The 57,671-nt window shown below is 34.7% G+C and carries 54 protein-coding genes and 1 pseudogene (1 of these 55 only partly in view); 22 read left to right on the top strand and 33 right to left on the bottom strand.

The window, feature by feature from the left end; all coding sequences use genetic code 11:
• Window positions 1–693: 693 nt before the first annotated feature.
• Window positions 694–864: a hypothetical protein gene (locus ABWU29_RS05995; RefSeq protein ID WP_353280232.1), complete on the bottom strand. Its 171-nt coding sequence runs from the start codon at window positions 862–864 to the stop codon at window positions 694–696.
• A gap of 321 nt (window positions 865–1,185) precedes the next feature.
• On the opposite strand from ABWU29_RS05995, the pseudogene ABWU29_RS05990 reads away from it, so the two are divergent.
• Window positions 1,186–2,329, top strand: a pseudogene (locus tag ABWU29_RS05990) (transposase).
• A gap of 189 nt (window positions 2,330–2,518) precedes the next feature.
• Here the strand turns inward: ABWU29_RS05990 and ABWU29_RS05985 are convergent.
• The 8 genes from ABWU29_RS05985 to ABWU29_RS05950 form a co-directional block, all read right to left on the bottom strand.
• Window positions 2,519–3,769, bottom strand: coding sequence for a citrate synthase (locus tag ABWU29_RS05985; protein ID WP_264378162.1), 1,251 nt, complete (start codon window positions 3,767–3,769; stop codon window positions 2,519–2,521).
• Between the two features lie 80 nt (window positions 3,770–3,849).
• Complete coding sequence (rpsT, locus tag ABWU29_RS05980) at window positions 3,850–4,119, bottom strand: 30S ribosomal protein S20 (protein WP_012673338.1); 270 nt, start codon at window positions 4,117–4,119, stop codon at window positions 3,850–3,852.
• A gap of 51 nt (window positions 4,120–4,170) precedes the next feature.
• Window positions 4,171–4,758: a lysophospholipid acyltransferase family protein gene (locus ABWU29_RS05975; RefSeq protein WP_010081980.1), complete on the bottom strand. Its 588-nt coding sequence runs from the start codon at window positions 4,756–4,758 to the stop codon at window positions 4,171–4,173.
• A 193-nt stretch (window positions 4,759–4,951) separates the two neighbouring features.
• The gene (locus ABWU29_RS05970) at window positions 4,952–5,185 is read right to left on the bottom strand and encodes a tyrosine-type recombinase/integrase (RefSeq protein WP_353280230.1); all 234 of its coding nucleotides are present in this window, start codon (window positions 5,183–5,185) and stop codon (window positions 4,952–4,954) included.
• 43 nt (window positions 5,186–5,228) lie between these two features.
• On the bottom strand, window positions 5,229–5,939 hold the full coding sequence (locus ABWU29_RS05965; protein ID WP_353280228.1) for a site-specific integrase: 711 nt from the start codon (window positions 5,937–5,939) through the stop codon (window positions 5,229–5,231).
• Complete coding sequence (locus tag ABWU29_RS05960) at window positions 5,929–6,099, bottom strand: hypothetical protein (protein ID WP_007549057.1); 171 nt, start codon at window positions 6,097–6,099, stop codon at window positions 5,929–5,931. Before ABWU29_RS05960 ends, ABWU29_RS05965 begins: the two co-directional genes overlap by 11 nt.
• Before the next feature lie 205 nt (window positions 6,100–6,304).
• On the bottom strand, window positions 6,305–6,940 hold the full coding sequence (locus ABWU29_RS05955; protein WP_006280257.1) for a DnaA ATPase domain-containing protein: 636 nt from the start codon (window positions 6,938–6,940) through the stop codon (window positions 6,305–6,307).
• A gap of 129 nt (window positions 6,941–7,069) precedes the next feature.
• Window positions 7,070–8,134 carry an AI-2E family transporter gene (locus tag ABWU29_RS05950; protein WP_141456664.1) on the bottom strand — a complete coding sequence of 355 codons (1,065 nt, stop codon included), beginning with the start codon at window positions 8,132–8,134 and terminating at the stop codon, window positions 7,070–7,072.
• Between the two features lie 262 nt (window positions 8,135–8,396).
• On the opposite strand from ABWU29_RS05950, the gene ispD reads away from it, so the two are divergent.
• The 5 genes from ispD (at window position 8,397) to hemA (ending at window position 17,752) form a co-directional block, all read left to right on the top strand.
• On the top strand, window positions 8,397–9,590 hold the full coding sequence (ispD, locus tag ABWU29_RS05945; RefSeq protein ID WP_015589406.1) for a 2-C-methyl-D-erythritol 4-phosphate cytidylyltransferase: 1,194 nt from the start codon (window positions 8,397–8,399) through the stop codon (window positions 9,588–9,590).
• 473 nt (window positions 9,591–10,063) lie between these two features.
• On the top strand, window positions 10,064–10,339 hold the full coding sequence (locus tag ABWU29_RS06050; RefSeq protein ID WP_410542008.1) for a hypothetical protein: 276 nt from the start codon (window positions 10,064–10,066) through the stop codon (window positions 10,337–10,339).
• Between the two features lie 609 nt (window positions 10,340–10,948).
• Window positions 10,949–12,844, top strand: a complete 1,896-nt coding sequence (htpG, locus tag ABWU29_RS05935; RefSeq protein WP_353280226.1) for a molecular chaperone HtpG — start codon at window positions 10,949–10,951, stop codon at window positions 12,842–12,844.
• A 38-nt stretch (window positions 12,845–12,882) separates the two neighbouring features.
• A complete protein-coding gene (locus tag ABWU29_RS05930) occupies window positions 12,883–16,485 on the top strand; it encodes a hypothetical protein (protein WP_264378177.1) in 3,603 nt (1,200 codons plus the stop codon).
• Window positions 16,486–16,549: 64 nt separating this feature from the next.
• A complete protein-coding gene (hemA, locus tag ABWU29_RS05925) occupies window positions 16,550–17,752 on the top strand; it encodes a 5-aminolevulinate synthase (RefSeq protein ID WP_353280224.1) in 1,203 nt (400 codons plus the stop codon).
• On the opposite strand, the gene ABWU29_RS05920 is transcribed toward hemA, so the two are convergent.
• The 4 genes from ABWU29_RS05920 to ABWU29_RS05905 all read right to left on the bottom strand — a co-directional run bounded on the left by ABWU29_RS05920 (window position 17,744) and on the right by ABWU29_RS05905 (window position 20,777).
• A complete protein-coding gene (locus ABWU29_RS05920) occupies window positions 17,744–18,442 on the bottom strand; it encodes an inositol monophosphatase family protein (protein WP_015589485.1) in 699 nt (232 codons plus the stop codon). The genes hemA and ABWU29_RS05920 overlap by 9 nt on opposite strands.
• A gap of 8 nt (window positions 18,443–18,450) precedes the next feature.
• On the bottom strand, window positions 18,451–19,017 hold the full coding sequence (gene efp, locus ABWU29_RS05915) for an elongation factor P (protein ID WP_012673415.1): 567 nt from the start codon (window positions 19,015–19,017) through the stop codon (window positions 18,451–18,453).
• A 62-nt stretch (window positions 19,018–19,079) separates the two neighbouring features.
• A complete protein-coding gene (rimM, locus tag ABWU29_RS05910; protein ID WP_015589486.1) occupies window positions 19,080–19,586 on the bottom strand; it encodes a ribosome maturation factor RimM in 507 nt (168 codons plus the stop codon).
• Window positions 19,587–19,601: 15 nt separating this feature from the next.
• Window positions 19,602–20,777 (bottom strand): aspartate aminotransferase family protein, encoded by a 1,176-nt coding sequence (locus tag ABWU29_RS05905; protein ID WP_353280222.1) that lies wholly within the window; start codon window positions 20,775–20,777, stop codon window positions 19,602–19,604.
• A 66-nt stretch (window positions 20,778–20,843) separates the two neighbouring features.
• Here ABWU29_RS05905 and ABWU29_RS05900 point away from each other — a divergent pair, with 66 nt between their 5' ends.
• From ABWU29_RS05900 to recF, 3 genes are all read left to right on the top strand, one after another.
• Complete coding sequence (locus ABWU29_RS05900) at window positions 20,844–22,271, top strand: sensor histidine kinase (RefSeq protein WP_353280241.1); 1,428 nt, start codon at window positions 20,844–20,846, stop codon at window positions 22,269–22,271.
• Between the two features lie 184 nt (window positions 22,272–22,455).
• Entirely contained in the window at window positions 22,456–22,923 is a 468-nt protein-coding gene (gene bcp, locus ABWU29_RS05895; protein ID WP_015589489.1) for a thioredoxin-dependent thiol peroxidase, read from the top strand.
• Between the two features lie 16 nt (window positions 22,924–22,939).
• Window positions 22,940–24,019: a DNA replication/repair protein RecF gene (recF, locus tag ABWU29_RS05890; RefSeq protein WP_015589490.1), complete on the top strand. Its 1,080-nt coding sequence runs from the start codon at window positions 22,940–22,942 to the stop codon at window positions 24,017–24,019.
• Window positions 24,020–24,828: 809 nt separating this feature from the next.
• On the opposite strand, the gene ABWU29_RS05885 is transcribed toward recF, so the two are convergent.
• From ABWU29_RS05885 to ABWU29_RS05875, 3 genes are all read right to left on the bottom strand, one after another.
• Window positions 24,829–25,149: a TrbC/VirB2 family protein gene (locus tag ABWU29_RS05885; RefSeq protein WP_012673416.1), complete on the bottom strand. Its 321-nt coding sequence runs from the start codon at window positions 25,147–25,149 to the stop codon at window positions 24,829–24,831.
• A gap of 207 nt (window positions 25,150–25,356) precedes the next feature.
• A complete protein-coding gene (locus ABWU29_RS05880) occupies window positions 25,357–25,713 on the bottom strand; it encodes a TrbC/VirB2 family protein (RefSeq protein WP_015589491.1) in 357 nt (118 codons plus the stop codon).
• 20 nt (window positions 25,714–25,733) lie between these two features.
• A complete protein-coding gene (locus ABWU29_RS05875) occupies window positions 25,734–26,054 on the bottom strand; it encodes a TrbC/VirB2 family protein (protein WP_264378179.1) in 321 nt (106 codons plus the stop codon).
• A 135-nt stretch (window positions 26,055–26,189) separates the two neighbouring features.
• On the opposite strand from ABWU29_RS05875, the gene ABWU29_RS05870 reads away from it, so the two are divergent.
• Window positions 26,190–27,005: a YihY/virulence factor BrkB family protein gene (locus ABWU29_RS05870; protein WP_015589493.1), complete on the top strand. Its 816-nt coding sequence runs from the start codon at window positions 26,190–26,192 to the stop codon at window positions 27,003–27,005.
• Window positions 26,992–27,747, top strand: coding sequence for an SDR family oxidoreductase (locus ABWU29_RS05865; protein ID WP_174516753.1), 756 nt, complete (start codon window positions 26,992–26,994; stop codon window positions 27,745–27,747). Before ABWU29_RS05870 ends, ABWU29_RS05865 begins: the two co-directional genes overlap by 14 nt.
• A gap of 132 nt (window positions 27,748–27,879) precedes the next feature.
• Here ABWU29_RS05865 and ABWU29_RS05860 read toward each other — a convergent pair whose 3' ends face one another.
• Window positions 27,880–28,053 (bottom strand): hypothetical protein, encoded by a 174-nt coding sequence (locus ABWU29_RS05860; RefSeq protein ID WP_167471214.1) that lies wholly within the window; start codon window positions 28,051–28,053, stop codon window positions 27,880–27,882.
• A gap of 138 nt (window positions 28,054–28,191) precedes the next feature.
• On the opposite strand from ABWU29_RS05860, the gene carB reads away from it, so the two are divergent.
• The 4 genes from carB (at window position 28,192) to ABWU29_RS05840 (ending at window position 32,618) form a co-directional block, all read left to right on the top strand.
• Window positions 28,192–31,647 carry a carbamoyl-phosphate synthase large subunit gene (carB, locus tag ABWU29_RS05855; protein WP_197907092.1) on the top strand — a complete coding sequence of 1,152 codons (3,456 nt, stop codon included), beginning with the start codon at window positions 28,192–28,194 and terminating at the stop codon, window positions 31,645–31,647.
• A 164-nt stretch (window positions 31,648–31,811) separates the two neighbouring features.
• A complete protein-coding gene (locus ABWU29_RS05850; protein WP_006279709.1) occupies window positions 31,812–32,027 on the top strand; it encodes a hypothetical protein in 216 nt (71 codons plus the stop codon).
• Window positions 32,024–32,284: an IS110 family transposase gene (locus ABWU29_RS05845; protein ID WP_010082049.1), complete on the top strand. Its 261-nt coding sequence runs from the start codon at window positions 32,024–32,026 to the stop codon at window positions 32,282–32,284. The genes ABWU29_RS05850 and ABWU29_RS05845 overlap by 4 nt, the downstream gene beginning before the upstream one ends.
• Entirely contained in the window at window positions 32,235–32,618 is a 384-nt protein-coding gene (locus ABWU29_RS05840) for a hypothetical protein (protein WP_227738574.1), read from the top strand. Before ABWU29_RS05845 ends, ABWU29_RS05840 begins: the two co-directional genes overlap by 50 nt.
• Before the next feature lie 175 nt (window positions 32,619–32,793).
• Here ABWU29_RS05840 and ABWU29_RS05835 read toward each other — a convergent pair whose 3' ends face one another.
• The 9 genes from ABWU29_RS05835 to ABWU29_RS05795 form a co-directional block, all read right to left on the bottom strand.
• Window positions 32,794–33,774, bottom strand: a complete 981-nt coding sequence (locus tag ABWU29_RS05835; RefSeq protein ID WP_010082050.1) for an SGNH/GDSL hydrolase family protein — start codon at window positions 33,772–33,774, stop codon at window positions 32,794–32,796.
• 140 nt (window positions 33,775–33,914) lie between these two features.
• Window positions 33,915–35,867 (bottom strand): RNA polymerase sigma factor RpoD, encoded by a 1,953-nt coding sequence (gene rpoD / locus ABWU29_RS05830; RefSeq protein ID WP_353280219.1) that lies wholly within the window; start codon window positions 35,865–35,867, stop codon window positions 33,915–33,917.
• A 138-nt stretch (window positions 35,868–36,005) separates the two neighbouring features.
• On the bottom strand, window positions 36,006–36,317 hold the full coding sequence (locus ABWU29_RS05825) for a cation:proton antiporter subunit C (protein ID WP_006279706.1): 312 nt from the start codon (window positions 36,315–36,317) through the stop codon (window positions 36,006–36,008).
• Window positions 36,314–36,733 (bottom strand): Na(+)/H(+) antiporter subunit B, encoded by a 420-nt coding sequence (locus ABWU29_RS05820; RefSeq protein ID WP_006279705.1) that lies wholly within the window; start codon window positions 36,731–36,733, stop codon window positions 36,314–36,316. Before ABWU29_RS05820 ends, ABWU29_RS05825 begins: the two co-directional genes overlap by 4 nt.
• Window positions 36,726–37,253, bottom strand: coding sequence for a DUF4040 domain-containing protein (locus tag ABWU29_RS05815; protein ID WP_015589497.1), 528 nt, complete (start codon window positions 37,251–37,253; stop codon window positions 36,726–36,728). Before ABWU29_RS05815 ends, ABWU29_RS05820 begins: the two co-directional genes overlap by 8 nt.
• Window position 37,254: 1 nt before the next feature.
• Window positions 37,255–37,542: a monovalent cation/H(+) antiporter subunit G gene (gene mnhG, locus ABWU29_RS05810; RefSeq protein ID WP_006279703.1), complete on the bottom strand. Its 288-nt coding sequence runs from the start codon at window positions 37,540–37,542 to the stop codon at window positions 37,255–37,257.
• Between the two features lie 6 nt (window positions 37,543–37,548).
• The gene (locus ABWU29_RS05805; protein ID WP_007548527.1) at window positions 37,549–37,794 is read right to left on the bottom strand and encodes a monovalent cation/H+ antiporter complex subunit F; all 246 of its coding nucleotides are present in this window, start codon (window positions 37,792–37,794) and stop codon (window positions 37,549–37,551) included.
• A gap of 28 nt (window positions 37,795–37,822) precedes the next feature.
• Window positions 37,823–38,230 (bottom strand): DNA-directed RNA polymerase subunit omega, encoded by a 408-nt coding sequence (rpoZ, locus tag ABWU29_RS05800; protein WP_007548528.1) that lies wholly within the window; start codon window positions 38,228–38,230, stop codon window positions 37,823–37,825.
• Window positions 38,231–38,290: 60 nt separating this feature from the next.
• A complete protein-coding gene (locus ABWU29_RS05795; RefSeq protein ID WP_012673420.1) occupies window positions 38,291–38,587 on the bottom strand; it encodes a helix-turn-helix domain-containing protein in 297 nt (98 codons plus the stop codon).
• Window positions 38,588–39,023: 436 nt separating this feature from the next.
• Between ABWU29_RS05795 and purE the strand changes: the two genes are divergently transcribed.
• The 4 genes from purE (at window position 39,024) to ABWU29_RS05775 (ending at window position 45,898) form a co-directional block, all read left to right on the top strand.
• Entirely contained in the window at window positions 39,024–39,515 is a 492-nt protein-coding gene (purE, locus tag ABWU29_RS05790) for a 5-(carboxyamino)imidazole ribonucleotide mutase (protein ID WP_015589499.1), read from the top strand.
• Window positions 39,516–39,522: 7 nt separating this feature from the next.
• Window positions 39,523–41,340 carry a DNA mismatch repair endonuclease MutL gene (gene mutL, locus ABWU29_RS05785; RefSeq protein WP_141456850.1) on the top strand — a complete coding sequence of 606 codons (1,818 nt, stop codon included), beginning with the start codon at window positions 39,523–39,525 and terminating at the stop codon, window positions 41,338–41,340.
• A gap of 870 nt (window positions 41,341–42,210) precedes the next feature.
• Window positions 42,211–44,865: a 2-oxoglutarate dehydrogenase E1 component gene (locus tag ABWU29_RS05780; RefSeq protein ID WP_353280217.1), complete on the top strand. Its 2,655-nt coding sequence runs from the start codon at window positions 42,211–42,213 to the stop codon at window positions 44,863–44,865.
• 244 nt (window positions 44,866–45,109) lie between these two features.
• Window positions 45,110–45,898, top strand: coding sequence for a hypothetical protein (locus ABWU29_RS05775; protein WP_015589502.1), 789 nt, complete (start codon window positions 45,110–45,112; stop codon window positions 45,896–45,898).
• A 130-nt stretch (window positions 45,899–46,028) separates the two neighbouring features.
• On the opposite strand, the gene ABWU29_RS05770 is transcribed toward ABWU29_RS05775, so the two are convergent.
• The 3 genes from ABWU29_RS05770 to ABWU29_RS05760 all read right to left on the bottom strand — a co-directional run bounded on the left by ABWU29_RS05770 (window position 46,029) and on the right by ABWU29_RS05760 (window position 49,025).
• Window positions 46,029–46,625: a TIGR02217 family protein gene (locus tag ABWU29_RS05770; RefSeq protein ID WP_141456846.1), complete on the bottom strand. Its 597-nt coding sequence runs from the start codon at window positions 46,623–46,625 to the stop codon at window positions 46,029–46,031.
• 53 nt (window positions 46,626–46,678) lie between these two features.
• The gene (locus tag ABWU29_RS05765; RefSeq protein WP_255498570.1) at window positions 46,679–48,046 is read right to left on the bottom strand and encodes a hypothetical protein; all 1,368 of its coding nucleotides are present in this window, start codon (window positions 48,044–48,046) and stop codon (window positions 46,679–46,681) included.
• A gap of 220 nt (window positions 48,047–48,266) precedes the next feature.
• Complete coding sequence (locus tag ABWU29_RS05760) at window positions 48,267–49,025, bottom strand: DsbA family protein (protein WP_141456844.1); 759 nt, start codon at window positions 49,023–49,025, stop codon at window positions 48,267–48,269.
• Between the two features lie 331 nt (window positions 49,026–49,356).
• Between ABWU29_RS05760 and ABWU29_RS05755 the strand changes: the two genes are divergently transcribed.
• From ABWU29_RS05755 to ABWU29_RS05745, 3 genes are all read left to right on the top strand, one after another.
• The gene (locus ABWU29_RS05755) at window positions 49,357–49,509 is read left to right on the top strand and encodes a hypothetical protein (protein ID WP_007548541.1); all 153 of its coding nucleotides are present in this window, start codon (window positions 49,357–49,359) and stop codon (window positions 49,507–49,509) included.
• A 16-nt stretch (window positions 49,510–49,525) separates the two neighbouring features.
• Complete coding sequence (locus ABWU29_RS05750; protein ID WP_242049518.1) at window positions 49,526–50,599, top strand: Fic family protein; 1,074 nt, start codon at window positions 49,526–49,528, stop codon at window positions 50,597–50,599.
• An 87-nt stretch (window positions 50,600–50,686) separates the two neighbouring features.
• A complete protein-coding gene (locus tag ABWU29_RS05745; protein WP_015589507.1) occupies window positions 50,687–52,165 on the top strand; it encodes a UbiD family decarboxylase in 1,479 nt (492 codons plus the stop codon).
• Window positions 52,166–52,950: 785 nt separating this feature from the next.
• Here ABWU29_RS05745 and ubiA read toward each other — a convergent pair.
• The 4 genes in view from ubiA to nusA are tightly spaced (at most 9 nt apart) and all read right to left on the bottom strand, a layout consistent with a single transcriptional unit that may run on beyond the window.
• Window positions 52,951–53,808, bottom strand: coding sequence for a 4-hydroxybenzoate octaprenyltransferase (gene ubiA, locus ABWU29_RS05740; protein WP_015589508.1), 858 nt, complete (start codon window positions 53,806–53,808; stop codon window positions 52,951–52,953).
• A 3-nt stretch (window positions 53,809–53,811) separates the two neighbouring features.
• Window positions 53,812–54,210, bottom strand: a complete 399-nt coding sequence (locus ABWU29_RS05735; RefSeq protein ID WP_015589509.1) for a ribosome-binding factor A — start codon at window positions 54,208–54,210, stop codon at window positions 53,812–53,814.
• 9 nt (window positions 54,211–54,219) lie between these two features.
• Window positions 54,220–56,544 (bottom strand): translation initiation factor IF-2, encoded by a 2,325-nt coding sequence (infB, locus tag ABWU29_RS05730; RefSeq protein ID WP_015589510.1) that lies wholly within the window; start codon window positions 56,542–56,544, stop codon window positions 54,220–54,222.
• Between the two features lie 9 nt (window positions 56,545–56,553).
• Window positions 56,554–57,671, bottom strand: partial view of a transcription termination factor NusA gene (gene nusA / locus ABWU29_RS05725; RefSeq protein ID WP_015589511.1) — the 3' portion only. Its footprint extends 445 nt past the window's final position; only the last 1,118 of its 1,563 coding nucleotides appear in the window; its start codon lies off the right edge, out of view — the gene reads right to left on this strand; the stop codon is at window positions 56,554–56,556.

Raw genomic sequence — 57,671 nt, 5'->3', positions numbered from 1 at the left:
CAACAAATATTGGTGATACACTACAAAAGACATCTTCATCATCTCCATCATTCTGCTTGCTTTAAATCACACTGTTCATGAGACTTAATGCGAATGTAATGTTTAAATCTTTTGGAAGGATTTAAAGCAAGCTGTTTGTTAACACATCCCAAACAAATAAGATGTCTTGAATCGATGGCAGAATAGTTTCCCTTTTTTAATGAATGAAGGATAAATAGTTTTTTTTTCATAAAAAAATCGTTTAATTTTGGCGGTTATTGCATAAACACTGTTCTGTTTCTTACGTAAAGTATTTATTTCAATTCTAAGACAAAAAAGGATGAATCAGCATACCTGCCAAGCGCTTAACACTCCATCAATGCTATTGTATGCTGTTGTACTCGTTTTTTGCCCCACAATTTCTTTTAATTTAATCGGAGTTTTTTGTGTTTGTGCCTCACAAAACTGCGATGTAATGCATCGTCTTTATTTCTCTTTCAATAGTTCAATGAATGGCAATAAATGCCATTTTTATTCAGTCTACTAATTTTGTTGTTTTATTGTCTGTCATAAATTAAGATTTTATGCAATTTTTAATGTTCAGGATCAACATTCTTTTATGCAACTGTAAGCGAAGAATTTTTATAAGTATTTTATGGGGGAAAGTTGTTGAGATTAAGATTCTGTACTCGAATTGCGTAAATATTGAAAAAATTATCGCCAATACTTGAAATATTCGCCGCGTTCTTTCAGTATATCTTCTGGCAATAATCTCCGAACTTCTTGGCTCACATCAGTGCCTGTTGAAACTAGATTAAACATTTCTAACATAAGAGGCCGTAGTTTTTCTTTTCCAGTCTCAGTAACATTTTTATCTTGCTCCATGAGGTGGTATAAGATCAGTATCGAATAATCTATTATTGATGACTTTTTTCTCCTTGGAATACATCAACACTAAACATGACCTTGTGCTTTTTTGCATCGTCTATAGATTTTTGAAGTCTCTTTGCTATGTTTTCGATAGCTTCATCATTAGGTAAGTGTTCAGGCAATGGCGTCAACTTAAGGAAAAATATCAGCGATAGTGTATAAAATTTCTCTCTAAATTTTTTATCATTAAATTATCCAAAGAGTGCAAGGGACAGCACTTTTGTTTCTGTTTTATTTCAACAAAGAAGTCTAAAATGTGTCCTTTTTAGGTGAAATATGCAAAAAGGAAAAAACCTTATTCTACAAATTAAAAATATAATATACTCGAAAACTTTTCAGAAAATCCATTGTGTTGAGTTTTACACGAACAAGAAAACTTCCTTTTTCGACAGTATTTTCTATGATTTTAAAGTTAGTTAAAAAAAGTTTGGGAATAGAATGTGAACTTATGGAGCCATTGACATGTACCCTCAAAGCAAGCTTTTTCTAAAGCAAGGTATAAGATTTGCCATACAGGCTTTCAAGAATTTAAGCATCCAAACAGCCTATCAGGATGAACCTGAGTTGGAGAGGCTATAGACTTATTGCAGCAGATGGTTCTGGTATGAGATTACCCAGCTCTGGGGAAATTGTATCCGAGTTTGAACCAAATGGAACAACAGGCACCATTGGCAATTTGTTTGTTGATTTGTGTACTTCGCTAATTTGTAGTGCTCGTCTTGCAGCTTGGAATATAGGTGAACAAACGTTGGCGGCAGAGCAATTACCCGAAGTTATCACTCAAATGCGTTTATTAAATCAAGAGAAATTATTATTTATCTATGATCGTCTTCAGTAAAATTCATTCAGCAGCATTATGATTTGGAAGTAGATTTTATTTTTCGCTTGCAAAAAAGAAATTATAGTAAGCTATGGGAACGCTGGCGAATTAGATTTTGATTTTATATTAGAAAATGAAAAGCTAAAAAATAAAATGAAAGGACAGAAAGTAAGAGTTATAGTGCTGACATTAGCCAACTGAGAAACAGAGTTTTTGACCGAGACTTTGGAGCAAAGCTTATGTGTTAAGGTGGCACATAGAGGAGTGCTATAAACGACTCAAAGTAGGAGCAGAGTTAGAGAATTTTTCTGGAGAGGCTGTATTACAAGAATTTTGGGCAAACTTGGTCATGTGCAATATATTATCGCTTCATATATGTGATGCACAAGGGCCTTGGAACCCAGATCAAATTACTGAGTATCGTTTAAATTTTTCAGTTTTATTTGGTGTAATGAGGCAGAAACTCTATCAGGTACTTATTGCGCCAAAAAACTTTCAAGCCCTTTTTAAGTATACGCGCTAAAGTTAAAATCCGACCGGGACAGCCGCAATAAAGTAGATAAGCCTAAACGCCATCATGTCTTTAGGAGAGTTTGCTAATGAAAGTTCTTAAGTTGACGCCATTGGCTGAACGGATACGGAATGACACCATCCTTTTTTCTGGATTCCAGACTGGAATGACACCTCTGGACACTTCCGTCGTAAAGGAACCAGTGTCAGCTACTCGGATGACACCTTTTTTCTACTTAGTTTGGGTTATGCAAGAAGTCTAATGAAGTGAAAATAAATTTATTTACCAAAATAGAGTTGCCTTGGTCTACAGATCTTAGTTTCTTTATCATTTATCATTTCATACCACTGAGTAACCCAACCAGTGGTTCTTGCAAGTGCAAAAATAGGCGTGAACATATTTGAGGGGATATCAATAGCATTCATTATTATACCTGAGTAAAAATCAACATTTGGATATAACTTACGCACGATAAAATATTCATCCTTTAAAGCTATTTCTTCAAGTTTTTTTGCAATTTTAAGCAGTTCATTATTTTGTTCTAGTTTACTTAGAACCTCATGGCAAGCGCCTTTCAATATACGCGCGCGCGGATCATAATTTTTATAAACACGATGTCCAAATCCCATCAATTTAAATGGATCTTTATCATCTTTAGCTTTTTCGATGAATTTATCTATATCTCCACTTTGCTCTATCTCTTTTAGCATATTTATAACTGCCTCATTAGCTCCACCATGTGCTGGTCCCCAAAGTGTAGCAACTCCTGCAGAGAGGCTTGCAAACAGATTAGAACCAGCCGATCCCACCAATCTGACAGCCGCCGTAGAAGCATTCTGTTCATGATCAGCATGGAGAGTAAATATTTTATCCAGAGCTTTTGCAAAAAGGGCGCTTTTATCATTATCAACAGCATCGCCAAATATCATCTTTAAGAAATTTTCACTGTAACTTAATTCATTGTTAGCATTTATGAATTCCTGATTGTTGATATGCCTATAAATCATTGCAATAATTGTGGAAACTTGCGCTATTGCAGAAATTCCAAAATCTAGGTCTTCACCATTGACATTGTTGCCATGCTTTTCATGATAAGATGCTGACAAACTTGCAAAACATGCAACTAAGATTGACATAGGGTGAGCAGTTTTTGGAAATGCTTTAATTACATTTGTAACTTGCTCTGATACTTTGGATGATTCTTGTATTTTGAGAAGAAATTTTTTGTGTTGCTCTGAACTGGGTAATTCACCATAGAGCAATAAATAAATCACAGCAGTAAAATTATTATTCTCTGCCAAATCAGCTATATTATGTCCCCTATATCTAAGAACTCCTTCATCTCCATCAATGAATGTAATTGTAGAAGAGCATGAAGCTGTAGAAACAAACCCTGGATCGTAAGTGAATAATCCTGTCATCTTATATAAATCCTTGATATTTAACACATCAGGACCTGTTGTTCCGCTTAATACAGGTAGCTCGATTTTTAATCCATTACTTAGTTCTAATAGCACTTTTTTATCCATCACTTAAGCTACTTAAATTTTATACAGAATATACAAACTGAGGAGTATATATTAATACAGTTAACTTTACATTAACCGTATTAAGCGGTCATCAATGCTTTTACTTTTGCATTTAAGCGACTTATTTTACGCGCAGCAGTATTCCTATGAATAACACCTTTATTCACACACTTGTGTAAATTAGATTCAGCATTCCGAAATGCCAGAACAACATTTTCTTTGTCGCCAGACTTGATTATATCAACCAATTTTCTAATAGAGGTGCGAGTTTTACTTTTCCGCATCTTATTTATTAAAGTGCGCTTTGCTATTACCTTTATCATTTTTTTAGCACTCTTATGATTTGCCATATATTAATACCTAAAATACTGTACTTTTCTTTTAATTATAAAGTTTTTTTGTTAATTTGCAATATCAGTTTTTCCTATGGTTAATCTACTGCTTCTCTCTTCAATAATTTTTTCTAAACTTTGCAAGAATTCATTTTTGTTTAACCCAGGATATATTGGGGGCAATATTTCTATTACTGCCTTTCCGGGATTCTTTCTCAGAGAAAGTATGCTTTTTGGCCAAAACAAACCAGTGTTTAAAGCAACCGGTAACACAGGAACAGATAATACGCTATATAAAGCAGCAATACCTGGTTGATATTTTATATTTTGGTTTATAGTTGTTCTTGTACCTTCAGGAAATATTATTATGCTTCTATTTTCTTTTATACGCATTTTTGCTAGTTTGATTATATGGCGTATAGAACTGATACCATCTGAACGGTTAATAAAAATCATTTTCAGCGCTATAAGATGCAAACCAATGAATGGAATCCATTTCAATTCACGTTTTAAAATAAAAACCGCTTTTCTAAATAGTAGTATAAAAATAAATGTTTCAAATGGAGATTGGTGTTTAGATGCAATGATAAAAGGTTGCTTAGGGATGTTTTCCATTCCCCTCACTTCATATTTAATGCCACATAATAAACGCAGCATGAATAATACAACTCTCACCGAACAGACGAGGAAAATGGTTATTACACACTCAGAAAAGAAAATTACAGGGAGAGTAATGAAAGTATAGAATACCTCCCATAATATAAGAAAGAAATTAAACAATAAACTTGAAATCACAAACTCACATAAATTTATTTAAATTTAACTTTATTACAAATTAAAAACAATAAATTTAATTATTGATCATCTGAGTAATAGGATGCGAATCAGCTAATTTGTCCTTTAACTTTTCGTTAGCAATATGAGTATATATTTGTGTTGTAGAAAGGTTAGTATGGCCAAGAACTTTCTGTATCAACACAATATTTGCTCCGCTATTTAGTAGATGGGTAGCAAAAGAATGCCTAATCACGTGTGGAGAGATCTTATTTTCATCAATATTGCATTTTCTTGCCAACTCCTTCATTAATTGACCGAGCCTCTGCCTTGTAATTGGTTTATTAGGTTTATCACCTGGGAATTAGCCAATCGGATTCCTTTTCTTTAGAGATCAGATTATCACGAACTGATAAATAATTTCTAAGGCTCTGCAATGCTTGTTCATTAAAAAGAATTTGCCTCTCTCTACCACTTTTTCCTTTTATTATTATATAGCATTCTTTGTTATTACTGTTTATTAAATGTGACACTTCACATAATTTCATACTAATTAGTTCAGAAACACGCATTCCAGAAGAGTAAAGGATATCTAAAATCGCACATAGCCTTTTACTGCTTATCTCTTTATTCGATTCGCTTGCTGATTTTCTCACTGTGTCCATTAGCAAAAATATTTCTTCGACACTTAAATACTTAGGCAAAGGACGAGAAACTTTTGGATTCTTTAATTCAGCATCATTAGCCGGCGCTGGATTAAAATCTATTATTCCGTCATTAAATAGACACTTGTAAAAATTTTTCATAGCGGATATTTTTCTTGATATAGAGCTACTTTTATATTTTTTTTGTGTACATAAAGATTTCACATAATCTTTAATATTGGTTTTGTTTACACCAACCAAGGTAGTGCCGCTTTCCAATAAAAATTCTTCAAACTGGTGTAAATCCGAACGATAACTTTCCAGAGTATTTTGTGCAGCGAACCTCTCTGAAGCTAAAGCATCTATGTAATATGTTATGTAAAGATTTTCTTTTTTATTTTGCGACTGTTTATTTTTCATTATCAGTTCCTATATTTATTTCTTTGGCTATAATTTGATTAGAAGTGTTCCCTGTGTTTCTTATGAGAAAATATGAGACAAATAAAGCATTTATCAATAGAGTGAACATCACAAACTTTTGCTTTAACCTTTTTCTTAAATTTAATCTTACTCTTATCATAGTTAAATTATAACGTTAAATCTATAAAAAAACACCTTATAAAGTGAGCTCTACTATAAATATAGAATACTTCTTAGCTGTATCTATCTATATTTATTATAACATAACATTGATTATAATTCTAACATGGACAGATAGAGATTCAATTACGTTAGTGTTATGGGTGTTAATAAATTTTTAATATACACCTTTACAAAAGAAGAAATCAAATGGCATCTTTTTTTAATAAAGTGCTAATAAAAGGAACGGTCACATTTGACCCTATAGATTCATTATCTATCTTTTCTATAATTTTATCAATGCTATAGAAAGAACGTTCTATTCTTGCTAAAATATAATTAATCACTTTTAAATCAATTTTTAACTGTTTATCTGAAAATCGTTTTATTAGCATAATTCTTAATAATTCCTCGCTTGCAGGCAAAATTTTTACGCTGATAGTTGATAATATTCGAGAACTTAAATCTCTTAGTTTGAAGTTAAGCTTTTTTGGTGAAATTGAAGAAGTGATTAGCAGCCTCTTGTCGTTTTCTTTCATGTAATTGTAACAATGTAATAACATTGCTTCATCTTTAATGTTTTGTACGTCTTCTAAAATAAAAGCATCGCTATACCTAATCTCGCTTACGAAGTTATTCACATTGATAAAGATTGCATCGTTTATTGATTGCCAAATATGAGCAAGATGAGTTTTACCGGAGCTTTTAGGTCCAAAAAGAATCAGACATTTCCAAGATAAATCATTAACTACCGAATTATATACGTGCTTATTTTCATCTAAGATGATGTAATTTTGCCGGCTATAATCAGCTTGATTGTTGTTAAATAAATTTAATTGCACGTTGAACCTCTTACGTAACCTCTTTCTGGTAGTAATTTTTGCGCAGAAATTTACTTACGCTCCTCAAATGTGTCAGGTATTCTGGGCTCATTTCTCCTCTTACCATAAATTGATTATGCAAAAGGTCTGTTAGCCGTTTTTATAAAGCTCACTTTTAAAATATTTATTGATTGCATATTCTACTGATACATTGAACATTGCTATTATTGGAATAAAAAGTAATATACCTGTAAATCCAAAATATGAAGCGCATATAGTAATTCCCAGAATAATTACAGTTGGATGTATATGAACTTTTTTTCCTATTAATAAAGGAACTAATATATTTGAATCTATTAATTGTCCAACACCAAATAATAGCAAAACGGCAGCACTTTCAAACCATCCACTAAATTGAGTGATAGCGCTCAAAAACCCAATAATGGTATATAATAATGGCCCTACGTAAGGTATGAACGTTAACATTCCTGATAAAATTCCAATAACAATAGAGTGTTCCAATCCGATTATGCTCAGGCTCACAGAGTAAAAGACCATCATGACAATACATACATTTACCTGCCCCTTTAGATAATTAGATATAATGAAATCCACTTTGGAAAAATAATCTGCAATTTTTCCTCTGTAAGGAATAGGGATTAATTTATTAGCTTTTTCTATAATTAAAGGCCAATCACGTAATATGTAGAAAAACACTACAGGAGTAATCACCATTAATGATACCGTGTTAAAGCTTGAACTTAACACTTGGATTATAAAGTTACTAGCAATATCAAGAGCATTCATGAAATAAGATACATAGTTGCTGTAATTTTCTGCTAGATTTTTAGATAAGTGATCAAATAAGCTATCCTCGATTTTTATATTAAGAAATTCTAATACAGAGGGGATTACTTTAAGCTTTAATGAAGGCACTTTACTCACTAAGAAATTTAATATTGAAGTAATTTGAACATATATAATAGGTAAAACAAATGTTATGACTAGTATAAAAGCTATTAATAAAATAAGTATTATAAAAATTACAGAACATGAACGCGGTATTCTATACTTTTCAAACTTAACTACTAGCGGATTAAACAAATATGCAATAATAATAGATATTAAACATGGAAAAATCATAGGACGCATCAGGAATAACATCCCTATTATAAAAAGCAGTATGAAACAAATAGTTATATGACGTTTTTGCATGTGTTTAGCATAGCTAATTTACTGAAAAATATGCAATTTATTTTTCCTATGTTGAAAGTATTTTACGATTTGTAATACTATCGTTTTTTACTAAAATTTAGTTGTTTAATCCGCAGGCAAAGATAGATTTTGAGCTCTCTAAATATCTCTTTTGCTATTATAATTATGCTAGTTAATAGGGGAAGTAACTTTTATATGATGTCAGAAATTTTATTTTCGGAAAGAATCTTGGATAGAGAGGAAAGCTTCTACAAAAAGAAATATGTGCGCTAAGAAATACAAAATAGCAGCATTAATAGTTGCAGCGGGAGTAGGCAGTAGATGCAATTCTACGATTCCTAAGCAATATATAAAACTGGCAGGTAAATCTGTTTTATTTCATACAATTAAAAGATTTCTGGCTAACCAATATATAGATTACATAAGAATAGCAATTAATAGAGACCATGAAAGTTTCTATGAGAAAGCTATATCACTAATTACAGACACTAAATTACTAAGCCCTGTATACGGAGGAGAAAACAGGCAAAGTTCAGTTAAACTAGGGCTTGAAAGCTTACAAAAAGTTAACCCAGATTTTGTAGTTATACACGATGCTTGTAGGCCTTTTGTGTCAGATGTTCTGATAGATAACTTGGTTGAATCTATGATTAATGATCAATATACAGGAGTAGTTCCAGCAATAGAAGTTGAAGACACTATGTCATTGGTGAGTAATAGTTTTATTGAATCTACGATTTCAAGAGGAAAGCTCAGAGCCATACAAACCCCTCAAATTTTTAATTTCAAAGAATTATTATCATGCCATCAATCAGTCAAAGAATTTACTGACGATTCATCACTAATGGTAGAGCACAAAAAACATGTTGCGATTATTAAAGGTGAGAAAAGCAATTTTAAGTTAACCACAAAAGAGGATATCAATATGGCAAAGCTTCTTTTTGAAGAGCCAAAATTTCGTGTCGGAGCCGGTTATGATATACATAAGTTCATTAAAGTTCAAAACGGTGCTGAAAGCTTTATAAAAATTTGCGGTGTGAAAATTGAACACAACATGGCAATAGAAGCGCACTCTGATGGTGATGTTGCAATACATGCAATCGTTGATGCAATACTCGGAGCACTGGGATATGGCGACATAGGAGAGCACTTTCCTCCTAGTTCCTCTGAATGGAAAGATTGCAATTCATCTCACTTCCTTGACTTTGCTGCTAAAAAAGCAAAAGAAAAAGGGTACAGCGTATCTAATTTAGATATTACTATAGTTTGTGAAGAGCCTAAAATATCGCCTTACAAAGTAGAAATGAAGAAATTCATATCAAAAGCATTAGAAATTGATGATGAATTTGTAAATATCAAAGCAACCACTGCAGAAAAATTAGGTTCTCTTGGAAGAAATGAAGGAATAGCTGTACATGCTTCTGTGTTATTGCATACAAACTTTTATTGGAAATAGAAACGAAAAACTTCCTTGACAAACTCCGCCAGCCCCCTTATCATGAAACTGAAGCTATTTATTTATCTTCGCAATCTCTGCAGTGGATTAATGACAAAAAAACTTAATGTATTTGGCGTAAATCATGCTTAATTTTTTGCATTATGTGCACCTCATGTCTTTATAAAATTTCTAGGTTTTTACCTAATATAAGCTGAAATGCGCTATTTAAAACATTAAAAAACGCCAACTTAAAAAATGGATAGTGAATAATTAGCTACCCTAGGGTTTCTTTTGCCTTTTTTTCTGTTTAGTAAATTTCTTAACGTTTATAATTTAGATTAGTTGCGGCTTAAAAGCAACTGAGTCACGGTTATTAAACGTTTAGAATAAAAAAACGCCATACTTGAAAGTATAATGTAAGTAATTAGCCAACCACGGGGCTTTTTTTTGCCTTTTTTTTCGCTTGGTAAATTTTTTAATACTTAGATTAGTTGCAATTTAAGAGACCAGAAATGGTCAGTGCTTGGCACTGGAATAACGTCCTCCTTTGTTATCCCAGTGCCCAAACACTGGGATCCAGTTTTCTTTACAAATTCACCAAAAGTGTTTCATTCTATAACATAAAACCCATACTCACCAAATCTAATGCATTACTTGCAATTAAGTTTCCTGGATCCCAGTGTCTGGGCACTGGGATAACAAAGGAGGACGTTATTCCAGTGCCAAGCACTGACCATTTCTGGTCTCTTAAATTGCAACTAATCTAAGTATTAAAAAATTTACCAAGCGAAAAAAAAGGCAAAAAAAGCCCGATGGTTGGCTAGTTACTTACATTATACTTTCAAGTATGGCGTTTTTTTATTCTAAACGTTTAATAACCGTGACTCAGTTGCTTTTAAGCCGCAACTAATCTAAATTATAAACGTTAAGAAATTTACTAAACAGAAAAAAAGGCAAAAGAAACCCTAGGGTAGCTAATTATTCACTATCCATTTTTTAAGTTGGCGTTTTTTAATGTTTTAAATAGCGTATTTCAGCTTGTGTAGCTAGAAATTTGATAAAGACATGAGGTGCACATAATGCAAAAAATTAAGCATGATTTACGCCAAATACATTAAGTTTTTTTGTCATTAATCCACTGCAGAGATTGCGAAGATAAATAAATAGCTTCAGTTTCATGATAAGGGGGCTGGCGAAGGGTGTCAAGGAAGTTTTTCGTTTCATCCAATGCGCTGCCAAAAGTTTGTTATGCAAGAGATCCCATAAATTGGGTGTCATAATAACTACACCCACATTAATTTTGGTGTACGTGACCTTGAAAGATCGTGATTCAATACTTAAATTATTAGGGTAGTAGGCAAATAATGGAGCTCAAAATGCATAATGTACAAGAAACTGAAAATTTAAAATTTGACGCTGAGGTAGGGAAAGTACTGAATATAGTGATTCATTCACTTTACACCAATAAAGACATTTTTCTGCGTGAATTAATATCAAATGCATCAGATGCATGTGATAAGTTGCGCTATGAATCTCAACTAAACCCTAATTTGCTAGATTTGAGTGACGAATTAAAAATCACTATCAGCTCCAATAAAGATAAGAACGAGCTATATATCACTGATAATGGCATTGGAATGAATAGACAGGATTTAATAGACAATCTTGGTACAATTGCAAGCTCTGGTACGCAAAAGTTCTTGGATGCGATTAAGAATAGCAAGGATTCAAGCCAAACTGTGGAGCTGATTGGGAAGTTTGGTGTTGGTTTTTACTCAAGCTTTATGGTTGCATCAGAAGTAATAGTAGAATCGAGAAAAGCTGGAGAAGAGGAGTCTTGGATCTGGCAATCCAAAGGAGATGGGGAATATTCAATCAGCAAGTCAGATAATCAAGTCCCTCGCGGAACCAAAATTACGCTCATTATGCATCCTGAAGAAAACGAGTTTTTAGATAAATTTCGTGTTGAAAATATTGTCACTACTTACTCTGATCACATAAATTTTCCTGTTGAATTTATAGACGAAGAAGGAAAAAGTGAAAAGTTAAACAGTAAGGCTGCAATTTGGACTAAGCCAAAAAATGACGTTACTCAAGAGGAGCACAACGATTTTTTCCGCAGTGTTGCCCACGTTGGCGGGGAGCCCTGGATGATATTGCATAATAAAAATGAAGGTGCAATAGAATATACAAATTTGCTTTATGTTCCTTCTATAAAACCTTTTGATTTATTCCATCCAGATAGACGTTGCTCTGTTAAGTTATATGTAAATAAAGTATTTATCACTGAAGATAATATACAGATCATACCGCAGTATTTACGTTTCTTGAAAGGTATTGTTGATTCACCGGACTTACCTCTTAATATCAGCAGAGAAACGTTGCAGAATAATCGTGTTGTTGAGCAAATCAGGAAATCCCTCACTAAACGCGCGATATCAGAGCTCGGTAAAAAGGCAAAAGAGAATTTAGAGGAGTACACAAAATTCTGGACCAATTTTGGTGCAGTTTTAAAGGAAGGTCTTTGCGAAGCTATGCCAACTGATGAGAGAGAAGCGCTGCTCTCAATTTGCAGATTTAATAGCACCGGTGATGAGAAGTTGATCAGCATTGATGATTATATAAGCAGAATGAAGCCTGAGCAGGAACATATCTATTATCTCACCGGAAATAGCCTCGATTCAGTGAAAAACAGTCCGCAACTTGAGGGATTCGTCAGTAAAGGACTAGAAGTGCTCCTATTTGTTGATCCAGTTGATGACTTTTGGACTAGTGTAATTCATGAATACAAAGATCAGAAAATCAAGTCTGTAACCCGTGCAGATGTTGATTTGGAAAAATTCTCTTCAGAAGAAGATAAGACAGATGAAGAAAATAAATCAAATGGAGAAAAAACTGAGGAAACTATACTGCAATATTTTACCACAGTGCTTGGAGATTCAGTAAAAAGCGTAAAAATTTCCAAAAAATTGACTGATAGTCCCGTATGCCTAGCGGTTGATGAAGGTGCTATGGATCTTCGCATGGAGCGTTTTTTGCGTGAACAAAAGCAGCTAAATTACCGCACGCCAAAGGTGCTTGAAATTAACACTAAGCATCCTGTAATAAAGAGTATAATGAAATCTTATGCTGAAAGTGGTGAAAACCCAACATTGGAGGACATGGTTCACTTATTGTTTTACCAAGCTTGCATCGTGGAAGGCGAAGAGATGGATGACGCGAGCAGCTTTGCTAAGAGACTGAATAATTTGCTTGGCAAGATTTCTGTTTAATGCTATACTTAGCTTAGCTGCTAGTTAGGAGGTAAAACATGTTTGGTTCCAATTTTAGAGACTTTGTATCACAAGATACAACTTCACAGGGCCAATCAAATTCTGAAAGATTAATCAAAAGTTGGCATGGTTTTGAAAAACCAGATTCTGAAGATTCAGGTATTGAAGAAGAGTTTGAAGTTTTAGATAGCGAAAGTCAAGAGATACCAGCTACTCCATGTAGTACATCCCCTGAAGATCTAAGTTTAGAGAATGCAATACTTGCAAACTTTCCTGATGGTTGTGATAGGTCGTTTACTGTAGAGTTAAAAGATGAAGATTCATATGGTATCATTCCTAAAAACTTAACTTTTGCTGAGATTATAAATATCTTAAATCAAGCTATACAAGAAGATAATTGTGAAGAATTAGACAAGGTTGTACAAAATATTGAAGATTATGAAGGCAGGTCTATTACGCTGGATAATGAAAATCTCAAAGATTTCTGTTCAAATCAACTTAATTTGGAGTTACAAAACAGAAGCAACCATCAACATATATATTCAAATGTACTATCACAATATAAATTTGATCAAGAGGGTTTCAAGTATGATTATTCAGTAAAAGAATTGGTACTATTGGCAATTGCAGCTAATGACAAGCTAGTAGAGCAATATCAGGATTTTCTTTTTGCTGAAGAAAACTTAAGTCTTTTACCTCTCCTTGTTGGTAATCAAAAATATATTGAAGCTTTTATAGAAAAATTCCATGGTAACGATGGAGTTTACGGAAGATTAAAAGGTCAAGCTATACAACTTGTCGAACCTAATAAGATTGACTTCTTCTCAGCTACAGCATTAAGAAAAGAGCAAGAATTATTAAATGCAGTTTTTGTCGAATACGTTTTAAGAGATTTTGGACAGGTGTTAAAAACAAGTAAACCTGATCCTTTGTATGGTGTGCTTGAAACAGCGTCTCTGATCAAAAATGAAGAATTCATCACGATAGTGCTGGATGCATTTGAAAGATATATTAATGAGCTAACTAAAAAAGCCTCAACAGAAGAGTTATTAAAAAAGAGCTTTGCTACCTTGTTAGAAACTGCGATAAGTCAAGAACACATATCTGTCATTGAATACTTGTGCAAACGATACACTAATAGTGCAGATCATGCCATTTACGATGTATATAAACAAGCATTTACAGATGATAAAGTTATTACAATACTAAGGCAACAAATCCTGAAAAACATAGGAGCTCGTGGCAGAAAAGAAATTTATGATTTAATTCTGAAAACTGCATTGGATGCTGGTAATATTGCATTTATCGAGCACTTGTGTGAAAAATGTGCTAAATGCAGCAATGATGTTATCGGCTATCTCAATCAAAAATTTAAAAATAACGAATTTGATAACATACACGAATCAATCCTCATTGCATTGTCTAATGTTGAATACACAAACACAGACGTTATAGTCGAGGTGCTTTTTTACACTAAAGAAATCCATCAAAACGTATCACATAATGAGCAAGTGATTAGGCCGGTCATACAGAATATACTGAAAAATGCAACACACTACTCAATAGGCCAAGAAGATTACTCCTTAGTCAAGGAAGTATGTTACTTATGCACAGAAATTGATGCAATTAACATAATTTTTCGAGAGGAGTGTAAGATTTTTAAATCTAGCATAGAAAAGCGCATAGAAGATCTGGAAAAGGAAAACAAATTATTGCAATCTGAAGCTTTACGTGAATATAACAGCCGTCTTCCAGGTATTGTAAATGGATTAGTTCAGACTGCTTGCATAGTGTATGATGAATACACTAAAGATCCAAAAGACAATAAACGTCAAAAGAATATTGATCTAATATTCAGTTTAATGCAAATTAGAAATATTCTGCAATTTTCTATTGATGTGCAAAAATATTCCTGTCATGAACGTCAAGATTTGTGGGATGAAATGTGCCAAACTCCTGGAACTTTTATAATACGAAAAAGAAGTAATAACGTTGCAGATGAATTAGAAATTCCAGTTATAACAAGTGACATTCTATCAGAAAATCCAGGACTTGAAAGTACTGGCAGTCAACAACCACAAGAAAATGTGGACAGACGAGAAAATATTATGAACAATGAAGAGGCTTCAATAGAAGAAGCTATAGATAATGATTATAGGGGGGGTAAAATGTCTAGAGATAAAAAAAGTACAAAGCAGAAAATGTCTAGAAATAAAAACAGCACAGAGCAGAAATTGTTGAATGCTATCTACATTCCTAAGACGATGGAGAGTTACTTAAAAAGGAATAATATAAAAGATGAACCTATTTTGAAGAGTATCATAGACAAAGTAAATGCTGAAATTCAAAAGAAGAAGGAGGAGGAGAAGAACATTATCAATCCAGGTCCTACTAAGAAGCAAAGATGCATTGATCAGAGAAACACACTCTTAAAAACTAGAGATTTTCTTGAAAAAAAGATCAAAAGCATTGGAACTGATGCTAAGGCTGCTGTATCATCAGTAACTGATGTTAGCGCTACTACAAGTAGTCACGAAGCTCCTGTTAATATTGATGATGAGAAAAAACAAGCTCATGCTCAACCTGCTGAACATGTACCAGAAGAAAGTGCAAAACTTAAGGCACAGCCTTCTAATACTCAAGAGCAACAAAAAGTTTCTGAGACTCCAGTTCCAGAACAAACGGATGATATTGAAAGTTTAAGTACACAGGACGCTCTTGTTCTTCAAAGTAAAAGTGCTACCGTGTTATCAATTGATGGTGAGGATAAACAAACTCCTGTTCAACCGGTAGAGTCTGAAAGTAAAGGTGATCAACAAGGTTCACCACCACTTTCACCACAGAGTTCTGCGAGTGGTGATGTTGAAGGTACAGAAGCCTCTGCTAATGCAGCAGTAACTACGCCTGAAGAAGCACGTAGTCTTGTGAGTGATGGTGAGCATGATAAAATCGTGTCTAAAGAGCACCAAGATGATGCACTAGAAAAAGATTTAATAGATTTTTCAAGTGATGACGGCAATAGTCCTCTAGGAGATCCAGTACCTACATCAACTAACGAAATCCCTGGACAAGAAGATGGTACTCAAACTACCACCAGGCAGCAAGAACCGAATCCAATTCCAACACCTACACCGGTGCCAACGCCGAACCTAACACCAACACCGAATCCAATTCCAACACCTACGCCGGCGCCAACGCCAGGACTGACACCGGATCTAACACAAGATCCAATTCTAACACCTACGCTGGTGCCAACACCGAATCTAACACCAACACCGAATCCAGTGCCAACACCAGAACCAGTGCCTTCAGTAGCTAACAACAAATCTGAGCAGGTGAATGATACTCAAACCAATGGCGGGTTGCCTAATAATTCAGGCAAAAATAATGCTATTCCACAAAATACAAAAAGTAGTAAGCTGCCTGTTATAGCTGCTTCTGCACTTGCAATAGCTGGTATTATTTCAGGGGTGGCTGTTGCAGTTTACTTGGAAATGTTAGCGGTAGGAATAGCAGTTGGAGCTTGTTGTCTGGTTGCTGCTGCAGTTATATACTGCTGTACACCTAAAAGCCAAGTTGAAAACAACAAGGTTGACAAACCTTTCAACACGAAGGAAGCATCTACTACCGTATCTGTATAATAAATATTGTAGTTTACCATTTAATAATTTATTATAATTATGTTAATTATCGGTAAATAAGGACTTGGTAAACTACGAAGAAATATTCTTGAATAAAATAAAAGATATAAAAGATGAGGGGCGCTACCGTGAATTTACGCACTTTGCGTCATTGCCAGGTAGGCTCCCCCACATTATGGACTATGAAAGAAATAGGGAAGTAATCGTCTGGTGCAGTAATAACTATTTGGGAATGTCACAAAATGAGAGTGTAATTGCCGCTATCCAAAATTCATCTGTTGGTGCTGGAGGAACAAGAAATATATCTGGTACAACAAAAGAGGTTGTCGAACTTGAAAAATCCTTAGCTTGTTTGCATAAAAAAGAGGCTGCTTTAACTTTTGCTTGTGGCTACCTCGCTAACCAGACAACACTTAGCACTTTATCGTCTGTTATTCCGGGCATAGTAATTTTTTCAGACGAGAAGAACCATTCTTCGATGATAGAAGGCATAAAATCAGGAAAAAGGCCAAAACATATATTTAAACACAATGATGTTAATCATCTAGAGCAGCTACTTAAGTCTATAGACAAAAAGACACCAAAAATCATAGTACTTGAATCCGTATATTCAATGGATGGTGATGTAGCTCCGCTTAAAGAAATATGCGACCTGGCAGATCAACATAATGCAATTACCTATTTGGATGAGGTGCACGCAGTTGGTATGTATGGTTCACATGGTGGTGGAATTGCAGAAAGAGAAGGCCTGATGGATAGAATAACCGTTATTCAAGGTACACTATCGAAGGCTTTTGGAGTGATGGGTGGGTATATCGCGTCTTCAAAGAGCTTGGTAGATGTAATAAGAAGTTCCGCTCCAGGATTTATTTTTACCACTGCTATGTCGCCTGTTTTAGCAGCGGCAGCAAAGGCAAGCGTTGAACACCTAAAATCAAGCAACATTGAAAGGGAAAAGCAAAAGCAAGTCGTTGAAAAAGTAAAAAACTCACTGAGAAATGCAGGAATTAACTTCATTTTAACAGAAACTCATATAATTCCAATAATAATTGGCGACCCAGAGTTATCCAAAAAAGCATCAAAATTATTATTTGATGAGTATGGAATATACGTTCAACATATAAATTACCCGACAGTTCCAAGAGGAACTGAGCGTTTCCGTATTACCCCTACACCTTATCATACCGATGAAATGATAGAACATTTGACAGAATCTCTTGTAAAAGTTCTCGAAAAGTTGTCTATCTCTGTAGCTTGTTTATCCTAATTTAATATCGCCAGCAATAATCAATCCGTTGTCTTCCGTTAGCCTTCCACCGCTTTCTTGTAGAAAAAGTCTACCGAGCAAGGTTTTATATTTGTTAACTCTAGAGTAAACTATTCCTCTGTGCCTTCCTGCCGCAAGGTATGCAAAGCCTAAAATTGTTGAACCGATGGAGCGTACACTACTATTGCCAGGCAGCAATTTATTTAACAAATTACCACTTACATCTATTAGACCCCCTTCACGGCTTTTCACCCGCATTTTTATATGACGAGATCTAAAGTCCTCAAGAAAAGCACCTTTCTTTTCTTCTGCCCAAAAAGTTTCTCTAAGAGCCGGAGCATCAATTACAGCCGCCACAACTTTATTTTTATGAATGAGACAGACTGATACTGCAAAATAAACCATACAACTGGAAAAGTTCTCCCTGCCCTCTATAGGCATAATAAACCAGGTATAAGTGTCATCTTTTACTTCTTGATCAGTATCATCTTCGGAAATAAACCCATAGTCTCGTTTGTAGTCGTGCAAGCAATCGTATATGGTTTGCTTGGATTTTGAATAAGTTTTATTGATAAAGTCTGCTGATTTAACATTAGAGATTTGTAATTCATTAAAATCGCGCATAAGCTGCCTGGAAGCACTACGCACAGAATCAAGCATCACATTAATTCGTGGTGATGAGATGGACATTCTTCTTTTTACTCTTTCACTCTTTCATAATAGCTGTCATCTGGAGTATATACTACAATTTTATCCTCTTCTTTTATAAACTGAGGCACGTTAACGCGCATTCCGTTTTCCAAAATTGCAGGCTTATAAGAAGCAGTAGCAGTTTGTCCTTTAATAACAGACTCTGTTTCTTTCACAGCAAGTGTAACATAATCAGGCACATGCGCAGAAATTATTTTGTCTTGATAAGCTACAACTTTAATTTTCATGTTATCCTGTAAATAAATTTTTTTTTCTCCCAATAAGTCCAAATTTATAGTGATTTGCTCGTAATTACTTGGATGCATAAGATTTACAATGTTTCCTTCAGTGAAAAGGTAAACATATTCCTCTTCATCTAAAATTGCCCTTCTGATTGTTGCATCAGAACGAAATCTTTCATAGTGTTTTGCTCCGGTTTTGATGTTTTTCATTTCGGCTTGTATGTATGCACCACCTTTACCAGGTTGAGTATGCATAATACCTACAACCAAAAATAATCCGCCGTTATGTTCCAACACCTGACCTGGTCTGATATCGTTAGCTCTTTCTGCCATAATTACATTTTCAATTTGATCTTATAATTATAAATAGCTTTATATAAATATCAAAGTCTTTATTAGTCAATAAATTCTGGTATATTTAATACTATATACCTCCCCTTTATATTTATATGTGGAAATATCTCTTTAGTGAAAGACAGCATAATACGTTTTTTTGTGCTGATAACTAAAATTTCTAATATATCCCCTGAGCCAAAATTATACACAGATTTTACATTGCCATATAATTCATTACTTTCCAGCCTTACTTCCATATCTACAAGGTCACTTTGATAAAATTCATCCTCATCATTTAGCTCTGGTAACTTGCTTCTTTCTATATATAGCTTCTTATTCCTCAAAAGCTCTGCTTCATTACGGGAATTTACTCCACTTATTGTAGCTATTACTAAATTATCACCTATGATGGATACTGAGTCTATTTTATAATTCTCATCACCACTTATTAGCTCACCATATAAGGAGATATTTTTGGGCTTTTCGGTGAAAGTTTTTAATTTAACAGCTCCTTTAATTCCGTGAGGAGAGGTAATAATTCCTAAGCATACCAGATTGTCGTTCATATTAATATCAAGCATCTAATCAGAAGATTTCTCAGATAAATATTGAGCCAGAATCTCAATTCCTTCATCAATCTCTTTTTCAGTGATAATTAGTGGAGGTAAAATTCTCACAACGTTATCTGATGTTACTCCAACAGTGAGTAAACCACGATGACTTAACTCTTCTGCAAATTTTTGATTGTCTACTTTCACTTTTATTCCAAGCATTAACCCTTTCCCTCTCACTTCTTCTATTATTGGAAATTTACTTGCTAAGTCTTCTAATTTATTTTTTAAATACTTACCTCTAATTTCAACATTTTTCAAAAAGCCAGGACTGAGCAATTCTTCGAACACAGCATTACCTACTGAGGTTGCAAGCGGATTGCCACCAAAAGTGGAACCGTGCATACCAACTGCCATGTATTTAGCAGCATTTTCAGTCGCAAGACAAGCCCCTAGCGGAAACCCGCCGCCTATTCCCTTTGCAAGAGCACATATATCAGGTTCCACTCCTATATGTTCGTATGCAAATAATTTTCCTGTCCTACCAGCACCGCATTGCACGCAATCAAAAAATAACAATATGTCATTTTCATCACACAGCTTTCTTAGTTCTTTCATAAAGACTTCATTCATTACTTTGATACCACCTTGCCCTTGTATTGGTTCTATTAATATAACGCCTATATCACTTGAAATTGCTTTCTTTACACTCTCAATATTGGGCTCGATATTATCACACCAATCAATACAGGGACTCAGTAATTCAGAAAATTTCTGTTTATCGTTTGCAGCACAAGTTAGGAAGGTTCTTCCATGAAATGCACCATGGAATGTTAAAATTCTGTGACGGTTTTTATTGCCTTTTCCGTTTTGATAGACCCTAGCAATCTTAAGCCCACATTCTACTGCCTCTGATCCAGAATTTGAGAAAAATACAGTGTCAGCGAAACTATTGTTTATTAATTTTTCTGCAAAATTATTGGCAGCAGGTATATTATAGGTATTTGATATATGCCATAATTTTTCTCCTTGCAATTTAAGAGCACTAATTAATCGCGAATTAGTGTGACCTAAGCTACTAACGGCTATTCCGGAGTGAAAATCTACGTAGCGCTTACCGTCAATATCATACAAGTAAATATCTTTACCATAAGAAAAATTTATGTTAATAGGAGAATAAACTGGCAAAATAGGAGAAATTGTCATAAAATATTATATGCTAAATTTTATTATTAATAACATAAAAGCCGTTGTTTCGCAATGAGTAAGGATATGTATAAGATAGGTAAATTAATGTTTTCTGCACTGGGAAAAAACAAATACACAAAAGTTATCGCATTATTCTCATCAATTTTTATGATTTTATTCAGTGTGATATATTGTAATTATTTACTAAGGAGTAATTTCCTTTCTTCTTACCGTGATTCAAGTGTAAACTTAAAAAGTGTATTAGAAAATGGTATAATAAAAAAATACCATTATTTACTAATAGAAAAGCATCACATTAAATACAAAAATTTTGACTACATAAACCAACTAGTAAAACTGCGTGCTGAATTATTACAATCAGTGAGCAAAGTAAAGGATTTCAGCTTAATACTGTATGATCAAAACGGCAGAATAATATTCAGTAATTTTAACACTCAAGATTATGATTATGAACAGTTACTTACAAACGATGAAATTGATAAATTATTAAGTAACCAAGAAATACTTTATACTACAGGAAATACATTAACTTCTATTTTCCCTATATTCCATGAAAATAGCGCTAAGCCGTCGTTTTTTTTGAAGATTCTTCGAAGCTACAATAATTCTTATGTTATAGCATATGGCCTATTTTTAATATTTTTAGGCTTATTATTAATAATTTTAATATTAATAATGTTCTATTTGCACTTTTCTAATACCAAAATGCTGGCCAAGCAACATAAAACTAACATTGAATTACAGCAGATAAAAGAGGCATTAGAGCAAGAAAATGCAAACAAGCTAAAGTTTTTTGCAAGCGTTACACATGAATTACGCACACCTCTTAATGCTATTATTGGATTTGCAGAGTTGATCAAAAATGAAACTTTAGGTTCAATGGATAACTCTCAATACAAGGAGTATGCAGACGATATATATAATGCAGGGACACACTTACTTGCCTTAATTAATGATGTGCTCGATTTTTCTAAAGCTGAATCAAGTAGTTTAACAGTAGAAAAAGTGAAGTTTAACCTGAACAAAATAATAGATTCATGCGTAAATATGCTATTACCTAAATTAAAAGAAGCAGGGATTAATTTAAAAAAAGAGATGACTGATAAACAATTATTAGTCATTGCAGATTCCAAGAGAATGAAACAAGTTATAATAAATTTATTATCAAACTCAATCAAGTTTACTCCTAAAGATGGTTTAATAAGAATGGTGATAAAAGAAAATATAGAAAAAAACTTATTAACCATTGAGTTTCATGACAATGGAATAGGAATAATGCAGCAGGATATATATAAAGTTATGTCTGTTTTTGGCCAAGCAGATTCGGGATATAGAAACGAAGGTACGGGCATCGGATTACCGCTAAGCAAGAAATTAGTAGAGTTAATGGGTGGAACTTTTGACATTAAAAGTGAAGCGAAACTTGGTACTACGATAACATTGAACTTCTTTTATGAAGAACAAACATGTGAAGATTCGATTGATTTTTAATAGGATCTATTTGATATGGCCTTACATCAGACGAAAACCACACTTTATCAAAAGCGGCAAGCCGAGAAGGCAGTTATCAATAAGCCCCCTATCAAGAATCTTATCTGTGTTAGCTATATATAAAATTTGATACTCTGACTACAATATACTACTATAGATAGAAGCGTTATTAATGGAGCAAGGTATGGAGTTAGTAGTAGGAAATAATGCACCTGATTTTAGTTTACCAACAGATTCTGGTGAAAATTTATCACTGAGTGAATTTTTTGATAAAAAAAATGTAGCTCTTTATTTTTATCCTAAAGACGATACTCCGGGTTGTACGATGGAAGCAAAAGGCTTTAGAGATAAAATAGATGATTTTTCTTCCCTTGACACAGTGATAATTGGTGTATCAAAAGATAGTGTTAAGTGCCACACTAACTTCAAAGCAAAATACTCTCTGCCGTTTTCTTTAGTTTCTGATGAGAATGCTGAAATGTTGGGAAAATATGGTGTTTGGGTAGAGAAAAGTATGTTTGGCAAAAAGTATATGGGAATAGAACGCACTACTTTTTTAATAGATAAAAAAGGTAAAATAGTGAAGATCTGGAAAAATGTAAAAGTTAGTGGACATGTTGATGAGGTTCTGGAAGAAGTAAAGAGAATATAAACTAAAGAATAGGTTAATGGCTACCCATTGCTACATAAAAAAGCTGAAATTACATAATTTTCGTAGCCACTCAAACTTTGAACTGGATTCAGATGATAGCTCAGTTGTAATAACTGGCGAAAATGGTATTGGTAAAACTAATATACTTGAAGCAATCTCGTTGCTTGCTAAAAGCAATGGAATGAAAAAAGCAAAAGCCAGTGAGATACAAAATAGATTCAGTAATGAAGATTGGGTAGTGCACTATGATTTTTTTAATGGAACGGATTTTAATTCAATTGGTATCGCAAAGAGTTTTGATAAGAAACTAATACAAATTGATGGAAAAACGCAATCAAGTTATTCATCTCTGTATAAGATATCCAATGTAATATGGCTGATTCCACAAATGGACTATGTTCTTCTTAATTCTCCAAGTGACAGATTAAAATTTTTAGACCGTATAGTTTCACTGTTTGAAGAAAATTACACTTGCTGCTACATGAAATATAGAAAAGCTAAACATGAGCGAAGTAAACTATTGAGGGAGAACATTTTGAACAAAAACTGGTTCTCTAGTCTTGAAAACATAATGGCCGTTAATGCAGTTAGTATTTTACATATGCGATCGTCTGTTTTAAAAATATTACAAGATACAATTGATAACCATTCCAGTAAGCTTTTTCCGAAGGCAAGTTTGAAATTCAGCAGCCAGCTAACTTTGGACGATACTGCAGAATATTTTCAGAATCGTCTAAAGGAAAACAGAGAAAAAGATTCATTGACTGGTAGAGTAACCCTTGGTGTGCATAACGATAATTTCCGGGTTTTTTGTCAAAAAAGAAACGTACCAATAAATCTGTGCTCCACTGGAGAACAAAAGTTATTACTGCTTTCTATTATTTTATCCAGTGTAAAAGCAAGGTGTATTCATTACAATAAGGCACCACTTCTTCTACTTGATGATATAATGTCTCATCTGGATAAACATTACAGAAAGGCGTTAATGGAGGAAGTGTTAAGTATTCAATGTCAAACTTGGATAACTGATGTAAATCAAGATAATTTCAATAGCTATCTTTATTCTTTCAAGTTTTTTGAATTATCAAATGAATAGTACCTCTTTCAAAGCTCATACAGGCAACTCCCAATTGTAAATTCCGGCAATTAAACCTCAAACCAAAACATTTCTGTTTTTTTTACTTTAAATTAAATGCAAAAGTTACTTTACAAACTTCGCCAGTCCCCTTATCATGAAACTGAAGCTATTTATTTATCTTCGCAATCTCTGCAGTGGATTAATGATAAAAAACTTAATGTATTTGGCGTAAATCATGCTGAATTTTTGCACTATGTGCACCTCATGTCTTTATAAAACTTCTAGGTTTCTACCTATATAAGCTGAAACGCGCTTACAAAGCGTTTAAGATAGCAAAAAACGTCAAATTGACAAGGGAGAATTTGAATGCTAGCCACCCTAGGGTTTCTTTGCCTTTTTTTTCGCTCAGTAAATTTCTTAATGTTTATAATTTAGATTAGTTGCGGCTTAAAAGCAGCTGAATCGCGGTTATTAAGCGTTTAGAATAAAAAAACGCCATACTTGAAAGTATAATGTAAGTAATTAGCCAACCACGGGGCTTCTTTTGCCTTTTTTTTCATTTGGTAAATTTCTTAATATTCATAGCTAAACGACAACCGTTATTCCGCTGCTTGTTAGCTGATGAGATACCGCGAATGAATCGCGGTATGACGGTATGCGGCGGCATGACGATAAGCCTTGTCATTCCAGCGCGTGACGCTGGAATCTAAACTTTAACTGATATGATTACAGAAAGAGAATTTATTAGGTATTCATAGACACTGAAAGTGGTCAGCTTGACCACTTTCAAGTAAAGAAAACTACGTTTGTGCCTCCAATAATTTCTATTACTTATCCGCTACTGCACCGTCTTTACAAATCACACCTCCTGGTGTTATTTTTGAAACGACTACAGGAGCGCCAAAAAACACAGCAGTGAATGCACCGAGTGCAAAAAGCGCTGGCCACGGCATTCTACCGAATATTGCAAGCAACGCTGCACCAATTATCACTATTGTGATCATTGGTCCACCTATGCCATGAGTATAGCCTATTATCTTGCATATCACTGATGATGTTGTATCACTTGTATCAACAAAAGCATCTGCAGCATTTGCATCAAACGCAAAGGAGAAAATTAAAACCGCAAGTAGAAGAAAATTTTTCATTATACCCTCCAATCATTTCTGTCCTAAGTTAGATTATTCTGCAATTTGAGTAAATGGTAAGGGTTCTAGTAAATTTGTCATCCTATCAGTTTATAAAAATTCCCGGATCTCAGTGTTATTCACTTGGACAACATTTATACAATTGTGGAATAATGGTGCTCCTTTAAGAAGCACCGTTTAGCTAATGCTTTTCTAAATCTGCAGCGCCTATTTTTTACACGCTCCTGTACTTGTATCCCAGTTGGTACCATCAGGGCAAGCAGTTGCACCATTTTTACAAATCACACCGCCTGGTACTATTTTTGAAACAACTACAGGTGCACCAAAAAACACAGCAGTAAATGCACCGAGTGCAAAAAGCGCTGGCCACGGCATTCTGCCAAATATTGCAAGCAATGCTGCACCAATTATTACTATTGTGATCATCGGTCCACCTATGCCGTGAGTATAGCCTACTATTTTGCATATTGTGTTTGACGTTGCGTCATCAGTAACACTGCTAGCAAAAACATTATCAAATGCAAAGGAGATAACTAAAGCCACAAGTAAAAGAAAATTTTTCATTATGCCTCCAATAATTTCTATTACTTATCCGCTACTGCACCGTCTTTACAAATCACACCTCCTGGTGTTATTTTTGAAACGACTACAGGAGCGCCAAAAAACACAGCAGTGAACGCACCGAGTGCAAAAAGCGCTGGCCATGGCATTCTGCCGAATATCGCAAGCAAAGCTGCACCAATTATCACTATTGTGATCATCGGTCCGCCTATGCCGTGAGTATAGCCTATTATCTTGCATATCACCGATGATGTTGTATCATCTTTATCAACAAAAGTATTTGCAGCATTTGCATCAAATGCAAAGGAGAGAATTAAAGCCACAAGTAGAAGAAAATTTTTCATTACGCCTCCGATAATTTCTATTTAATGCTGGATTATCCTTCACTTTGATTAAATTTAAGTAAATGGTGAGGATTTTTTGCTTAAAAGTATCCTTTATTTCATTTAGAATACTTTTCTTGGTTCGTCTATATTACAGTGCTACAGAAATTTTACAGCATCGTTTATTGCCTTTATCGTGCTTTGATTGACACAATTCATAATGATGGAGTGGAGCATGCAGGGTATTTATCATTTTTAATTCTGTTATCAATATTTCCTTTTCTCATCGTTTTAATGGCTGTGGCGTCAACATTCGCAAATTTTTTAGACCAGTACAACATTGGCTGGGTATTTATCATTGATAACATGCCACAGGATATTTTATCATCTTTGATGCCGCGTATTAGGGAGATAATATCAGGCCCGCCGCAAAGCTTACTAACTTTAGCAATTGTAGGTGCTGTTTGGACCGCTTCATCGACAATTGAAGGGCTTAGAACAATACTCAATAAGGCCTATAAAGTTCCGGTTTCGCCGCCTTATATATTAAGAAGAGTACTAAGTATATTACAATTTTTAGTAATCACGCTTATTATAACTCTAACTATAGTGTTTTCTACACTAGTACCAATGCTAATTGATTTTTCCTATCAGGTGCTAAGTTATACTAGGTATTTACTTATTGAATTTGTACTTTTCACAGTAGTCTCTTGGCTATATTTTATGTTACCAAACATAAAACAAAATTTATCAGACGTATTTCCTGGATCTTGTGTAGCTGTTATTCTTTGGACGATTTCTGCTTCAGCTTTTAAGCAATACTTAAAAGCTTCCTTTGACCAACTGGATTTGATATATGGAAGTTTAGGTGGTGTGGTAGTGTCATTACTATTTTTTTATATGCTAAGTTTGATTTTTATATATGGAGCAAAATTCAATTTTCAGCTAAAATATTTCAATGGATCTCGCTAAGGAGAAAGAAATGGGTAAGTTAGAAGGTAAAGTAGCTTTAATCACCGGAGCTTCAGGTGGAATAGGCTCTGCTGTTGCAAAAAGGTTTATAAGAGAAGGTGCATGTGTGATTCTGATTTCAAGATCTCTTGATAATCTCAAGCCACTATATAATGAAATTGAAGAGCTTGAAGAATTTAAAGAAGGCTCTGTGAAACTAATTCAGCTTGATCTTTTAGACTTTGAGAATGTAAAGATACTGACAAACATGATAGAAAGCCTGAAATTATCAGAATCTGGAGCACTTGATATATTAGTTGTGTGTGCTGGAATTTTAGGCAAACTGAACCCCATTCATGACTGTGAGATTGAAGAGCTACAGAACGTAATGAATACAAATTTTACTGCCAATTGGTACTTACTAAAAAACTTAGATCCAATGCTAAAAAAGTCTAATGCTGGAAGAGCGATATTCATGACCTCAGAAGTGACACTTTCTCCTTCCTCTTATCCATATTGGATGCCGTATGCTGCAAGTAAAGTTGCACTAGAAATAATGGTGCAGATATATGCATCTGAGACAAAACATACAAAATTATGTGTAAATGCTGTATACACGGAAGGACCTGTGGGTAGTGAGCAGGCATTTCCTGGATCTGAATTGGTGTCACCTGATAAACTAACAGATAAATTTGTGGAATTAGCTTCTGAAGACTGCGGCATATCAGGAAAAATCTTACCGCTTAGCAAATCTCCCGAATAAATTACCATAGTATCTGCAAAGATACCGTTAAGCCCACAACTGTATGAACATTGTGATTTGAGAGTAATCTCCACTAGGAAGGATGTCATCCCAGTGCCTCTATGGTGTCATTCCAGTGCTTGACACTGGAATCTAGTCTTTATTATGCAGCCACTTATTTAAAGTTAAGTTTTCTGGATCCCAGACTGGGATGACACCTCTGGGCACTGCCGTCATAAAGGAACCAGTGTCAGCTACTTGAATGACATCATTTGCTGTGCAATTTACCTTCAAAAATGAATGTTTGTACAGCTGTGTGTCAAGCACTGGAATCTGCCACGCAAATTGCAATGTTCGTACAGTTATGCGTCAAGCCTAAAAGTAATTAGCTAATAGGTTTAATAAAAATTCACATATACAGGAAAGATTGGTAACATTACTTGAATAGAGACCGTTATTGTAATTATGCCGAAACGCACAGATATAGAATCTATATTAGTAATAGGAGCAGGCCCAATAGTTATAGGTCAGGCATGCGAGTTTGATTATTCCGGAACGCAAAGCTGTAAAGTATTAAAAAGCGAAGGTTATAAAGTCATTTTGGTTAACTCCAACCCCGCAACTATAATGACAGATCCTGAGTTTTCTGATGCGACGTATATTGAGCCGGTACTGCCTGAAATCATAGAGAAAATTATAATTAAGGAGAGGCCAGACGCAATATTGCCAACAATGGGCGGGCAAACAGCGCTCAATTGTGCAATAAAACTTGCAGATGATGGAGTGTTAGACAAATACAACGTAGAATTAATAGGGGTAAATAGAGAAGCAATAAAAAAAGCAGAGGATAGAGAGTTATTCCGCCAATCCATGGATAAAATAGGACTGAAATACCCCAAAAGTATCATTATAAAAAATCAAGAACAAATAAAAAAGGCTTTGGATTACGTTGGATTACCAGCAATCATTCGTTCATCATTCACTCTTGGTGGTGCAGGTAGTGGCATAGCATATAATAAAGAGGAGTTTTTCAATATCGCAGAAAGTGCTCTCAAAATTTCGCCAATAAATGAAGTTCAGATAGATGAATCAATTATCGGCTGGAAAGAGTATGAAATGGAAGTTATCCGCGATTGTAAAGATAACTGCATAATAGTCTGTTCGATAGAAAATGTTGATCCGATGGGAGTGCACACCGGAGATAGTATTACGGTTGCTCCTGCTTTGACTCTGCGTGATGCTGAATATCAACAAATGAGAAATGCATCTATAGCAGTGCTGAGAGAAATTGATGTTAGTGCCGGCGGTGCAAATGTTCAGTTTGCAGTAAATCCTAAAGAAGATGGAAGCCTCGTTGTAATTGAAATGAATCCAAGGGTTTCTCGCTCTTCTGCACTTGCTTCGAAAGCAACAGGCTATCCTATTGCAAAAGTTGTAACCAAACTTGCTATCGGCTATTCGCTCGATGAAATACGTAACGACTGCGCTCCAATAATACCAGCAGCATTCGAACCAGTGATTGATTATATCGTCACTAAAATTCCTCGATTTGAGTTTGAGAAATTTAAGGGGACGAATTGTGAATTATCAACCTCCATGAAATCAGTGGGAGAAGTGATGTCTATAGGCCGCACTTTTAATGAGTCACTACAGAAAGCTTTCCGTTCACTTGAAACTGATTTTACAGGACTTGATGAAGTATTTCCTGAGAACATTGATATTGATCACATAAAATCTCAATTAGCAAAATTGCTACCAAACAGATTACTGATTGCTGCTGACGCAATGCGCCACGGAATTAGCATAGAAGAAATAAATTCGATTACAGGATATGACTTATGGTTTCTGCAAAATATACAGCAAATCATCTTGGCTGAACAAAAAATCAAGGAAAACGGCCTTCCTGAGACTGCATATGAAATGTTAGAGATGAAAAAAATGGGATTTTCAGATGCAAGATTAGCAAAGTTAAGTAATAGACCTACCTCTGTCATTCCAGTACCCTCTAATGTCATCCCAGTGCGTGACACTGGGATCCAGCCAGCGTTACACGCTGGAGATCGAGTAAAACAAATCGAAGAAATAAGAAAAAAATTTGGCATTAAACAAGTTTATAAACGCGTAGACACCTGTGCAGCTGAATTTGAATCGAGCACTGCTTATATGTATGGCTGCTATGAGGGTGATGTTGAAAATAAAACGGAATGTGAGGCGAATATTTCTGACCGAGAAAAGGTTGTCATTTTAGGAAGTGGTCCAAATCGCATTGGTCAAGGTATTGAGTTTGATTATGCATGCGTACATGCAGCTTCTGCCGCCAAAGAAATGGGGTATGAAACAATAATGATCAACTGTAATCCCGAAACTGTCTCAACTGACTACGATACCGCTGATCGTTTATATTTTGCACCACTCATTGCAGAGGATGTGCTTGAAATACTAAGTAAAGAGCAAGAAAATGGCACACTGGTTGGTGTAATAGTTCAAATAGGCGGTCAAACACCTTTAAAGTTAGCCAAAGTGCTTAACGAGAGAGGTTTCAAAATTCTGGGAACTTCGTTTGATTCTATTGACCTTGCAGAAGATCGCATGAGATTTAAAAATCTTGCTTTGCAACTTAATTTAAAACAACCTGAAAATTCTATCTGCCATTCAGTAGAAGAAGCGTTAACCAACGCAGAAAAGGTGGGGTTTCCACTAGTAGTCAGGCCATCATATGTCCTCGGCGGTCAGTCTATGTCGATTAGACACGATACTCAGAGCTTCAAAGAGTATGTCTTGAATCAAACCAAAATTTTTGAACACGGATCGCTGCTTCTTGATAAATTTTTAGTCAATGCAGTTGAGGTTGACGTTGATGCTGTATGTGATGGGGAAAAAGTTTTCATTGCAGCGGTCATGGAGCACATTGAAGAAGCTGGTATCCACTCTGGCGATTCAACATGCTCAATACCGACAAATACATTGAGTGACGAAGTAATAAAAGAGATTAAGCTACAAACTGAAAGAATAGCATTAGCATTAAAAGTGAAAGGTCTGATAAACATTCAGTTTGCTGTTCAAGAGAATAGACCTCTTGCAGAACCTGTTTGTGATGAGAAATCTTTAGGAAAAGTGCAGATGAGCACCACAGAATACTCGAATGTATTTGAGGAGCGCAGACAAGCTTTGACGACAAAATTGCCTTCAGAAATCGAGTTATGCAAGAGGTCTAGTGATGTATACATACTTGAAGTGAATTTAAGGGCTAGTCGCACAGTTCCTTTTATTTCCAAGGTAATCAATATTCCTATTGCAAAGCTTGCCACTCAGGTTATTTTGGGTAAAAAATTGAATCAGGAAAACAAGCCTTTCAATCATTTTGCAGTTAAAGCTGCTGTTTTTCCATTTACCCGCTTTGCAGGAGTGGATACTTTACTTGGTCCTGAAATGAAATCAACAGGAGAAGTGATGGGAATCGACTCATCTTTCGAAGCTGCACTTGCAAAAGTGCACATGGCTGCAGGATACAAGTTACCAACAGAAGGAGCAGCTCTGGTTTCAGTAAAAGATGATGATAAAGAGTATATATTGCCTGTTGTACGAATGTTGAAAGAACTGAGTTTTGAAATATATGCCACCAAAGGCACAGCTTCGTATCTGAACAATAACGGCATTGCTGCACAAGCTGTAAATAAAGTAAGAGAAGGCAGACCCCACATAGTTGATATGCTCAAAGATGGAAAAATAAATCTAGTGATCAATACCTCAAAAGGTGTGAAATCAGTTTCAGATAGCAAAGATATCAGGAGAACTGCTATTTTGCAAAATATAGCTTACAGTACCACAGCTTCTGGGAGTAAAGCGTTAGTGCTTGCAATTCAATATGTAAAGAATAGCAAATTGGAAGTGAAATCATTACAGCAGATACAAAACGGTTAAATATCAAAACTAGAATAATTCACTCTCAAAATGCTAAAGAGAACATAATAAAAAGATGGAAATTTTGAAGGAAATAGTATACCTAAAGAATCAACTAGCGTAATTGAACAGCCAAATGCTACAACGAATACTCCACAATCTTACCTAGAGGACACTTCCCTTATATGTTAAGAACAAGTCTTTATAAATATCAAAGTAGTGATATTAAAGACACACAGAGAAGAGGAACCGTCACGCCCCTTGATTATAAGAATCGTTGTTCAGCAAGGTTCTCTTCTCTGGTTTATTATACTGAAAGTTCCGAACAACTGATTGAGCTTTTAGGCTCGTATATAAGGCTGGAAAATGCAGTATATGTTATTATTACGGAGGAATTATGAATTCATCAAACATTATTGCTGGCATTGATGTTAGCAAAAGTAAATTAGATCTCCACATTCACCCACTTGAGCATTATAAAATATTTGAAAACAATGTACAATCCATTGATGAAATGCTGGACTTTTTACGTTTGCATAATGTAACCAAAATTGGTCTTGAGGCAACTGGTGGATACGAAAAATTATGTGCCTATACTTTACTAAGCAATGGTTTTGAAGTGTACGTCATTCAACCAAGGTGGGAGAGACTATGCTAAAAGCCTTGGTATTACTACAAAAACTGATAAAATAGACTGCAGTATCATCTCACGTTATATTAATAATACAGATATGCGTGTTACTCCTTTAACAGTTAGTAATGGTAATATTGATTGCTTGAAACAAAAATTATCTCGTAGAAACCAACTTGTAGAAATAGCAAAAATACAAAAAACCCAAATCCAACAGGTAACTGATACATCTATAATCAAACAAATAGAGGAACTTCTTGCAATTTTACGTAATCAAATTAAAACTTTAGAAGATGAAATGATTACATTTATCGATCAAAACCAAGAGCTTAAAAGAAAATATATATCAATAACTATATAGTAGCGGGATGACGGTTTTTCAAATTGTCGGTAAATCTAAGTCAGTTTAGCTATAGGCAGCAATTTTCTGTATTTATTTTAAATTGAAGAAAGCTCAAATGAAAGATCGTGTTTTGCTAAAAATCACAGAATGCAGTCTGGTTACTATTTAAAAGGATATGTTCAAAAAAACTGTGTCAAATCAACTCATACACTTCATTACCAACTTCATGATGAAGTTCCGCAGTTGGATGGAAATAATCAAAAAAGAAATAATCCTTTAGTGTTTCTTTGCTACACCCAGGGTTATAGTGAACGTCAAGTTCCCCTTTAAATATCAACTTTAAGAGTATTTTTATATTTTCTTTAAATCTCCCAACTTGGTCTGCAATGTTCGATGTGCATGCATCTTGACAATTTAAACCTTTGCTCTTGTATTCGCTAAACATACTTCTCATTTTAGAGTTAAGATCAAATGCTTTTATTTCAAGATTTGTACTTTTCTTCATATAATCTAAGCCTTTAGCCAGTTTTGCATTGAAACTCTCCGTGAGCTTTGTAGCTAGTTCCCTTGCTTCTTCATCTCTATTAAAAGCTGGTATTGAGCCAACTTCAGGTGCATTTGCAACAACTACATGCTTAACACCATGTTCATTTAGAACCTTAAGTGCATTACATATTTCACTCACTGCTTGTTCCAACACTTCTTCCGCTTTAGTATCGTCATAAGCAGTGGCAACCATAACATCATTTCCGCCGATTATGATGCAAAATAAATCTTCTTTACCTATATCTGGATGATGTTTAATTACCGCATCTAGCTGGTTAGCTAAACGAAATTTATTGAAGAAATAAGAAAAAATAGGGTCAAAAATTTCAGATGCTGTTGCATATGAAACTGCGTAATTCTGACCTTGCTGTTCGTGGCATCTCCCAAAAAATGAATAACTCCACCCAGGTTTAAATTCATCTAAATCTAAATATTTTGCTATATATTCAACAGCAGTAGGGCCATTGCTAAAAGATCTTCCTTGATAAAAAGGATCATCAAATTTTACGCTTTTTGCAAAGGATAAATTATTTAAAATTCCAATGATTGCGCCATTATCGGATAAGCTATCACCCAGAACATAAAAATTTCTATACTTTGAATTAGAATTGTCATTTTTGTTTGTCATAATATTTACCGTAGATTAGCATGTTGTTTCATTAGATTCATAGAAAAAGAAAAATAGCGGTGAAATTATACAACTTTGGCCTAACTTGCTCTCCACTTTTTCCGGGCAAAATCAGCTTCTTCTTAACTTGACACGTATACTTAAAAGAACCCTCTAAGTTTTCTAGCACGGCTTGGATGTTTCAACTTGCGCAGTGCTTTTGCCTCTATTTGCCTAATTCTCTCACGTGTTACATTAAAAATTTTTCCTACTTCTTCTAAGGTATGTTCCTTCCCATCTTTACCAAGGCCAAAACGCATTCTTAAAATTCTTTCTTCCTTTGGTGTTAAAGTTGCAAGAACATTGGTTGTAATGCCACGCAAGTCAGCAAGTATTGCAGCATCCTCTGGCCTGGAGACTCGCTTGTCTTCTATACAATCACCAAAGGTACTACTATCATCTTTTCCTGTTGGAGCTTCAAGACTTACTGGATCCCTTGCTATTTTCATAACTTTGCGTATTCTTTCCAGTGGCATTGTCAGTTCTACACTCAATTCCTCTAACGTCGGCTCTCTTCCCATCTCATGAGTCATCTTTCTTAATGCTCTGTTGATTTTACTGATAATTTCCACCATATGAACTGGTATTCTAACTACTTTAGACTGCTCGGGTATTGCTCTAGTGATTGATTGTCTTACCCACCAAGTGCCATAAGTTGAAAATTTATATCCACGTTTGTAATCAAACTTATCCACGGCCTTCATAAGACCAATATTGCCTTCTTGTATCAAATCAAGCAGATCAAGGCCTCTTTTTGAATACTTCTTAGCAATGGAAACTACTAGCCTTAAGTTAGCCTTAATCATTTCTTGCTTTGCTTCAGAGACTTCTCGTTCGTGTTTTTGTATTCTCTTGATTAGCTCCTTAAATTCTTGTACGTTATCTTCCTGTATATGCTGCTTAATACCGTTCAAGGTACTAGCTATATGTTCAGAGTTATCGTCTATAAACCTTAAAAATTTGTTTTTTAATTCACCTGTAAAAGAGGACTGATTTTCATTGATCTTTAAAAGACTTATCTTTTTCAATTCGTGCTTTAAAAGCACGTCATCATAAACTTTATAGAAACTTTCTCTATCGATATCGTATTTTCTAGCCTCAGCAATAAGATTAGCCTCTTCAAGCGTAATGGATCTATTTATCTTATAAAGTTCTTGTGTAATTCTGGCAACAGCAGCATCACTTAACTTAATTTGTAATGCTATAGACCATATTTGATTATACAAATTTTCTAGCTCATTAGAGAAATTTTTAGAATTTTTTCTTAATATCAACGCTTCATTTGTTAAAGTAATTATCTCATCCAATGCAACTATGACCTTTGGCAATAAGTCACTTTCCATTTCAAGAATAGAAACATTTAAATTGACTGAACTTATATCTTCATTATTACCGTCTTTCTCATCATCACTTTTTTTACTATCTTTCTCATCATCACTACAGTACTCAGCATCTTCAGAAACATCCTCAGAATCCTCAACATCTTCAGCACTTTCTTCACTCTCTTCACTTTCTTCTTTGGGTACCACATTAAAATCAGAGTTATAAATTGCATCCAGATCTATAATTTCTCTCAGTAAGAGAGCTCCATTACTTAAATCATCACGCCATACTTTTATCACCTTTAATGTTACTAATGTTTCAATTATTGCACGTAACATGTTATGCTTTTCAGATTCAATTTTTTTTGCTATCTCGATTTCATCTGCCCTTGATAAAAGCTTTACGGAGCTCATGTCTTGTAAATAAATCCTCACTGGATCATCATTTTGTACTAAAGTTGCAGTAACATTTGGCGATGTGTCATCATCATCAAGTTTACTATCATCACTGTTGGAAGGAATATCTTCTTCATCTTCGCTACTTTCAAGCACATTAATTCCGGAATCCTGCAATAAAGATATAGCATCATCTATAAAGTCAGACGAAAAATTTTCATCTGATAATTTATCATTTATATCATCAAAGGTGATAAAACCACCCTTTTTTATACTCTTAGTTACCAGATCTTTGATAATTTTTTTCTTATCTTCTGCATCATTAATAGTTGACATCATTACCTTTATAGTTTATAATTTTATTTCTTATTAACAAACAAACTTACAACGAGCAAGTCTATAATTTTACTTTTAACTTGTGGCTATTTGTTACTTCATATAGTTTAAGATACTGTTAATTTATGTACACTTGTCTTAATCGATTGTTCCATACTTTTCTTCCATTTTTACTGCTATGGATAATCCAACTGAAAATGTTGCAATTCCAACCACTATAGCAGTAAGCATTAAAACATGGGGTATAGGATTGCTATATGAATAAAAATTTGAAACCAATATAGGAGGCAAGGAACTTTTTATATATCCTAGAGATATGTAAAATAACAAAACAGATGCTTGGAAGACGCTTACCCCTATCATTTTCTTGATTAAATTTTTATCGTTTATAATAATATATAAACCTAGCACCATTAATACAATAATAATCGTATAATTATATAAAGTCATTGTTTTTTCCTACGAGCAAAATTTATATATATAATTAACATAGAGGAGCAGACAGTAAATGCTACACCTAATTCCACCAAAAAAATACCTAATTTTTGACCGGTTCTATTATTGGTTAACAAGATATCATAAGATAAAAAATTTTGGCCAAGTAAAGTTGTTGCAACGCCCGTTCCTCCATAAATTAAAATACCTAACACGTTAGTCAATCTAATCACAGAATAAGGTATTGCTTTTAGAGTTGTAGATACACCAAATAGCATTGAATATAATATTATCCCGGAGGCAATAATTATTCCTGCTTGAAAACCTCCACCCGGAGTGTAATCACCGTGAAATTGTATGTATAAACCAAATAAAATGATAAAAGGTATCATCAAAAATGTTACTGCATTTAATATCGGATCTTTAATCATTTTCTTTTTCTTCTTTTAATATCAACGTTATACAAAGCGCAGCAGTAAAAACTACTATAGTTTCTCCAAACGTGTCATAACCACGAAAGCTTGCCAAAATAGCTGTCACTATATTAGGAATACCGGTAGCTTTTTCGGTATTTTCCACATAATAAGGAGCAACATGCAAGTGGATCGGAGCATTGTGGCTGCCAAAATCTGGCAATTGAATCATAAAATATGACAAACATACAGCCAGAAATAACATAAAAAAAAGCGTTATAGGGTTATGAGATAGATTTACTTTATGATTCTTTATCAAGGAGAGTGCTGCAAACGTAAAAACTGTACTGAGCCCCGCACCAACAGAAGCTTCAGTAATTGCAACATCAGGTGCATTCATAATTAAGTATATAAGCGCAATCAGTGAACTAAATACACACATTAGAACAGCACTTACGACTAAATGTCGCGAGAAAACTATAAAAACCGTAACTGTTAGTAACAACAAAAGTAACACTACATTTAATATTTCTAACACCTTAGCCTTCTTTAACAGTTTTTTTCTTAACTTTATAATGAGTGCGCGCTAAAATATAGCTATTAGTTGAGTTAGCTACCCATATTATAAAAATTAATAATACTATTTTAACAGTATTGATTGAAAATCCATTCTGCAAAGCAAAACCAATTAACAATAACGTTGCACCGCTAGAATCTGTAATACCTGCTGCATGTAACCTAGTATAGAAATCAGGAAATCTGATCACCCCTATATTTGAAATAATTATCAAACAAATACCTAAAAATATGAAAATGGATCCTATCATAAATTATCAAAACAACATTAATCTCATTAGTGCTATAGTTGATATAAAGCTAACGCTAGCATACAACAATGCTATATCAATTAAAAAAAAATTATTCAGAATGATTGATATTGCTGTTATAAGTACAACTACTTGCGTTGAGAAATTATTGAACGCTAAAACCTTATTGTACACATCATTTGACTTAGACACTATGCAACACAACATTACACTCATACAGAACAACAGTGTATAGATAGCAATGCAAATCATTTAAAGACTATGTAACTTCAGTAGATTTCTAAACAGATACTTCTTCATCGCCATCTTGATCATTTATTTCATCATCTATTTCACCATCCACTTCATAATCTTGGCTTTCTTGACTTGCATCAAGGTCTGTGTTATCAGAAAAATTTAATAAATTCGCTAGCTTACTTGTATTACTGCTGTAAACATTATTCATATTTCCTTTCATGTATTCCTTGCATCTACCTACCAAAAGGCTAAACAGCTCATGAGTATCCACCTGTTTTCCTGCTATTTCATGTAAGGAAACTATGGTATTTTTATGACCTTTAAACTTAGCTGCTTGAATTGGATTACTTGCCCCTGTATTTAAATCATGTGTTCTTTGACTTGCCAACAGAACCAATTTGAAACGGTTACTTACCCGTTCTATACACTTTTCTACAATAGACTCAGCCATAAGATACTACCTTAATAAGTTTTATACTATATCACAAAAAACAAGTTGTCAACTTTGTATCTATTGCGATTCAACTTCATGTTTTACTTTTTCTGCCTCAGATTTTATTTCTTGGCTTTCTGTCATCGTGATTGTTATCTCATGATCAAGTTTTTTTAGAAATCCTAACAATCGCTCTAAAGAAAAACCATCTATTTTACCATTTTTAATTTGTGATACCTTTGGCTGATCAATACCAAGTTTCTCAGCTGCAAAAGCCTGAGTCCAAGCATTTTTTTCTACAATTTTATTTATTATATAAAGCAACTTTGTTTTTATTCCTGCACTGTCTAAGTTATTTAACGATATTATTTCCATAATTCTTACACTCACATATCAGTTAACTTTATTAAATATTATAACATAATATTTAATATACCAAGATATTAATATCATGTAACTTGTCAATAATTATATGATATCAATATTTAAAACTTTAAGTTGATTATATATTAATATTTTTATCAAATTTCTAGTAATTTTAAATTACCATTTTACCATCAGTCTATCTGAAAAAACCATTTATAGAAAGAACAAGCTAAGATTACAAAGCTTGAAATACAAAAATAATTATTTTATAAATTTATCTTACATAAGAAGTTTATATCTCTATATCTTAATATAAATATTTATTTAAATTTTTAAAATTTCTATTTTAACGAGAATTCTATATATTATATTTATAATATAATTTAAATATTTGTTGCTTTTTAGCTGGAACATTATTTAGTTAGTAAGTAAAATTGTGTTGAATATGACAAAAATAAAAAAAGATATTGCTGTTATTATGGGAAGTGAGTCAGATTACACTACTATGGTCCATACCGTCGATATGTTAAAAGCATTAGAAGTTTCACATGACATATTCATAATATCTGCACATAGAACACCAGAAAGGCTCTTCAATTTTGCTAAATCTGCACAAGAAGAAGGTTTTAAGGTTATTATAGCTGGTGCAGGAGGTGCAGCTCATTTACCTGGTATGGTTGCGTCACTAACTTGTTTACCAGTTATCGGCGTTCCTGTGCATAGTAAACAATTAAATGGGCTGGACAGTCTACTCTCTATAGTTCAAATGCCAAAGGGTGTTCCAGTTGCAACCATGTCTATAGGAGAAAATGGAGCATATAATGCTGCCATTACTGCCGTATCTATATTGTCAATTTCCAACAGTGAAATTGCAGGTAGGTTAAAAAAGTGGAGAGAGAAACAGACCAAAGAAGTAAAAGAAAAACCAGTTTCATAATAAATCTATGGCAATAATTCTTTTAGACACAAAAACCATAAACCGTATAGCAGCGGGGGAGGTGATAGAAAGGCCAGCAAGTGTAGTAAAGGAATTAGTGGAAAATGCAATAGATGCTGGAAGTTTAGAAATAGAGATCAAAATAGAAAGTGGTGGGCGTAACCTTATTATTGTGACAGATGATGGTAACGGAGTAGAAAAAAACGATTTAGAACTTGCGTTTATGCGCCATGCTACTTCAAAATTGAGCGACAATGAGTTGATAGAAATCAAGCATCTTGGCTTTAGAGGAGAAGCTCTGCCTTCAATAGCAGCAGTAAGTAGGATAAAATTATCGTCTAAGGCAAGAGAAGCAAATGAAGCATGGTCTATAAGTTATGAGGGTGGAGAGAAAATAGGGGAGCAAACTCCTTACTCTTTATCACAAGGTACACATATTGAAGTACGAGATTTATTTTTTGCCACTCCAAATAGACTAAAATTTCTAAAAACCGAAAGAGCAGAAACTCAAAGCATTGTTGATATTGTAAATAACCTAGCAATGATTAACTATCATATAGGGTTTACTTTCAATTCAGGTAATAAAAAGCTCTTAAAATACGCTAAGCAGACTTCGTTATTTCATAGATTGTGTGAAGTAGAAGAAGAATTTCAGGGCAGTTCTCTGGAGATTAATGAAGAAGAAGACGGCATTAAACTTACGGGACACATCTGTAAACCGACCGTCAATCGTGGTAAGTCAACTCAGATCTATACGTTTGTTAATGGAAGGCCAATCAAAGATAATCTACTTATTGGCGCAGTTAGGTATGCATATCATGATTTTATTCCAAGCGATAGGTATCCTTTCGCAGCGTTACATTTAGAGATACCTTATGATCAAGTAGATGTAAATGTGCATCCAAATAAGTCAGAAGTAAGGTTTCAGAATAAGAAGCTCATATATGAGATAGTGACAAGAGGATTAATTAAAGCATTGTCAAGAAGGATAGGCACCTTTCTAGCGCATGACCAGAAAATGGATTCAACATTGCCAGATCCTTTTGATAAACCTAATGTTCAAAATGAAAGAAGGCCAAGTCCTTTTGAAAATCAACTAATAAAAGAATTTGCTTCTCCAAATGAAAGAGTAAAAAGCTTATCAGAACAGTCAAAATCGTTTGATTATACCGGCATACAGAAATTACCATCACAAGCGGAGACTATGGTTCTAGAAAAAAAGGTGTTAGAGCAAGTTGATTTGATAGAGAGCCACCCGCTCGGGTTTGCACGCTGTCAGGTCTATAATACTTATATTATTGCAGAGGTAAGGGACAAATTGATTATAGTCGATCAGCATGCAGCCCACGAGAGATTAGTATATGAATGCCTAAAACAAAAATCAAGTATAAAAAGACAAAAACTACTTCTTCCTGAAACGGTTGAAATCAAAAATCAAGCCGGAATGGAGATGATTGAAATCTATAAAGATAAGTTATTTGAAATGGGTTTTGATATTGAAATCAAATCAGAGAATAAAGTGATAGTAAAAGAAATCCCTGCAATTTTGGGAGCAATAGATGTGAAAGAGATGCTAATTAACATAATTGATAGATTAACGGAAATAGAAGATACATTGCCAGTAGAAGATAAAGTGAACAAAATATTGGCCACTATCGCTTGTCATGGATCAATTAGAGCGGGTAGAAAAATGAGGTTAGATGAAATGAATGAGCTGCTGAGACAAATGGAAAAAACCCCATATTCCGGGCAATGCAACCACGGAAGACCAACTTATATAGAAATGAAACTCAGTGATATTGAAAAACTTTTTGAGCGTAGGTAATGAGGTTGCCATAAATATGTAACCTCGTCATCCAAGTAGCTCATAGAAACGGATTAAACGAAAAAACTTCCTTGACAAACTCCGTCAGCCCCCTTATCATGAAAGTGAAGCTATTTATTTATCTTCTCTGTACAGATTAAATGACAAAAAAACTCAACGTATCTGGCGTCTCATGTTTAATTTTTTGTACTATGTGCACTCTATGTCTTTATCAAATTTCTAGGTTTTTACCTATACAAGCTGAAATACGCTTATAAAGCATTTAAAACATCAAAAAACGCCAACTTAAAAAATGGATAGTGAATAATTAGCTACCCTAGGGTTTCTTTTGCCTTTTTTTCTGTTTAGTAAATTTCTTAAACATTTATGACTAAAGGTTAGTTGCATTAAAAAGCAGCTAAATCGCGGTTATTAAGCGTTTAGAATAAAAAAACGCCATACTTGAAAGTATAATGTAAGTAATTAGCCAACCACGGGGCTTCTTTTGCCTTTTTTTTATTTGGTAAATTTCTTAATATTTATAGCTAAACGACAATCGTCATCCCGCTACGTGTTAGCGGGATCTATGCTTTGAGATACCGCGAATGAATCGCGGTATGACGGTGTAATGATGGTTAAGTAATTCGTCATCCCGCTGCTTGTTAGCGGGATCTATGTTAAGGTATAGTAGGGGATCTATGTTAAGAGATACCGCGAATGAATCGCGGTATGACGGTGTAGATGATGGTTAAGTAATTCGTCATCCCGCTGCTTGTTAGCGGCTAAGAGATACTGCGAATGAATCGCGGTATGACGTATAGAAACTAAAAAAGTTCTTTTTTAAAAAACTTAAGTTATACTTATAAGTATTTGATACTTTTTATAGTGATTATGTCGAGTTTAAGCTGCCTTTATGGTGATAATGCAGAATTTGTGGAAGAAATGTATAGCCGTTATTTGCAGGGTGATAAATCAATCGGGGAGGATTGGTATAGAATTTTTTCAAGCAATTTAGAAGTTAATAAAGCGGAGACCTGCGGTGCACAACATGTAACTAAGGTGGATGATTCAGTTTCTAGTTTAGCAAATTTTTTCAGATCTTACGGTCATTTTTTTGCGGATCTTAATCCGTTATCACCCAATGTGAATAAGGAAGTAGATTATCAGAAATATTCGAATCTATATCCGGCAAGTGACGCTGGAATCTATAGAGATATTTACTGCAAGAACATCGGTTTTGAATTTATGCATATCTCCTCTTATGAGGAGAGGATGTGGCTGCAGGAAAAGATCGAAAATCAAACCTATACGCTGAGTTCACAAGATAAAAAGGAAATACTGAGGCACTTAATTGAATCTGAGATGTTCGAGCAATTTCTCCATATGAAATTTCCTGGATATAAACGTTTTTCTATCGAAGGTGGGGAATCAGCTATCGTTGCAATTGAGAGAATCATTAGTGATTCTGCAGCTTTTAGTATTGAAGAAATAGTTCTTGGCATGGCTCACCGCGGACGACTCAATATTCTAACCAAAGTTATGGGCAAAGAATATGCGGCAATGCTATCTGAATTTCAAGGCAATCTTGCATATCCAGGTGGTCTTGAGGTGTCCGGTGATGTTAAATATCACCTTGGTTACTCTTCTGATCAAACACTTGCCAGTGGTAAGAAAATACATTTAAGTTTATGCCCTAATCCATCTCACCTTGAAGCGGTAAATCCGGTTTTGGCTGGAAGAATAAGAGCAAAACAGAATATAAGATCTGTGCTTGGCATATCAATTCATGGTGATGCGGCTTTCATCGGCCAAGGAGTGGTTGCTGAAACTCTAACCTTAAGCAATATTGAAGGTTATAAGGTAGATGGCATTGTGCACATTGTTATTAATAACCAAGTTGGTTTTACTGCTAATCCGTGTTGTGCGCGATCCTCTTTTTACTGTACTGATGTAGCAAAATCAATAGAAGCTCCAGTGTTTCACGTTAATGGAGATAACCCAGAAGCTGTGAGTTTTGCTACAAGTCTGGCGATGGAATATAGGCAGAAATTTAAAAAGGACGTAGTGATTGACATAATATGTTACCGCAAATATGGCCATAATGAAGGTGATGAACCGAATTTCACTCAGCCACTCATGTATAAGGTAATATCAAAGCATAAAACTCCAGGAACACTGTATGAAGAGAAGTTGATCGCAGAGAAAGTATTAAGTGGTGATGAGGTAAATAAATTGCGCAGTGAGTTCAGGGCAAAATTAGATAAAAGTCTTGCTGAATCAGCGGCTTATACTCCAAAAAAAGCTGACTGGTTCGGTGGAGTGTGGTCAAAATTAAGAAGAGCAAAGTTGAACGATTTGAGCGAATACTACACGGATTCTGGTGTTCCGCCAGATGAGTTGAAAAAATTAGGTGTACATATAAATAGCAACATCCCAAGTAGCTTTAATATTAACAATAAGGTTAGAAAAATACTTGATGGCAGAATAGACAGCATAAATTCCGGTAGTAATATAGACTGGGCAACTGCCGAAAGTCTTGCGTTTGCATCACTGCTCACAGAAGGAATAGGAGTGCGTTTATCAGGACAAGACTCTGGTCGTGGAACTTTCTCGCACCGTCATTCAAGGCTTGTTGATCAGGTAACAGAAGAAGCGTTTATTCCGCTAAACAATATAAATGAAAAGCAAGCTCACTTTGAGGTCATAGATAGCGCTTTATCAGAGTATGCTGTAATGGGCTTTGAATATGGATATAGTCTTGATTCCCCGTATTCACTGGTGCTCTGGGAAGGGCAATTTGGTGATTTTGCAAATGATGCACAAATTATGATCGACCAGTTTATCGCATCTGCAGAAACAAAGTGGTTGCGATCAAGCGGTCTAGTTTTATTGCTGCCTCATGGTTATGAAGGACAGGGACCTGAGCATAGCTCCGCACGTATAGAGAGATTTTTGCAACTCTGCGCAGAGGATAATATGCAGGTAGTTAATTGTTCCACTCCGGCGAATTACTTCCATGTCTTACGCAGACAAATGCATAGAGACTTTCGCAAGCCTTTAGTAGTGTTTACACCTAAATCACTACTGCGTCATAAAAGAGCAGTTTCTAACTTATCCGATTTTGAAGGAAAATTCCTCACGGTGATTCCAGAATGTAGAAAAGGTTTAGTTTCAAGTGATAAAGTACGAAAAGTTGTAATATGCAGCGGTAAAGTTTATTACGATATAATTGAAATGCTTGAAACACAAAAAATAAACGATATAGCAGTGATACGTTTAGAACAATTCTATCCGTTTCCTGCAGATAAACTAAGTAATGAACTTGAAAAGTACAAAAACGCTGAAATTATATGGTGTCAAGAAGAACCAAAAAATATGGGAGGATGGTTTTTTGTCAACCCATTGATAGAAGAAGTGTTGTCCAATCTCGATATTCAAGCAAAAAGACCTAAGTGTATCGCGAGACCTGCTGCTGCATCTCCTGCATGTGGTTATGCTAGTGTCCATGCTCAGCAACAAGAGGAGATTTTAAGACAGATCGCTTAGTATTTACAGTTATTGAAGCAGAAGTGGTGCTATAAAAGTAGCTGACACTTGAATCCGGTTGCATCACGCGCTGCAGCCAGGCGCAATAGAAAACGCATTACACCAATAAAGCCCTTTTGGTACTCAAGCAAATATAAAAGATTTTTATTCTATTAAAAAAAAATAATTTTTATTAAAATTTTCATTTATTTTTATTTAAAAAGTAAACATTATTAATATTTACTTTAACTAATATAGGATATATATGAATACAAAAATATTTGAGATGTTAATAAGGAGAACTGGTCTACGCAGAGATAGCAAAGCTGAGATCATACAGTTAAATAGAAATGAAAAAGCTTTCGTAGATGAGGATAAAAAATCTATCGAATTAGCTGAGGCCATTTTTGAAGAGAATAATATGTTTCATTTCCGCAAACCAGGTCCTGCTATGGATTACATTTTGCACAAATTAATAAATGATAGGAAGCTTTTCGAGGAAATGAAAGATAGAGGTACAAGTATAATACGTCTTTTTTCTTTGTTATCAATGTATCATGGTCGTCTCAATTGCTGTGTTATAAGAAAAGGAGGGTGTATTACTGAGTGTGGCATACTTGATTACGCTGGCACCTATCCAGAACTAGTGCCTTTAGAGGACTTTATACTTATTGAGCCTTGCTCGTACCTCGAGTACACTGTGCTTGATAATGATAACATCAGAAATAGGTTAGCTAGAGACTTGACTGAAGACAAAACAAAATTAGATATCTTTTTGAATGGAATTTTAGCAACAAAGAATTCGGATTTAGTATTATCTTGTATTAACAAGATAGAGGTTCTTAATGAGGAAGATAGATATTTTGTTAATCGCTTACAGAAAAACAACATGCTAGACTACATCTTAAACAAAGATGATACAACACTTGCAAAATCAACTCTAAAGGAATTGTTGAAGCTTTCTATTTTGCAGGAAGGAGAAAGCACTAAGCTAGAATCTCCCCAAGCTTCAAGTGTAAATGTTAGCAAAGCTCAGCAACATTGTAGTATATAGCTGGTGATAAAGTTTAAAATAATTGCATATACTAAGGCTCATTTAAATATAGAGCCTCAGTGGTGCTTAACTTTTTTAATTGATGGTGACTAGTAGCCCTACTATGATGTAGATCTATGCTCGCTTACAGCTAAAATTTCACCTCTATTAGTGGAATGTTATTCCAGCTATTGCTTCCATAGTCATCAATAGAAGCGTTTAAGTAATCTGTATCAAAGCGCACGGGCACATCAAATTCGAAGCTCGCAGTGATTATTGCATCTTTTACTGGCGGTTTCATGAATGTTATTTCTCCCGTTGAATAATTTACTGAATATTCACTCTCTTCTTTACCATTTAAATAAATCTTTACTGTCCCATGTACTGGCTTTTTGATCATACGTATATGCTTATCTTCCCCACTTACATAAGTTTTGATTAGCTGAAAAGTCGTTTTTTTGTTATCTCCTATACCAATCTCTTGGTTGATGGCTATAAAATCCGACCAATCCTTAAAACGAAACCCTATTGCTTTACCTTTTCGTGCATGAAAAAATGTTATTAGTTCTAGTAGCTGCTCGTTTGATCTGACCCCGTAAGCTATGTTGTATCTAGTGCGTGCATGAGACCAATTGATGTTGCGCTGTTCACAACCGTTATGAGTTGTTACAACGTCAGTGGAAAATTCCGGTCCTCCAGCGGAACCATAAGATATATTTTCTGGAAATCTAATTTCTGTGAATGACATATACCCTCCTGTAGAAATAAAGTTGAGTTGATGTAGATAAAGTAGGAAAAATCTTAAACTTTTGAAATTGCTTTATTAATAAGATCGTGCATTTTTAATCCCACCTTCTCTAAGAAAGTGTGGGCATTATCTTCTTGACCTTTTCCTAACTCGCTTTTCAGTTCGTTAATGTCTTTATGACTCTGCGTTAATTGATATACACAAACACATGCAGCGACTAAAGCAGTTCCAGCAAGACATGCAAAAGGAATTGCTTGAGTAATGATAGCAGCTATAGCAGATGCTGTGAATGCTATAGCTGTTATTACAGTAGCTATTACATAAATAGCCTCTTTCCTGTAACTATTGATTAATTTTTTTTGTATTTCTTTTTGTTGTGTTTTTTGTTCTTGCTGATGAGAGGAAGGGATTTTTTTATCTGTGTAAATTTGTAAAACCGGCGCACTAGTGTTGGTATTAATTATTTCTTGTTGTACTTTTTGCTCTGATTGATTAGAAGTAGGAATTTCTCTATCCGTATAAACAGTCGCACTAGCGCTGGCATTAATTCCTTCTTGTCGTGTTTTTTGCTCTAGTTGATGAGAAAAAGGGATTTCTTTATCCGTATAAACAGTCGCACTAGTACTGATATTAATTATTTCTTGTTGTACTTCTTTCTCTGATTGATCAGAAGTAGGAACTCTTTTACCTGTGCCAAGAATTGCTTCACTAGAAACTTGTTGATCTTCTTTTATATCTTCAGAAATTCCACTAAGGAGTGGTACAAAATGTTGCATGTAATTCACTACTCCTACAGTTTTTTTACTATTATCTATCTTTAATTGATCAAGATTCACACCTTGTATAAAAACTTCTAGATCATCATCATGTGCTGTAATTTTAGTTACTGTAACTTTTTGACTATCTTCCTCTATTGAATAAATATCAAGCTCCACTTCATACTTATCACATATCATTCTCCCTTCAATCCCTGGGCGACCCCATATAGGTAGGCTAGCTTCTGTAGCCATACTTCTAATATCTTTTAAATATCTATCAAAAGATGCAATATTGTCTGGTATAATATTGTTCTGGTTATCTTTCATTACATTTCCATTTGAACCTATCATAGGTACAGCATATCCTTCAGCAATATTTTTTGTTATTTCATCAAAAACCCATCGTGAGTCCTTTTTGTTTTCAGCATAATCTGCACAATCTTTTCTTAATGATTTTGCGGTAAAACGATGACCAGGTTTTAACTCATTCAACCCTTGAGCCACGGAGTCAAAAAAGCAATCCCCTGTCTTTAGAGCAGCCCCTATCTTTAGTTTTTTAGAATAAGCACTCTTTAAATTATGCAATAAATTACTTGATTTTTTCTTTTCTTTGATTTGTCGAAAAAGAGCAATTGGTTCTCTTGTATAATTAGGTTCTTTCATATTGTAACTCCAGAATGGTAATTATATATTGAGTTTAACACTTTTTAATGGATTAGTCAATCTTTGCAGGCTGAGGTTATGCTTGACTATAGGCATCACCTGCTTTTCTTGAGCTACTGTGTCACTTCTACGTGCCGTTACTTATCACACCCACAGTTACTATACTCAGGTTCATTTGAGTTGTCAAGCAAAAAAAATAAAATTTTATGGCAAATTGAAACTAGCCTTGCTTGTGACTTAATTCATCTACTTTTTTGCGTAGTATATTTAAATCAGTTGCTCCTACAAACAGACTATCCCCAATTATTAAAAAAGGTGTACCACCTACTCCCAAATCTCTTACTAGAAGCCTACTGTTGTTTATCATTTGCTCAATTTTGTCCGCGTTATCTTTTATGGAATCATTAAAATCGTCCTCATCAATCCCTATGCTTTTCACTATATCCAATATGCTTTCGTCTGAAAATCCTCCTTTGTGACTTAAAGCAGAATAGTGAAAATCGAAATATTTTTCTTTATCAATAAAGTAAACAGCTAAAGCGCTTTTTGCTGCCCTTAAAGAGTCATTACCAAGTATTGGAGCATCCCTAAAGATATACTTAATTTTACCGTCGTTAATTAACTGCTTTATATCATTCTTCATAGCTTTGCAATATCCACAAGAATAGTCAAAGAAGCCTACAGCTATAACACTACTATTTTCATTTCCTGAGTAAGGATAAGCGGAGTCGAATATTTCATTTTTGTACTGTAAAATTTTACCTTTAGTCGCGTTATCTCGAGCAGCGTAACTACTTTTAATCGACTCCTCTTTGAGAGTTTTTACGATCTTATCAAAATTTCTACTGATATAATCATCTAATCTCGTACTTATTTGGTCATCGGTTAGGGTTTGACCGCGGTGTGAAAGCCAATTGTTTATTACTGGTAAACTTGCTACTGCCAGTATAAGAATCAATGAAAACGATATTCTAGACATATACTTATTAAAGAACCTACAATATAAAACTTTTAGTACACATTTATCTATATATTAAAAGAAGCATCTAATGTTAATATATAAAAACATTTATATCAAGTGTATTTTATAGTCAGTTTTGCCTCGAATACAAACTTTACGTACAATGATTAGGTATATTGTCACAAAGTTCATCAGAAGACTTGATAATGTAGGTGACCAAACTACCCCCAGAATAGCCAATTATGAGATGCTCTATCTTTTACCGCCGCGCTGTAAACATGGCGGTAAAACAAAGTTGATAATTTTATTCCGCTGTGTATAATTTCAACAAACTCCGCGGAATAAACATATGAGTGAACCAATAATTGGCAGAGAAAAAGAAATAGCTATTCTACAAGACAAACTTCTTTCTCAATCAGCCGAATTTATTGCTGTTTATGGTCGGCGTCGTGTAAATGTTGTATTATCTGCATTTTATCAGCATAATATAGAAGTAATGTAATGCAGATATTATGCCGATGCCAAATTATACGATTACTTCTAAAATTGCTAATTGCCTTATGAGGATTGAAGCAGCAAAAGAAAAAGTGTTACATTTGCCACTCACTGTATCGATGCTCTCGTCCCTTCGTGAAACTGCACGGCTTTATACCACACACTATTCTACTATGATTGAAGGAAATCGACTTGAGCCTAAACAGATTGAAGAGGTTTTAAGTGGTAAAAGCCACTTTCCAAAATATAGGAGAGATGAAAATGAGGTTAAAGGATATTATGCAGCTTTAACCCAAGTTGAACAATGGGCAGCGAGAACGATCCCTATTACTGAGAAAGCCATTCAAACGCTTCATGCCCTAGTAATGGCGAGTGGAAAATCTAAAGTGAAGCCAACCTCTTATCGTGATGGTCAAAACGTTATTCGTGATAGCCGTACACGTGCAATAATTTATATGCCCCCTGAAGCAAAGGATGTACCAAAGCTCATGAGCAGTATGATTGATTGGATTCGTGACAGTGAGCAAGTGCCTTGCCCAATTATTGCAGGTATTGCTCATTATCAATTTGTAACAATTCACCCTTACTATGACGGTAATGGTCGTACTGCAAGATTGTTGACTACATTAATTTTACACCTTGGTGGATATGACCTAAAAGGGCTTTATTCATTGGAAGAATATTATGCTAAGAATCTAGGAGCTTATTATGAGGCAATCAGTGTAGGTCCATCGCACAATTATTATATGGGACGAGCTGAAGCAGATATCACTAAGTGGGTGGAGTATTTCGTAGAAGGTATGGCAAATTCATTTGAGAACGTTTTACAACGTATAAATGAAGAAGAATACCACACTGATCAGACTGATCTTATACGTAAACTTGATCCTAAACAACGCAAAGCTCTTGAGCTCTTCCAGGAGTTTTCCGCTATTACAGCTAGTCAGGTTGGCGAACTATTTAATTTTAAGCCTCGTACTAGTGCGCAACTTTGTAAAAAGTGGGTGGAAATGGGGTTTATCAAGATTGTAGATTTTTCCAATAGAGGAAGGAAATACAAACTTAGTAAGCAATATGAAGATTTGATCTCAAATTAACTGAAAGCTCGCTAGACAGTGCATAGGTCAAATTTCAATAAAGTGCTTGAAAACTAGATATAAACTTAAAATTTTAAAAACTGGAATATGTACAACAACTTACGCGACTTCATCAAAGCCTTAGAAGAAAAAAAAGATCTGATTAGGATTAAGGAGGAAGTTTCAACAGTTCTTGAAATGACAGAAATTCATCGCAGAGTTTTGTCAAGCAAAGGGCCAGCGATCATTTTTGAAAATGTTATCACAGAAAATGGCAAAAATTCGATTCCAGTTTTGGTGAATTTATTTGGTACTATTAAGAGGATTGCATTGGGGTTGAACATAAATCCTGATGAACTAAGAGATCTTGGTAAACTTTTAGCATTTTTGCAATCACCTGAGCCGCCAAAAAACTTTAAGGATGCTATAAAAATGTTTCCTTTGTTGAAAGTCGTGTTATCGATGCGAAGTAAAGTCGTGAGCAAGGCTCCATGTCAAGAGGTAGTGCTAACCGGAGATGAAGTGGACCTAAGTCTACTGCCCATTCAAACATGCTGGCCAAATGAACCTGCACCACTTATCACCTGGCCGATTGTGGTAACAAAAGGACCCACGAAAGAAAAGCAAGATAATTTTAATCTTGGAATATATCGTATGCAGGTTATAGATAAAAAAACAACACTAATGCGTTGGCTTGCACAAAGAGGTGGCGCAACTCACCACAAACGATGGAAAGAGAAGGAACAAAATATGAAATTTCCTGCTGCTGCTGTGATCGGTAGTGATCCTGCAACGATTATTGCTGCAGTAACTCCAGTGCCAGAAACATTGTCAGAATACCAATTTGCTGGACTGCTGCGAAAGAAGCCGCTTGAGCTGGTAAATTGTAGGACTATTCCACTTCAAGTACCAGCTCACGCGGAAATCGTTCTGGAAGGCTATGTGAGTTTGGATAGATATCAAGACGAAGGGCCATACGGAGATCACACCGGCTACTATAATTCTGTTGAGCAATTTCCTGAATTTAATATTACTGCAATTACTATGCGTAAAAACCCGATATATCTTAGCACTTTCACTGGCAAGCCACCTGATGAACCATCGATTCTTGGTGAAGCACTCAATGAAATTTTTGTGCCCATTCTTATCAATCAATTTCCAGAGATAGTGGACTTTTATCTGCCACCGGAAGGTTGCTCATATAGAATAGCGGTAGTGTCGATAAAAAAATCCTATCCAGGGCAGGCAAAAAGAATTGTTATGGGCATACTTTCCTTTCTAAAGCAATTTTTATACACGAAGTTTATTATCGTTGTTGATGATGATATAAATATACGTGATTGGAAGGAAGTGATGTGGGCAATGTCAACGAGGATGGACCCTGTGCGTGATACAATCATGATAGAAAATGCACCTATTGATTATTTAGACTTTGCTTCCCCTGAAAGTGGACTTGGAGGTAAAATGGGATTTGATGCGACAAATAAAATCCCGCCTGAAACCAAACGAGAGTGGGGAAAGAAAATTGAGATGAGTGAGGAAATAGTAAGAAAAGTCACGGAAAAGTGGGAGGAATATATGGACTAGACTTCTTGCATAAAAGCAGAAAAAAGTTTGGCGTTTTTTATAATGCCGTAATTAGCATTAACTGATAATTGTGATTTAAGTTCGTCACAGTGCCCTTTTTTTGTCATCCTATAGCTATACCGCCGCGGTATCTCTTAGCCGCTAACAAGTAGTGGGATGACGAGCTTATCGTCATCCTGCCGCGAACCGTCATACCGCGATTCATTCGCGGTATCTCAGCCGCTAACAAGCAGCGGGATACTTAGGGATGACGGTTGTTGTTTAGCTGTAAATATTAAGAAATTTACCAAATGAAAAAAAAGGCAAAAGAAGCCCTGGGGTTATTATCCGCTTTAAAGTATTGGCGTTTTTTATGTTTTAAACGCTTGACAAGCGAGATTCAGCCGCTTTTAATTGCAACTAACTTACGCTGCAAATGTTTAAGAAATTTACTAAGCAGAAAAAAAGACAAAGAATCCCCGAGTTAGCTAGTCTTTTACTATCTCTGTCGAGTATTGGCATTTTTTGATGTCTTGTAACGCTTTATAAGCGCGTTCAGCTTATTTAGATAAAAATCTAGATGTAGATGAAGTTTTGTAAAGACATACAGTATCTATATACTGCAAAAAATTGAACATAAGACGCCGATACATTAAGTAATCCTTACCTTTTAATCTGCAGATTGGCGAAAGCAAATACAATAGCTTCAGTTTCATGATAAGAGGGCTGGCGAAGGGTGTCAAGCAATTTTCGTTTCTGCGAGTACCTGAGTTTATTGACTTCATTAGAGCCAAAACTCTTGAGACCTAGGTGATAATTCTATCTAAAAGGATGCCAAAAAAGAGAAGCAACCCTACGTAGGAATTATTTTTAAATATGGACATGCATTGACTGGGATCGTCAGGATTGAAATTTTTGTATTGGCGGTGAAATATGAACCCTACGGCAAGTAGAGCAATATAAAAAATGTTATTTAATGATGATAAAATACCAGCATATAGCCACGTCATAAGAGATATTAAATAAAATCTTTTCAACCAAGATTTTGTTGTATCACCAAAATATAATGCGGTAGATTTCATCCCGAGTTTTTCATCATCTTTTTTATCTTGATGGGCGTATATGGTGTCATAGCTAAGTGTCCAAAAGACGCATCCTATATAAAACAGCAAGGATTCTATACTGATCTGGTTTGTTATTGCTGCTGAGCCCATGAGCGATCCCATATTGAAGGTAAACCCTAAGAACAATTGTGGCCACCAAACATACCGCTTTAATAAAGGGTAAGTAGCTATCATACACATTGAGATTATTCCAAGTATAAGTGTAGTTTTATTAGTTAATAATAAGATTACCAGGTCAATAGACAGTAGCAGTGAAAGTAAAGCTAAAGCCTGCTTTATGTTTAATGCACCACTTGCAAGTGGCCTATATTTTGTTCGTTCAACGTGCGCATCTATTTTTCTATCGAAGATATCATTGATTATGCACCCTGCGGGTCTCATTAAAAATGCACCTATAGTAAACAAAACAAGGAGAAAAAGAACCTGATACGATAGAGAAGTTGAGGCTAAAAGAATACCGCTCAAACTGGGAAATAGCACAAGCCACAAACCCGTTAAACTGTGCAACCTCATTAATGAAAAGTAACGATTGAAATGCATTAATTAAGTGTGATTATGTAATATTTTGCTTACATTAACAAAATTATCGAACGCTAAGTCAGGCTTGAAAACTAGTTCAGGTATAAATCGCAAATCAACATAACACAGTATAGATTTACGTATTGACCATGCAGATTGGTTCATTTCATTAACAACGGTGTTAAGATCACAATTATTCTCAGAAGGATCTCCAGTGCGTCTTTTTTCTGGATCTAAGTAGTCAGCTACTTGAATATTCAATGAAGATAACACAATATATACATCTGCTTTTTTCAAATCTTTACTTAATTTTACGTCAGATACCGCTACATTTTTATTGAACACCTTACCTTCCATTAGAATTCTTGATATTGCTCTATGCAATACCGATGCTATCTTTAGGTTTCTAATTTCCTTTTTCATATCCAGCTACTATAACACCCTTTCTTCTTGCACTAATTGATAAGCTTCCAAAATATCTCCAACTTTAATATCGATATTACCCTCTAGTGATACTCCGCATTCAAAGTTTACACCTACTTCTTTAACATCATCTTTAAATCTACGTATTGCTTTTAACTTTCCTTCATGCACCAATTTGCCACCACGCACTACCTTAATTAAAGAATCTTTTTTTATGACTCCATCACTTACATAACATCCAATGATATTACCAGCTTTAGATACATTAAATATTTGCCTTACAGATGCAGAACCAACACGAACCTCTCGTGTAACAGGCTTTAACATTTTAGTTAAATACATTCTCATGTCGTCAATGAGCTCGTATATTATGTTATAAGTATGTATTTCTATACCTTTTTGTTTTGCCAAGTCCCTTATTTTTGAGTCCACTTTTACATTAAAAGCTAAAATTACTGCACTTGATGCTTCTGCAAGCAGCACATCTGAATCTGTTATCCCTCCTACTGCTTTGTGTAGGATATTTAATTTCACTTGGTCTTTACCGAGTTTATCAATTGAACTTGATATTGCTTCAATAGAACCAGTTACATCGCACTTTAAAACTACAGATAGTTCTTCTGTTTCGCTGTTATTACGACTGAATATATCTAAATTATTGTCGCCCAAATCTTCTTTCTTTTTCTTGATTAACTCTAGCCTGTATTCAACAATTTCACGCGCCTGCTTTTCAGAATTTACAACAACAAATTTATCTCCAGCATTTGGTACACCATTTAGACCAGTAATTTCAATTGGAGCGGAGGGTAGTGCTGCTTTTTCTCTTTGACCAAGGTGATTAACCATACTACGTACTTTACTGTATGTTGTACCAACTACCAATATATCACCAACCTTTAACGTTCCTTCCTCAACTATCAATGTAGCTGATATTCCTTTCGCTTTATCTATTTTGGATTCTATTACCCATCCAAGTGCTCGACAATCTTCTATTGCTTCTAGCTTCATTAATTCAGCGATTAACAAAATCGTCTCTTCTAGTTTATCTAAATTAGTTTTCTTTTTTGCTGATACTGGCACAATCATAACATCACCACCAAGCTCTTCAGGAATGAGATCATATTGAGGTAAGCTACTCATTACTTTCTCCACATCACCAGGCTCAGATTTATCAATTTTATTAATAGCAACTATAATAGAAACATTTGCTGCTTTTGCATGATTTATTGCTTCAACTGTTTGTTTCATGATTCCATCGTCAGCTGCAACTACTATTACAACTATATTAGTAATATTGGCACCACATGCACGCATCGCAGTGAACGCTTCATGTCCTGGTGTATCAATGAAAGTAATTTTTTGCTTATCTTTTGTTATTATTTGATAAGCACCTATGTGTTGAGTTATGCCACCTGACTCTCTTTCTGCAACATTAGATTCACGAAATGCATCGAGCAATGAGGTTTTACCATGATCGACGTGTCCCATAAAAGTGACGATTGGTGGTTTAGGTTTTTTAGGCAGGCTTTCTCTGCCTTCTATAAAAAATAAATCTTTTTCTCTGTTGGTATCGCTCACTCGTTTAGCCGTATGATTAAATTTTTCCACTATTTCACATGCTATATCTGGATCCACCAGATCATCTACTCTATAACTCTCACCGACTTCTTCTTTGAACATTTTTAGCACACTCTTGCTATCTTCTGCCATGCGAATAGATAACTCCCTGATAGTTATTTTGTCTGGTATAATAACTTCTCTTGATATATTTTTACCCTTAGTAAACTTTGACTTTCTACCTCTTATACCAAACCTTTGCTTAAATACAGGGGGTTGTTCAGTTTTTTCATCTATTGCCTGTGCAATTACCAGTTTAGAATGCTTAGAATATATATCTTTGTTGACTTTAAAAGACTTTTTATCGTTGTCCTCATGGTCAATACTATCTTCTTTTGGTTCAACTAAGTGGGTATTACTTAAAACTTGCTTATTTATTTCCTTAGATAAAGCGTCCGCTTCATTTTTCTCGTCAATCTCTTTATTGCTGTCTTCTTTTGCTGTTTTCTCTTTTTCTTCTCTCTGATTTCTTTCTTTCAGCAAAGCAGCATTCTGCACAGCATTAATGCGGAAAATTTGTTCTTTCTCTGTTAAAGAACCTAATTTACTCTCGTCAAATAAATTATGTTCTTCTGCATCATGAGATTTTTTTCTTCTTTTTTTTACTACTGTAGCTCCAGTACTTGGGCTAGCTGAAGAGTTTAAATTGAGGTCTAATTTAAGCTTGCTTAAACCTTGGAGCGTTAATTTTTTATCACTGATATCTTCATTATTCATATTATTTTATTATATTAATCCAAGCTTTTTACGTGCTTCTATGATTATTGAATCTACTGTATCTTTTAGATCTTCTTTGCTATCGGATGAGGAAGAGAGTATGCTGCAAAACTCATAACTTGATAAATCTGCTATGTCCTCTAAAGTCTTAATATCATGCTTACTAAGAGCAATTTTATTGTCTATTGATAAAGTTAAATTGATTACATCATCCTCCATACCTAAACTTTTTAGCTCTTCTATTTTTCTATCATTTTCTGCTTTCAGGTACTTATTTGCTCTATTGTGAAGTTCGTTTGCAATATCTTCATTAAAGCCCTCTATTGAAGCAAGCTCTTTAATTGAAGCGCTAGATATGTCTTCTACACTTGAAAAACCTTCTGTTACCAATAGCTGACCCATAATCTCTTCTAAGTTTAAAGCTTCAGCAAATAAAGCTGAACATTGACTAAGTTCTTTACTTCGCCTTTCTGATTCTTGCTGAGTGCTTAATATCTCAATTTTCCATCCAACAAGCTCTGAAGCTAATCTTACATTCTGGCCCTTTTTTCCTATCGCTAAACTCAATTGATCTTCAGCAACTATTAACTCTATGCAATTTTCATTTTCATCAATAATAACCTTCGATACTTCTGCAGGAGTAATGGCTTTAATAACAAATTGACCCAAATCTGAGGAGTAATTTATAACGTCAATTTTTTCACCATTTAATTCGTGTATAATAGTTTTTATTCTATCTCCCTTAACTCCAACACAAGCACCTACTGGATCAATGTTCTTGTCGGGAGAGAAAACGGCAACCTTAGACCTTGAACCAGCATCTCTAGCTATACCTTTAATTGTCACTAATCCGTCAGCAATTTCTGGTATTTCTTGATTTAATAATGCCTCCAAAAAGCCTTCATGAGTCCTAGAAAGAATAATTTGACGTCCATCATCAGAGCGCTTAACAGTCTGTATGTAAGCTTTAACCTTATCACCTTCACGAAATGATTCACCACCAGTTAAATTTCGCAATGGAAGATATGCCCTAGTGCCATTTATGTCTATAATAAGATCTGAATATTCTACTTGTTTAACAATACCATACCTTATTTCTCCCACCTTATCTTTAAATTCCTCATATT

This window comes from Wolbachia endosymbiont (group A) of Phasia obesa, from assembly GCF_964028125.1.
GTDB classification, from domain to species: Bacteria; Pseudomonadota; Alphaproteobacteria; order Rickettsiales; family Anaplasmataceae; genus Wolbachia; species Wolbachia pipientis.
This window is presented reverse-complemented; position numbering and strand designations above follow the sequence as displayed.

Excerpts from the sequence above, each read along its gene's own strand:
- ABWU29_RS05850 (WP_006279709.1), top strand. The coding sequence starts at position 31,812 with ATGTTAAGAACAAGTCTTTATAAATATCAAAGTAGTGATATTAAAGAC.
- ABWU29_RS05995 (WP_353280232.1), bottom strand. The coding sequence starts at position 864 with ATGGAGCAAGATAAAAATGTTACTGAGACTGGAAAAGAAAAACTACGG.
- ABWU29_RS05735 (WP_015589509.1), bottom strand. The coding sequence starts at position 54,210 with ATGAAAAAGGAAATTAGAAACCTAAAGATAGCATCGGTATTGCATAGA.
- mnhG (WP_006279703.1), bottom strand. The coding sequence starts at position 37,542 with ATGATAGGATCCATTTTCATATTTTTAGGTATTTGTTTGATAATTATT.
- ABWU29_RS05835 (WP_010082050.1), bottom strand. The coding sequence starts at position 33,774 with ATGACAAACAAAAATGACAATTCTAATTCAAAGTATAGAAATTTTTAT.
- ABWU29_RS05865 (WP_174516753.1), top strand. The coding sequence starts at position 26,992 with ATGGATCTCGCTAAGGAGAAAGAAATGGGTAAGTTAGAAGGTAAAGTA.
- ABWU29_RS05900 (WP_353280241.1), top strand. The coding sequence starts at position 20,844 with ATGTATAAGATAGGTAAATTAATGTTTTCTGCACTGGGAAAAAACAAA.
- ABWU29_RS05780 (WP_353280217.1), top strand. The coding sequence starts at position 42,211 with ATGTCGAGTTTAAGCTGCCTTTATGGTGATAATGCAGAATTTGTGGAA.
- ABWU29_RS05985 (WP_264378162.1), bottom strand. The coding sequence starts at position 3,769 with ATGGATAAAAAAGTGCTATTAGAACTAAGTAATGGATTAAAAATCGAG.
- purE (WP_015589499.1), top strand. The coding sequence starts at position 39,024 with ATGACAAAAATAAAAAAAGATATTGCTGTTATTATGGGAAGTGAGTCA.
- ABWU29_RS05975 (WP_010081980.1), bottom strand. The coding sequence starts at position 4,758 with ATGCTGCGTTTATTATGTGGCATTAAATATGAAGTGAGGGGAATGGAA.
- ABWU29_RS05795 (WP_012673420.1), bottom strand. The coding sequence starts at position 38,587 with ATGGAAATAATATCGTTAAATAACTTAGACAGTGCAGGAATAAAAACA.
- carB (WP_197907092.1), top strand. The coding sequence starts at position 28,192 with ATGCCGAAACGCACAGATATAGAATCTATATTAGTAATAGGAGCAGGC.
- ABWU29_RS05965 (WP_353280228.1), bottom strand. The coding sequence starts at position 5,939 with ATGAAAAATAAACAGTCGCAAAATAAAAAAGAAAATCTTTACATAACA.
- ABWU29_RS05825 (WP_006279706.1), bottom strand. The coding sequence starts at position 36,317 with ATGACTTTATATAATTATACGATTATTATTGTATTAATGGTGCTAGGT.
- ABWU29_RS05745 (WP_015589507.1), top strand. The coding sequence starts at position 50,687 with ATGTACAACAACTTACGCGACTTCATCAAAGCCTTAGAAGAAAAAAAA.
- ABWU29_RS05820 (WP_006279705.1), bottom strand. The coding sequence starts at position 36,733 with ATGATTAAAGATCCGATATTAAATGCAGTAACATTTTTGATGATACCT.
- ABWU29_RS05750 (WP_242049518.1), top strand. The coding sequence starts at position 49,526 with ATGCCAAATTATACGATTACTTCTAAAATTGCTAATTGCCTTATGAGG.
- ABWU29_RS05845 (WP_010082049.1), top strand. The coding sequence starts at position 32,024 with ATGAATTCATCAAACATTATTGCTGGCATTGATGTTAGCAAAAGTAAA.
- ABWU29_RS05875 (WP_264378179.1), bottom strand. The coding sequence starts at position 26,054 with ATGAAAAATTTTCTTCTACTTGTGGCTTTAATTCTCTCCTTTGCATTT.
- ABWU29_RS05950 (WP_141456664.1), bottom strand. The coding sequence starts at position 8,134 with ATGCAAAAACGTCATATAACTATTTGTTTCATACTGCTTTTTATAATA.
- ABWU29_RS05970 (WP_353280230.1), bottom strand. The coding sequence starts at position 5,185 with ATGAAGGAGTTGGCAAGAAAATGCAATATTGATGAAAATAAGATCTCT.
- infB (WP_015589510.1), bottom strand. The coding sequence starts at position 56,544 with ATGAATAATGAAGATATCAGTGATAAAAAATTAACGCTCCAAGGTTTA.
- ABWU29_RS05930 (WP_264378177.1), top strand. The coding sequence starts at position 12,883 with ATGTTTGGTTCCAATTTTAGAGACTTTGTATCACAAGATACAACTTCA.
- ABWU29_RS05755 (WP_007548541.1), top strand. The coding sequence starts at position 49,357 with ATGAGTGAACCAATAATTGGCAGAGAAAAAGAAATAGCTATTCTACAA.
- recF (WP_015589490.1), top strand. The coding sequence starts at position 22,940 with ATGGCTACCCATTGCTACATAAAAAAGCTGAAATTACATAATTTTCGT.
- mutL (WP_141456850.1), top strand. The coding sequence starts at position 39,523 with ATGGCAATAATTCTTTTAGACACAAAAACCATAAACCGTATAGCAGCG.
- htpG (WP_353280226.1), top strand. The coding sequence starts at position 10,949 with ATGCATAATGTACAAGAAACTGAAAATTTAAAATTTGACGCTGAGGTA.
- efp (WP_012673415.1), bottom strand. The coding sequence starts at position 19,017 with ATGGCAGAAAGAGCTAACGATATCAGACCAGGTCAGGTGTTGGAACAT.
- ABWU29_RS05905 (WP_353280222.1), bottom strand. The coding sequence starts at position 20,777 with ATGACAATTTCTCCTATTTTGCCAGTTTATTCTCCTATTAACATAAAT.
- rpoD (WP_353280219.1), bottom strand. The coding sequence starts at position 35,867 with ATGTCAACTATTAATGATGCAGAAGATAAGAAAAAAATTATCAAAGAT.
- ubiA (WP_015589508.1), bottom strand. The coding sequence starts at position 53,808 with ATGCATTTCAATCGTTACTTTTCATTAATGAGGTTGCACAGTTTAACG.
- rpsT (WP_012673338.1), bottom strand. The coding sequence starts at position 4,119 with ATGGCAAATCATAAGAGTGCTAAAAAAATGATAAAGGTAATAGCAAAG.
- rpoZ (WP_007548528.1), bottom strand. The coding sequence starts at position 38,230 with ATGGCTGAGTCTATTGTAGAAAAGTGTATAGAACGGGTAAGTAACCGT.
- ispD (WP_015589406.1), top strand. The coding sequence starts at position 8,397 with ATGTGCGCTAAGAAATACAAAATAGCAGCATTAATAGTTGCAGCGGGA.
- ABWU29_RS05840 (WP_227738574.1), top strand. The coding sequence starts at position 32,235 with ATGGTTTTGAAGTGTACGTCATTCAACCAAGGTGGGAGAGACTATGCT.
- ABWU29_RS05775 (WP_015589502.1), top strand. The coding sequence starts at position 45,110 with ATGAATACAAAAATATTTGAGATGTTAATAAGGAGAACTGGTCTACGC.
- ABWU29_RS05805 (WP_007548527.1), bottom strand. The coding sequence starts at position 37,794 with ATGATTTGCATTGCTATCTATACACTGTTGTTCTGTATGAGTGTAATG.
- ABWU29_RS05760 (WP_141456844.1), bottom strand. The coding sequence starts at position 49,025 with ATGTCTAGAATATCGTTTTCATTGATTCTTATACTGGCAGTAGCAAGT.
- bcp (WP_015589489.1), top strand. The coding sequence starts at position 22,456 with ATGGAGTTAGTAGTAGGAAATAATGCACCTGATTTTAGTTTACCAACA.
- rimM (WP_015589486.1), bottom strand. The coding sequence starts at position 19,586 with ATGAACGACAATCTGGTATGCTTAGGAATTATTACCTCTCCTCACGGA.
- ABWU29_RS05880 (WP_015589491.1), bottom strand. The coding sequence starts at position 25,713 with ATGAAAAATTTTCTTTTACTTGTGGCTTTAGTTATCTCCTTTGCATTT.
- ABWU29_RS05960 (WP_007549057.1), bottom strand. The coding sequence starts at position 6,099 with ATGATAAGAGTAAGATTAAATTTAAGAAAAAGGTTAAAGCAAAAGTTT.
- ABWU29_RS05885 (WP_012673416.1), bottom strand. The coding sequence starts at position 25,149 with ATGAAAAATTTTCTTCTACTTGCGGTTTTAATTTTCTCCTTTGCGTTT.
- ABWU29_RS05770 (WP_141456846.1), bottom strand. The coding sequence starts at position 46,625 with ATGTCATTCACAGAAATTAGATTTCCAGAAAATATATCTTATGGTTCC.
- ABWU29_RS05765 (WP_255498570.1), bottom strand. The coding sequence starts at position 48,046 with ATGAAAGAACCTAATTATACAAGAGAACCAATTGCTCTTTTTCGACAA.
- ABWU29_RS05920 (WP_015589485.1), bottom strand. The coding sequence starts at position 18,442 with ATGTCCATCTCATCACCACGAATTAATGTGATGCTTGATTCTGTGCGT.